The sequence below is a fragment of the Hyalangium versicolor genome (assembly GCF_020103695.1).
Classification (GTDB): domain Bacteria; phylum Myxococcota; class Myxococcia; order Myxococcales; family Myxococcaceae; genus Hyalangium; species Hyalangium versicolor.
The window spans coordinates 56,076-113,746 of sequence record NZ_JAHXBF010000033.1; the positions used below are offsets into that span (position 1 = coordinate 56,076).

Genomic DNA, 57,671 nt, shown 5'->3' on the forward strand with positions numbered 1-57,671 from the left:
AACACGTTCACGTTGCTGTTCGTACCCTTCAGCATCACGCCACCCCAGCTCTCGCGAGTCGTGGTGCCGTTGGCCGGCAGGGCGCCCAGGCGAGCGGACACGCTGCGCAGCTCAGCGAAGCGGGCCGCGAAGTCGATCGGCGTGCCCTGCGCGGGCAAGGTGCCCCGCGGGAACGTCACGCTCGCGTTGGCGCTGAAGCTGCCGCCGTAGAAGGCATCGCCCCAGACAGCGCCGCGGTTCAGGGTCATGTTGCCACCCGCCACGAGGGTGTTCGCGGTGTCGTTGGCCGACAGCCCGGAGCCCACCGCGAAGTCCGTCATGGTGATGTTGCCGCCCGCCGCCACCTTGCCGACCACGTCGTGACCGTCGTTGTAGTCACCCTCGAGGAAGAGGTTGTAGTCGTTCAGGTGCACCTCGATGCAGCTGTTGGAGCAGGGGCCGACCACCGTGAGCAGGCGCGTCGCCGTGGTGGTGTTGCCCGCGTCGTCCGTCACGCTGTAGTTGATGGTGTACTGGCCAGCGCGCGTCGGGTCCAGGTTGCTGGAGCGGGTGATGCGCGACGTGAGGTTGCCAGCGCAGGAGTCAGAGGCCGTGGCGCCCGGATCCACGTAGGGGCCCGCGTTGCACTGGATGGTGGACGCGCCCTCGAGGAGCTGGAGCTGCGGGGCCAGGGTGTCACGCACCTTCACGGAGCGGCTGGTCGAGGCGGTGAGGCCCACGCCATCCGCCACCGAGTAGCCCAGCGTGTAGTTGCCCAGGACCGCGGTGTTCACGGAGCCCGTCTTGACGATGGCGGAGCTCAGGTCGCCAGAGCACACGTCCGAGGCGGTGGCGCCCGGATCCTCGTAGGTGGAGCCGCACTCGAGCGTCTGCGTGGCGGCGCCGTTCAGCGAGATCGAGGGGGCCAGGGTGTCGATGACGGACACAGCGCGGGCCGAGGCGGCCGTCGCCGTGTTGCCAGCGGCGTCAGACGCCGAGTAGCCGAGGGTGTAGGAGCCCACGGCGTGGGTGTTGACGGAGCCGTTGGTGACGACGGGCAGGTTGCCCGAGCACACGTCCGTGGCGGTGGCGCCCGGATCCACATAGGGCGAGCCGCACTGGACCTGCTGGTTGGCCGCACCGAGCACCGTGATGGACGGCGCCAGCGTGTCGCTCACGTTCACGACGCGGGACACGGAGGGCGCGCTCTGGCCCGCCGGATCCGTCACGTTGTAGACGAGCGTGTAGGCACCCGTCGCGGAGCTGTTCACGCTGCCGGACCGGGTGATGCGGCTGGTCATGTCACCGAAGCACGCGTCGTTGGCCACGGCGCCCGGGTCGGTGTACGGCGAGCCGCACTCGAGCGACTGGATGGCCGGGCCGTTGAGGGCCAGGACGGGCGGAGCGTTGTCGTTCACGGACACCGTGCGGGTGACCGGCGAGGTGACGGTGTTACCCGACGGGTCCGTGGCCGTATAGGTGTAGATGATCTGGCCAGGCTGGCTCGGGTTGCCCGACTGCGTGGAGGTGACCGGCAGGGCCCCGGCGCACGCGTCGTTCGCCGTGGCGCCCGGATCCACGTAGCTGCCGCCGCACTCGTACGTCACATTGAGCGGACCGTTGACGGTGATGACCGGAGCCAGCGTGTCGGTCACCGCCACCGTGCGGCCGGCCGAGACGTTGTGGCCGGCGCCGTCGTTCGCGCTGTAGGTGAGCGCGTAGCTGGCCGGCACGTGGGTGTTCACCGCGCCCGTCACCGTCACCGGCAGAGCCCCGGCGCACGCGTCGGTCGCCGTGGCGCCCTGGTCGTTGTACTCCGCACCGCACTCCAGCGACTGGGTGGCCGCGCCGTTGAGCGTCAGCGTCGGCGCCAGCGTGTCGTTCACGGACACCGTGCGGGTGGCCGAGGCGCTGTGGCCGGCCCCGTCATTCGCGCTGTACGAGATGGCGTAGTTGCCCGGCGAGTGGCTGTTCACCGAGCCGCTCACCGTCACCGGCACAACCCCGGCGCACGCGTCGTTCGCCGTGGCGCCCTGCTCGTTGTACTCCGCGCCGCACTCCAGCGACTGGGCGGCCGGGCCGTTGAGCGTCAGCGCAGGCCCCAGCGTGTCGCGCACCGTCACCGTCCGGCTGGCCGAGACGGAGTGCTCGGAGCCGTCGGTCGCGCTGTAGGAGAGCGCGTAGCTGCCCGGGACCTTGGGGTTCACCGCGCCGTACACCGACACCGGCAGCGTGCCAGTGCACTGGTCGTTGGCCGAGGCGCCCGGATCCGTGAAGGACGAGCCGCACTCCAGCGCCAGGTTGGCCGAGCCGTTGAGCGTCAGCGTCGGCGGCAGCGTGTCGCTCACCGTCACCGTGCGCTTCGAGGTCGAGGTGGACTTGTTGCCCGACGCATCCGTCGCGCTGTACGTCACGTTGTAGGTGCCAGGGGCGCTCGCGTTGACGGCGCCGTTGGCCGTCACCGGCACCGCGCCGGTGCACGCGTCAGAGGCCGAGGCGCCCGGGTCCGTGTACGTGCCGCCGCACTCCACCGACTGGGTCAGCGGGCCCGTGACGGTGATGGCGGGGCCCTGCGTGTCGCTCACCGTGACGGTGCGGGACACAGGGGCCGCGGCGTTGTTCTTCGGATCCTTCACGTTGTAGGTGAGGGTCTGCGCGCCCAGCTGCTTGTTGTTCACCGTGCCCGTCTTGACGATGGAGCTGGTCAGGTTGCCGTAGCACAGGTCGCTGGCGGTGGCGCCCGGATCGGTGAAGGCGGAGGCGCACTCCAGCGCGATGTTGGCCGCGCCGAGGAGCGTCAGCGTCGGCGCCTTCGTGTCGGCCACCGTCACCGAGCGCGCGGACGAAGTACCCAGGTTGCCGGACGGGTCCGTCGCCTTGTAGGTGATGGAGTAGCTGCCCGGCACCGTGATGTTGAGGTTGCTGTTGAGGATCGACGTTGCCAGGGAGCCGGCGCACGTGTCAGAGGCGCTGGCGCCCGGATCCTCGAAGCCGCTGCCGCACTCCAACGTCAGGCTCGTCGGGAGGTTCAGGGTGACGGTGGGCTTCGTCCTGTCGCGCACGAAGAGGGTGCGGGTGACCTCGGCGCCGGGCCGGTTGCCCGAGTCCTTCACGTTGTAGCGGAGCACGTAGTCACCCACCGCGTTCGTGTTCACGCTGCCCGTCTTGACGATGCGGGCCGTCGCGTCGCCCTCGCACTGGTCGTTGGCCGTCGCGCCCGGGTCCGTATAGGCCGTGGCGCACTCCAGCGTCGTGTCCGTGCCGATGCGCGTGATGACGGGGCCCAGCGTGTCGGCCACGCTGACCGTGCGGAAGATGTTCTCGGAGACGTTGCCGGACAGGTCCGTGGCGACGTAGCTCACCGAGTAGAAGCCGATCGTCCCCACGCTCACCGTGCCCGTCCGCGTGATGCGGCTCTGAGCCAGCTGGCCGTCGCACTGGTCGTTGGCCGTGGCGCCCGGATCGGCATACGTGCCGTTCTTGGTGCACTCCACCGACTGGAACGAGTCGCCGTTGAGGGAGATCGTCGGGGGCAAGGCGTCCTTGACGGTCACCACGCCCGTGCACGAGGCGCTGTTGCCCGCGCGGTCCGTGCAGGTCAGCGTCGCCGTCGTGTTGCCCTTGCCGAACGGGCCGGCCGGGCTCTGCGTGCAGCCCACCAGGTCCTCGTCCGGATCATAGGAGCCATTGTCGATGCTCGCGGTGGCGCCGCAGGTGTTGCTGGCCATCACCGTCACGTCCTTGCACAGCGCCTTCGGCGGGGTGCCAGCCAGCAGGGGCCGGGGAATCTTGCAGGACGCGGAGCACGCGCCCATGGCGCCCGAGGAATCACCGGTCCGGCCATTGGCCTCGCCCTGATCGCACTCCTCGCCGAACGCCGCGTCCACCACGCCGTCGCCGCACCAGTTGTTCTTGCAGGACCAGGAGCACGTCTCCGAGGCCTTCTGGCCGGACATGGCGGGCTGGCCGTTGAGGCCATCACCCAGGTCGCACTCCTCGCCGACGGCCTTCTCGGAGGTGCCGCAGCCGGCACCCAGCGTCATGGCGCCGCGCACCAGGATGTAGGGCGCGCCGGTGATCGGCGTCCCACGGCCCGGATCAGCGGCGTAGTCCGTGTAGACGCGCTGAGCGGGCACGGTCCCGTTGGACTTCGAGGCGATGCCCGCGTACGAGAACGAGCGCTCCGGGTAGCTCGTGAACACGGAGCGAGCCGCGCAGCCGCCCACGCCCGGGAGCATCCCGTCCCAGAGGTCGCGGGAGATGAGGTCGTTGTACATCGGGAACATGTGCGCGGAGTCCGCGCAGCCGCCGGGAACGCCCTGGACCTTGAAGGTGCCGAACGGCTCGAGCAGCGTCACCGCCGTGTCGGCCGGCGCGTTCATATAGGCGCAGCCCAGCGCGATGTACATGCCGGTGCGCTTCTGCACCGAGTTGAGCACGTAGTGGATGGAGTTCTGGATCAACGGCTCGATGCCGTTGGCGGAAGGATCCGTGCCGAGGATGGCCACATCTCCGTCGACGACGGGGCCCCAGTTGCGGCGGTTGTCGATGGCGGCCTGGAAGGCCTCGGTGCCGGCCTGACAAGCCGAATCACCGATGATCAGCGCGCGATAGGTCATGAACTGCTGGACCGTCAGCGCCTTCCACTGCTCGGGGGTGACGATGTCGATCTGCGCATTGGGCGCGTACGTCAGCACGGCCCGCACTTCGGGGCTCTCCATGGCCCCGCTCACGCTGGTCCCCAGGACCAGCACCTTGTTGGCGGCGTTGAGCTCCTGGTGCGTTGTGCTTGTCGCCAACGCAGACGGCTCATTGGACACTGCTTCGGGCTGCTCACTGCATGCACTGGTTGCCAGTGCAGCGGCCAATATGGCCGCACTCCCCACGGTTCTCATCATCTGGCATCCCCCAGGATGAATGGACGACAGCAGCTTCATCTCGGCCCCTTGCGCTGGATTGCCCGGCCGACCACCAGTCGGGGCTCCAGTTTCAGCGAGAGTTCCCGAAAATCATTACTGTCCTGTTGAAAAGTTGCAAGAGGGTTTTAATTGTCTTTCGGTTTTTTGCGATCTTGGGGGATCAAGTCTTTTTTTGCGTTCCCCAGAGGACAAAAAACCGGTGGGTTTTTGTCTGGTTTGGTGTGTGTGTATGCCAAAAAGAAAGAGGAGGGAGCGCATGCGCCCCCTCCTCAATCACTCATCAAACGCTTGCTTTGGGCAGACGGAGCGGCGTTACGGGCAGACGGAGCGGTCGTTGAGCGGGAAGTAGTGGCCTTCCGCCGTGCCGTTCAGCGAGATGGCGTAGAGGCCGCCGTCCCAGTTGCCGTTGTTGAAGGTCATCCGCGCCCAGGGCGCCAGCAGCGTGCCGCGGAAGCCGAAGCTGGTGGCGTTGATCGTCGTGGTGTCCACGAAGTTGTAGAGGATGTTCTTCGCGTCCACGCCGCTGAGCGAGTAGCCGAAGTTCTGGAAGGTGGCCGAGGCGCCGCGGATGTTGATGAGCACCATGGAGCCGCTGGGCACGGTGATGGAGAACAGCGCGGCCCCGCTGAAGGCGCTGGCGGGCACGTTGAACACGTTCAGGTTGGCGTTGGTGCCGCTCAGCATGATGCCGCCCCAGGACTCACGCTTATAGGTGCCGTTGGCGGTCTGGCTGGCCAGCTGCGAGGACAGGCTGCGCAGCTCGGCGAACTTCGCGTTGAAGTCGATCGGCGTGCCCTTGGCCACGGCGCCGCGGCGGTAGGTGACGCCCTGGTTGGCGCTGTAGGTGCCGCCGTAGAAGGCGTTGCCGTAGACGCTGCCGTTGCCGAGGGTGAGGTTCTTGCCGGCCACCAGCACGTTGGAGATGTCGCTGGCGGGCAGGCTCTCGCCGACGGAGAAGTTCTGCATGTTGATGTTGCCGCCGGCGGCCACCTTGCCCTGCACGTCCGGGCCGTAGTTGTAGTCCTCGAGGAGGAAGAGGTTGTAGCCGCCCAGCTGCACGTCGATGCAGGAGGTGCAGGGGCCGGCGACGGTGAGCGCGCGGGCCGCGGTGGTGGTGTTGCCCGCGTTGTCCTTCACGCTGTAGGTGACCGTGTACTGGCCGGCGCGCGTCGGGTCCAGGTTGCTGGTGGTGGTGATGCGCGAGGTGATGTTGCCCGCGCAGACGTCGGAGGCCGTGGCGCCCGGATCCACATAGGCAGCGCCGTTGCACTGGACGGTGGAGGCGCCGGGGGTGACCTGGAGCTGCGGAGCCAGGGTGTCACGCACCGTGACGGAGCGGCTGGCCGAGGCGGTGTTGCCGGAGGCATCAGCCACCGAGTAGCCCAGCGTGTAGCTGCCGAGAGTGGCGGCGTTGACGGAGCCCGTCTTGACGATGGCGGCGGTCAGGTTGCCCGCGCACACGTCCGAGGCGGTGGCGCCCGGATCCTCGTAGCTGTAGGAGGCGCTGCACTCGACGGTCTGCGTGGCGGAGCCGAGCAGGGAGATGGAGGGGGCCAGCGTGTCGATGACGGACACGGAGCGGGCGGTGGCCGCGGTCGCCGAGTTGCCGGAGGGATCGGCCACCGCGTAGCCCAGGGTGTAGGAACCCACGGCGCCGGTGTTGACGGAGCCGGTGCGGACGATGGAGCCGGAGATGTCACCGGCGCACACGTCGGAGGCGGAGGCGCCCGGATCCACATAGGCAGATCCGCACTGGACCTGCTGGCTGAGCGCGCCGAGCAGCGTGAGGGACGGCGCCAGGGTGTCGGACACCACCACCGTGCGGTCCTTCGCGTCGGAGTGGCCGCGCCCATCGCTCACGCTGTAGTGGAGCGTCTGCGTGCCCAGCGCCTTGTTGTTCACCGCGCCGCTCTTCTGGATGGAGCTGGTGAGGTTGCCGGCGCACTGGTCGGAAGCGGAGGCGCCCGGGTCGGCGTAGGCCGCGCCGCACTCGAGGCCCTGGACGGCCGGGCCGTTGAGCGTCAGCGTCGGAGCCAGCGTGTCGCTCACCGTCACCGTGCGGCTGCTGGCGGAGGTGCCTGTGTTGCCGGACGCGTCCGTGGCGCTGTAGGCGATGGTGTAGCTGCCCGGCACGCTCGGGTTGGCCGAGCTGGTGGCCACAGCGGCCAGGGCTCCGGCGCACGCGTCACTCGCCGTGGCGCCCGGATCCGTATAGGTGCCACCGCATTCCACCGCCTGGCTCAGCGCGCCGTTCAGGGTCACGACGGGAGCCAGCGTGTCCTTCACCGAGACGACGCGGCTGGCCTCCACGGCGGCGTGGTGGGCGGGATCCTGCACGTTGTAGCGCAGCGTGTAGAGGCCGGGCGTCTTCGCATCCACGGAGCCGGACTTCTCGATGGCGCTGCTCAGGTCACCGGCGCAGCGGTCGCTGGCCGTGGCGCCCGGATCCTCGTAGTTGTAGGAGGAGCTGCACTCCAGCCCCACGTTGGCCAGGCCGTTGAGGGTGATGGACGGGGCCAGCGTGTCGGACACGGAGAGGGTGCGCGTCACCGGCTCGGACTTGTTGCCGGAGGCGTCCGTCGCGACGTAGCTGATCGCGTAGGTGCCCGGCACTTCCAGGTCCACCGAGCCGCTCCGCGCGATGCTGCTCTGCGGCAGCGCACCGCCGCACACGTCGGAGGCGGAGGCGCCCGGATCCTCGTAGGAGCCGCCCCGGGTGCACTCCAGCGCCTCGTTCGCAGAGCCGGTGATCGCCACGGCCGGGGGCGTGTGGTCGACCACGGTCACCACGCCGGTGCACGAGGCGGAGAGGCCCGCCTGGTCCGCGCAGGTCAGCGTGACAGTGGTGCTGCCGAGATCGAACGGGCCGGCCTTGTCCTGCGTGCAGCCCACCAGGTCGTTGTCCGGATCATAGGAGCCGTTATCGATGTGGGCCGCGCCACCGCAGATGGCCTCGGCGACAACCGTCATGTCCCGGCAGACCGCGAACGGCGGCCGGTTGGAGGGAGGATTGGGAGGCCTGGCGAACTTGCAGAAGGCGGTGCAGCTGCCCATGGTGCCGGTGGCGTCCGTGGCGCGGCCGTTCTGCTGGCCGTCGTCGCACTCCTCGCCGAAATCCGAGTCCACCACGCCGTCGCCGCACCAGTTGCTCTTGCAGGACCAGGAGCACGTGTCCGAGGCCTTCTGGCCGGCCAGGGCGGGCTGGCCGTTGAGGCCGTCACCCAGGTCGCACTCCTCGCCCACCATGGTCTCGGCGATGCCGCAGCCAGCGCCCAGCGTCATGGCGCCGCGCACCAGGATGTAGGGCGCGCCGGTGAACGGCGTCTCGTTGCCCGGATCGTAGGTGAAGTCCACGTACGTCTGCTGGCCGGGCAGGTGCGCGCCGATGGAGGCCGTCGCCACCGCCGCATAGGAGAAGCTGCGGTTCGGATAGGAGGTGAAGACAGAGCGGGCCGCGCAGCCGCCCGCGCCCGAGAGCAGACCGTCCCAGAGGTCGCGCGACATGAAGTCGTTGTACATCTCGAACATGTGACCGGAGTCCGCGCAGCCGGGCACGCCCTGGATCTTGAAGGCGCCGAACGGCTCGAGCAGCGCCACCGAGGTGTCGGCCGGGGCATCCTGATAGGCGCAGCCCAGGGCGATGTACATGCCGGTGCGCTTCTGCTCCGAGTTGAGCACGTAGTGGATGGCGTTCTCGACCAGCTGGTCGGTGCCGTTGGCGGACGGGTCGGTGGCGAGGATGGCCACGTCTCCGTCGACGATGGCGCCCCAGCTCTTGCGGGTATCGATGGCGGCCTGGAAGGCCTCGGTGCCGCTCTGACAGGCCGCGTCACCGATGATCAGCGCGCGATAGAGCATGAAGTCCTGCGCCGTCATCGCTGCCCACTGCGCGGGCGTCACCACGTCGATCTGCGCGGTGGACGCGTAGGTGGCCACCGCCTGAGCCTCGCGGCTGTTGAGGCCTCCATTCACGCTGCTGCCCAGGATGAGCACCTTGTTCGTGCTTCGGATCTCCTGCTGGCTCGTGCCCGTGCTGGACGGAGCCTCGGCCTGGGGCGCACCGGCCCCTCCGCTGCAGGCGATGACCACCAGCGCGGCGAGCAGCATCCAGGCTCGTCCAACGGCTCGGAGTGTCAGTTGGGAACCCACAAGGTGACGAAACAGGGGCAGACTCATCAGGGGCACCTCTTCGCTGGGTTTACGCGGTGTTTCCTGAGATTTAAGAAAACTGTCCGCGCGGGGATTTCTTGGAAATCATCGGGTTTTCCCTGGAAAATTGCAAGCACGACTGAAAAGTTCCATGCGGATGGACGAAAATGGGTGCGTAGAGGTGTGCCACTGTCCTCCCTTGACAAGGGAAAACCAGGATGCGCGAACCTCGGTCGCTTGTTGCTTAGGGAGCGCCCCTCCCATAAGAGGCGCACCGAATATGGCGATGAACGAGCGTTACGAGCCGCAGACGATTGAAGGCAAGTGGCAGACGCGCTGGGAGCAGGAGGGCGTGTTCCGCGCCGGCACCCGGCCGGGAGCCCCCGAGAAATACATCCTCGAGATGCTGCCGTACCCCAGCGGGAAGATGCACATGGGGCACGTGCGCAACTACCTCATCGGAGATGTCTACGCGCGCTACTTCAAGATGCGCGGCTACGACGTGCTCCACCCCATGGGCTGGGATGCGTTCGGCCTGCCGGCGGAGAACGCGGCCATCAAGGATGGCGTGCACCCTGCGGTGCGCACGCAGGAGAACATCGACTCGTTCAAGGCGGAGATCCGCTCGCTCGGCTACAGCTACGACTGGACGCGCGAGGTCAACACCAGCCAGCCCGAGTACTACCGCTGGAACCAGTGGTTCTTCATCCAGATGCTGGAGCGGGGGCTGGTCTATCGCCGTTTCAGCAAGGTGAACTGGTGTACCGGCTGTCTGACGGTGATCGCCAACGAGCAGGTGAAGGAAGGCACGTGCGAGCGTTGCGACTCGCCGGTGGTGGACAAGGAGATGCCCGAGTGGGCGTTCCGCATCACGAAGTACTCGCAGGCGCTGCTGGACGGGCTGGACGAGTTGAAGGAGTGGCCCGAGCGCATCACCAGCATGCAGCGCAACTGGATCGGCCGTTCCGAGGGCGCGGAGGCCGACTTCGGGGTGAAGGGCAGTGACGAGAAGATCCGCGTCTTCACCACGCGCATCGACACCATCTACGGCTGCACGTACGTGGTGCTGGCGCCGGACCACAAGCTGGTGGCGAAGGTGACGACGCCGGAGCGCCGCGCCGAGGTGGAAGCCTTCGTCGCGAAGATGGCGGCGATCAGCAAGACGGACCGCACGGCCGAGGGTGCCACGAAGGAAGGCGTCTTCACGGGTGCGCATGCGATCAACCCGTTCACCGGCCAGCCGGTGCCCATCTGGATCGCCAACTTCGTGCTGTCCGACTACGGCACGGGCGCGGTGATGAGCGTGCCGGCGCACGACGCGCGCGACTTCGAGTTCGCTCGCAAGTACAGCCTGCCCATCCAGGTCGTCATCCAGCCGGCCACGGGGGACAAGCTGCCCTCGGGCGACCAGTTGGAGGCCGCGTACACCGAGTACGGCGTGCTGGCGGACTCGGGTGAGTACAGCGGACTGAAGTCCGAGGATGCGCGCCGCAAGATGGCCGCGAAGCTGGAGTCCGAGGGCCGCGGCAAGGCCACGGTGACGTATCGCCAGAAGGACTGGGGCTTCAGCCGCCAGCGCTACTGGGGCACGCCCATCCCGATCGTCTACTGCGAGAAGTGTGATCCGGAGCGCAAGGGCATCCCCGTGCCGCTGGATCAGTTGCCGGTGCGCCTGCCGGAGATCGACACCCAGGCGGTGCTGACGGGCAAGGGCGAGCCGCCGCTGGCCAAGGTGGCCACGTGGGTGAACACCACGTGCCCCAAGTGCGGTGGTCCCGCGCGCCGCGAGGCGGAGACGATGGATACGTTCGTCGACTCCTGCTGGTACTTCGCGCGCTACCTGTCGCCGAAGTACGACGCCGCGCCGTTCGATCCGAAGGAGGCGAAGCGCTGGCTGCCGGTGGACGTGTACGTGGGCGGTCCCGAGCACGCCGTGATGCACCTGCTGTACTTCCGTTTCTGGACCCGCATCATGAAGGAGCTGGGGCTGTCTCCGGTGGACGAGCCCGTCACGCGCCTGGTCACCCAGGGCATCGTGAACGGTCCGGACGGGCGGAAGATGTCCAAGCGCTGGGGCAATGTGGTGCAGCCGGCCTCCATCGTGAAGAAGTACGGCGCGGACACGGCGCGCACCTACGTGCTGTTCGCGGGCCCGCCCGAGCGTGACTTCGACTGGTCCGACGCCCAGGTGGAGGGTGCCTACCGCTTCCTGAAGCGCGTGTGGGCGCTGGCGGTCATGCACGAGGGCGTCGCGGGAGCCACGCACTCGGGTCCCTTCGAGGGCAAGGCGCTGGAGATCCGCCGCGCCGCGCACAAGTGCCTGAAGCGGGTAGGGGAGGCCATCGATCGCTTGTCCTTCAACACCGCCATCGCGGGCGTGATGGAGTACGTCAACACGCTCTACGCGGTGGGCACGGCCGAGACGCCCGCGGAGAAGGCCGCCATGGCCGAGGCCCTGCACCTGCTGGCCATCGTGCTCACGCCGTTCGCTCCGCACATCGCCGACGAGCTGGCCGAGGCGTTCGGGGAGAAGACGCTCACGGTGAACCAGGCGTGGCCGGCCTTCGATCCGGCGCTGGTGGTGGATGAGGAGATCCCCTACGCAGTGCAGGTCAACGGTAAGCTGCGCGCCGAGATCAAGGTGCCCGCGGATGCGGCCGAGGCGGACGTGCGTGCCGCCGCCGAGGCGGATGAGCGCGTGAAGGCAGCCATGGCCGGGAAGACGGTCCGCAAGTTCGTCTTCGTCCCGAAGCGCCTCGTGAACTTCGTCGTCGGCTGAGCGGAGGCCCGGGTGCCGACCGAAGTCCTCGTCATGTGTACGAGGTGCGGGCGGCCGCAGCCGGCCCGCCCCGGCAACTGCATGGCGTGCGGCGAGGCACTGCCGGACGCTCCCTTGCCGGGGGGCACGGAGGCTCCGTTCCTCCAGCTCGAGGGCACCTGGGGGCGCTCTGTCATCGGCGTGGACCGGAAGCTGAAGTATCTCCTGGGCCCCTCGGCGACTCCCTTCGTCGTCGAGCTCTCCAACGTCCGGAGCGCGGCGCTCGTTCGCTCCTCGCCCTGGTGGGTCCTGGGGCTCGTGCTGGGGGCGATCGTCCTCGGATTCGTCGTCCCGTCGCTCCGGTGGATGGCGGGAACGCTCGCGGTGCTTGGGGTGCTCGCGGTGGGGCTGCTGCAGCGATACTCCCTCCGGCTGCTCATGATCGATGGCCGCAAGCTCCGGTGGGTGCTGGGCTGGAGCTGGCTTGGCTCCCAGCGGCTCGGCACGGTGGAGCATGCCTGGTCCTCGGGAGCTCAGGCATTGGCCTCGCGCGGAGTGAGCGTCACTGACGGCTCGGGCGACGCCTCGGGCTCCTCGGGAAGCGGTGCTTGACCCGGGAGCGGCCCCCGATACTGTGGGCGCCATGGCTCGGCTCTGTGCGGTGGTGGCGGCGGTGCTGGTGGCGGGAGTGGGGTGCGGCTACCGCTTCGTGGCTCGGGATGGAACGCTGCCCGAGGGCGTACGCGCCGTGTGCGCCCCCGTCTTCGTCAACGAGACGGCCGAGCCCGGCCTGGAGACCCTCTTCACCCAGGCCATGCGCGAGCAGTTGACCCGCATGGGGACGCTGGGAGACGGCGCGGCGTGCGATGCGCGCCTCGAGGGCACCATCACCAACGTGAACAGCCAGCCCACCATCGTCACCGAGCCCATCACCGACGAGAACGGGCAGGTGGTCGTCGGGCCGCAGCTCGCCAGCTACCGCGCCTTCGCGGAGGCGCGCCTGCGGCTGCTGAAGGACGAACGAGTCCTCGCGGAGACGAGCATCTCCGGAACGGAGGACTACCTGCCGGGCAGCGGTGATGTCCTGGAGGCGGAGGCCAATCGTCGTGCCGCGCTCCAACGTCTCTCGGAGACGCTGATGCGCGAGGGCTACGAGCGACTGGCCCGCAACTGGTGAAGCGCCGCGAGGGCGCTCCCTTCCGGAGGACTACTTCGCGGCCGTGGCGGCCTTGGCGGCCTTGGTGAGGCGGGCGATGCGGCGCGCGGCGTTGCGCTTGTGGATCACGCCCTTGGAGGCGGCCTTGGAGAGCGAGCGGACGGCGTCCTTGAGGGCGTCCCCGGTCTTGGCCGCGTCCTTGGTGGAAATCGCCTCGCGAGCCTTCTTCAGCGAGTTCTTCACCGTGGTGCGGACGTTGGTGTTGCGCGCGCGGCGCTTCTGGGCCTGACGGTTACGCTTCTCTGCGGACTTGGTGTTCGCCAAGGTAATCTCCAGCTGACGGCTGTGGAAAAAGAGGGGCCGTACCTACAGCGACCTCTCCCGAGCGTCAAGGCGCTCGTGTTACGCGGTGTATTCCCAGAGCAGTCCGGACGGATCCCGGAAGCGGATCTGGTGGGGCTCGGCCCCCTGTACGGACCCGGGGTGGGAGCTGTCCAACGCCGCCCGGAGCCGCTCTACCGCTCGGGAGGACGGAGCGCCCAGCGAGAGCGCTACGCCCGAGGCTCCAGAGGAGACCCCAGCAGTGAACACCAGGCGAAGGGCTCCATCTCCATAGGAGGCCTCGTCGGGGGCTCCCCGCTCCGCCTGCCAGCCGATCAGCGGGGCCACGCTGTTCCAGAACGCCCTCTGGGCCGGGAGCTCCGCCACCGTGAAGCGCAGGGAGGTGAGGGGAGCCCGAGGCAGCGAGGCAGGAGGGGGCAGGGCCTTCTCCGCTGCCTTGGCTGCCTGCCAGTGTCGCTCCATGTGATCCAATGTAGCCTCACCGAGCGCAACGCCCTCGGTCTTGAGGGCGGCTTCGATGTGCTGGAATCGGGTGGTGAAGCGGCGGATGGCCATGCGCAGGGCGTCCTCGGGAGGGCTGCGCAGGAAGCGGCCGAGGTTGGCCAGGGAGAAGAGGACGTCCCCGAACTCATGCTCGATGGCGTCCCGGTCCTTGGATGCGATGGCCTCATCCAGCTCTCCGAGCTCCTCATAGAGCTTGGCGCGCACGCCGGCCACGTCGGGCCAATCGAAGCCAATGCGGCTGGCCTTCTCGGTGAGGCGCTCGGCGCGGAGCAGGGCGGGGGCGGCGGTGGGCACTCCATCGAGCACCGAGCCCTCGCGGCCCGTCTTGCGCTTCTTCTCCTCGGCCTTGAGCTTGGCCCAGTTGAAGAGGACCTCCTCGGAGTCCTTCACCTGCCGCTCGCCGAAGACGTGAGGGTGACGGCTGGTGATCTTGTCGCTGATGGCGCGGCACACATCGGCCATCGTGAACTCGCCCTTCTCGGCCGCCAGCTGGGCATGGAAGACAATCTGGAAGAGCAGATCCCCCAATTCCTCGCACAGCGAGCGCCAGGAGCCGCCGTAGGCCACGCGATCCATCTCATCAAGGACCTCGAAGGTCTCCTCGACGAGGTAGGGGCGCAGCGAGCGCAAGTCCTGCTCCCGGTCCCAGGGGCAGCCATTCTCGGCGCGCAAGCGCTCCATGATCCCGACCAGCCGTTCCAGCTCCGCCCCGGTTGCGCTCATGTGTGACCAACCTCCAAATCGTCGGGTCTCTGCCGCAAAGGCCCGTCAGGGTGATCCCCGGAAATGGCCGCCTACCCTGTAAGCCAGGGGGCGGAAGGGGGGTGATTGCTTTCACCGAGAGGGTCCCTCGCCTATCATCGAAGGTCCGGATGCCTCACTCCTTTTGTTCGCGATTGCTCCCGGTGATCTTCTGCCTCGCGCTCTTGCCGGCGATGAAGGCGAGCGCGCAGATTGATGCGCCCACTCCTTTGCAGGAGGTCGACCCTGATACCGAGCCGTCTGACGACTCGGGAAACGACGACTCGGTCTACGAGGACGACGAGCCGGGGCCGAAGCGTGGGCAGAAGGGCAAGAAGGGCAAGAAGGCTCGGGACGAGGAGGCGTACCCCGAGGAGGAGGGACCGGCGACGCCGGCGGGGAAGAACCCACCGCCCACGACGCCTACTCCGCCTCCGGGGACGCCCGCGACTCCGCCGGCCGGGACGCCCGCAGCCCCGGGGACGCCTGGCACGGCGGCTCCGACCGCGACGCCCGCTGCCCAGACTGCGCCGAAGCCTGATGCCTCCGCGCACCGGCCTCCACCTCCGCTGCTGGCGCCTCGCGTCTCGGATGCGGATCTGCTCGCCGTATGGGAGCGCTGGACGGAGGCACGGAAGAAGGGAGACACGGAGGCGGCGGCGCAGGCGCGCAAGGATCTGCTGAAGCTGCGCGATGAGATCTCCGCGACGGATTTCGATGCCTTCAGTGTGAGCTTGCTGCGCGAGTCCCGGGCGAAGCTCGAGAAGAAGGACCCGGCGGGTGCGGTGCAGTTGGCCGAGTCCGCGGTGGCGCTTGCCCCGAACCTGCCGTATGCGCGCTTTGCGCTCGCGGATGCCTATGCACGCAAGGATTTGGGCTCCGTGGGCAAGTACGCGGGGGAGCTCAAGGCAGGAATTGGAGCGCTGGTGGACGATCCGCGCTTCTGGCGTCCGACGCTTGGAAACCTTGCCGCGATGGGATTGCTGGCGCTGCTGGCCACGGCGGTGGCGGTGGTGGGCGTGCTGTTCGGCCGGCGGCTGCGCTACATCCTGCATGACTTCCACCATGTCTTCCCGCGAGGAATGGGCCGCTGGCAGTCCATCGCGGTGGCCGCGGCCATCCTGTTGATGCCCATCCTGCTGCGGCTGGGCGTGGTGCCGGTGCTGCTCGTCATGTTTGGCGCGATGGCGCTCTACCTTTCGATGACGGAGCGGATCGTGGGCGCGGTGCTGCTGGCGTTGGCGGGGCTGATCCCGTTGGCCGCCGGGCAGATCGCCGAGGCCACGGTCTTCGCTGGGACGGTTGCCGAGGATGTGTATGTCCTCGAGCGCGGCGGCTTCTCCGGAGATGAGGCCGCGGCCGAGGTGCTCGCGCGTCAGGCGGCGAAGGAGGCCACGTTCGCGGAGCTGTTCGCCCTGGGGCGCTACCAGGCCCGCCGGGGCCAGTTGGAGGACGCCGCCACCACCTTCAAGGCCGCCTCGGCGTTGAAGCAGCGCAACGCGCTCCTGCTCACCAACTACGGCAACGTGCTGCTGGCTTCGGGGGACAGCGAGGCGGCCACGCGGCTCTACCAGGAGGCGCAGCAGGCGGATGGTTCGCTCGCGGCGGCGCCCTACAACCTGGCCCAGGTCTACCGCCGCCAGGCCAAGGCGATGGACGACGCCCAGGTGGGAGCCCAGCTGCAGCGTGCCAGCGAGGTGATGAACGTCGCTCAGCGGTTGGACTCGAGCCTCGTGGGGCGGGATGTGCCGCCGGATGATCGGCTCCTGGTGAACCTGCTGCTGTTGTCGCCGGAGCTGCCCTGGTCCGAGATCGTGGCCCTGGCCGATGGCAAGACCGCGGGCATGCGCGTGGAGAATCAGGTCGACCGCGTTCTGATGGGGACTACGGGCATGGCGGCGCGGATCTACCCTGCGGCGCTCGCGCTGCTCTTCTTCATCCTGGGCTACGGCCGGGATCAGGTCCGCGCCTCGAAGTCCTGCGACAAGTGCGGCCGCCCGGTGTGCCGACGGTGCGATCCGGATCTGGGCATGGGCGCCTTCATGTGCAGCCAGTGCACCAACGTGTTTGCCCGCAAGGGCGTGGTGCCCGAGCCCCTGCGTGCGCGCAAGCAGGCGGAGGTTCAGCGTCACCAGACGTGGATGGGACGGCTGGCACTGGCGCTCGGGGCGGTGGTGTCCGGCTCGGGCCATACCTTCTCGGGTCTGCCCATCCGCGGCGCCATCTACACCTTCCTCTTCCTCCTGGCCCTGACCGCCATCTTCTTGAGAGATGGTGTGTTCCGGGCTCCCTACGGCGAGGTTCCCGCGTACCTCAAGCTGGTCCCGGTCGCCCTGCTGATTCTCCCCCTCTATCTCTTGTCGCTGCGCGGCCTGCGCAAGCGTCAGGCGGAGTAGGCCCGAAGACCATGGCTCTCCAGGGAACTCTCAAGGACTTCGGCATCGCCGACATCCTCCAACTCATCGGCCAGCAGCAGAAGACGGGGCAGTTGTGCCTCGCCAACAAGGAACAGGAGGTCAACGTCTTCTTCCGGGACGGCAACATCGCCCGCGTGGAGAGCGTCACCCGCAAGAAGAAGGACCTCATCGGCAACATGCTGGTGCGCGCCGAGATCATCACCGAGGGCCAGCTCCTGGAGGCCTTGGAGACGCAGCGCCGCACCCTCAAGCGGCTGGGAGACGTGCTCGTCTCCACGGGCGCCATCACCGCCGACCGCTTCAAGAAGATGATGCAGCTGCAGGCCACGGAGACCATCTACCGGCTCTTCAGCTGGGACGCGGGCACCTACGAGTTCAAGGCCGAGCCCGTCGAGTCCGACACCGAGGCCATCACTCCACTGCGCGCCGAGTCCGTGCTGATGGAAGGCTTCCGGATGGTCGACGAGTGGCCGGTGATCCGGAAGAAGATCAACCGGCTCGAGATGACCTTCGAGCAGCTCAAGCCGCTGCCTCCGCCCGTCAACAAGGAGGAGGACCTCGACGCCGCCTTCGATGACGCCTTCGCCGAGAAGAAGAAGGACGAGAACAAGGGTGAGTTCAAGTCCGTGGGCGACTCGGAGCGCATCGTCTACGAGAAGATCGGCCCCGGTCGGGATGTGCGCAAGCTCATCGATGTCTCGTGTCTGGGCGAGTTCGAGACCTGCAAGGCGCTGCTCAACCTCATCAACCTGGAGTACATCCGCCCCACGCTGGTGAACGGCAAGGCGCCGTCCTCCGACCACGACGGCATCCTCCAGAAGGTGGGGCGGAGCCTCGGGGCGCTGGGAGCCAGCATGGCCGCCCTGGCCGCCATCGTCTTCCTGGTGGCCCAGTTCTCCGGGAAGCTCTCGCTGGCCAGCTCGCCTGCCTCCATGTTCTCCGACCCCGCGACCCAGCGCTTCATCTCCCGGACGCAGGTCAAGCGGATTGAGGCCGCCCTGCGCGTCTTCGAACTGGAGAAGGGAGATGTTCCCGAGAAGTTGGATGCGCTGGTGGACGCCGGCCTGTTAAAGCCAGAAGAGCTGCGCTACCCGTGGCGGGAGCAGTACTATTACAGGCGCATGGCTGCCCGAGAGTTCGTCCTGCTGCCGCCCTTGCAGTAGCCAGCGACGCCTGGTTCCCTTTCCCGGTCAGGGAGTCGACGTTACGTTCAGTCCGGGAAGGTTGAATGGAGGAACGGACCTCATTGCGAAATCCTGCCTCGTTGGAAGCTCCTGCAGTCCGCCCCACCTCTGCCAAGGTCGACGTCCAGGACAATGAGACCGCCTTGGCCCTGTGCGGTAACCAGAACGAGAACCTGAAGCTCATCGAGCGGCGACTGGGTGTGCGTGTGGGACAACGCGGCACCGAGTTGCTCCTCTCCGGTCCCGCGGACGCTGTGGCCTTCGCGGTCCGCCTGGTCGAGAACCTCGAGGAGATCATCCGGGCCGGACGCACCGTGTACCGGGAGGACGTGGAGCAGGCCATCAAGGTCCTCGGCCGCGGTGGCGCTGAGTCTCTGGGTGAACTGGGCCCCGTACTCAAGAGCTCGGGGAACCGGCAGATCGCTCCCAAGAGCCTCGCCCAGAAGCGCTACGTCGAGGCCATCCGCGCGAACGACATCGTCTTCGGCATCGGCCCGGCCGGTACGGGAAAGACGTATCTGGCCATGGCCATGGCGGTGGCCTTCCTGCAGGAGCGAAAGGTCAAACGCATCATCCTGGCGCGGCCCGCGGTGGAGGCGGGTGAGAAGCTCGGCTTCCTGCCCGGAGATCTGGCGGAGAAGGTGAACCCGTACCTCCGGCCGCTCTATGACGCGCTGCATGACATGATGGCGGGTGAGCGCGCCGCTCAATTGGTGGAGCAGGGCGTCATCGAAGTGGCTCCGCTGGCCTTCATGCGCGGCCGGACGCTCAACGACGCGTTCGTCATCCTCGACGAGGCGCAGAACACCACCGTCGAGCAGATGAAGATGTTCCTCACGCGCCTGGGCTACAACAGCAAGGCGGTGGTGACGGGAGACGTGACGCAGGTGGACCTGCCCATCGGGAAGATGTCCGGCCTGAACCACGCTCGGAGCATCCTCAAGAACATTGACGGCATCGTCTTCTCCGAGTTCACGGAGGTGGATGTGGTACGCCACCCCCTGGTCCAGGAGGTCATCCGGGCATACGACCGGTTCGAGGCGGCCAAGGAGCAGGCGGCCAAGGAACAGGAAGCCCGCGAGGCCCAGGACCCAGCGGAGCCGGAGACGCCGGAAGTCGAGGAGCCCATCGCTACGTGATTTCGCGGGCTTGCAAGCCTGGACAGCTTCCAGGAGGGCGACCAGGGGCGTGTACGTGCCCGGCGTCCTTGCTGTGGCGGTCCAGGGTTGCATAGGGTCGGGGGTCCCATGGCTGAACCGGAACCCTCTTCCTCCAAGCCGAGCCCCCTGGACGCGATCACTCGCCGTCTGGGGCTGGGCGACAAGGCGTGGGGCCGCCGCCTGACGCTCCTCGTACTGCTGCTGGCTGTGTCGGTAGCCGCCGGGTTCGTCATCTCCCCCGGGCTCTACAGCCAGCAGATTCCGGCCCTCACCGAGGAGCATCTCGGCAAGCCCTTCCGGGCCAACTCGCCCGCGGGCTTCAAGGCGGCCCGGGACTACGAGATCGTCTACAAAGCGATGACGGAGCAGCGGCGCCAGGAGGCCCGCAGCGCCGTTCGCCCCGTCTATGACTTGAACCCGGATGTCGTGGATCAGATCCGCGGCGCGGTGAAGGACGCCTTCGCCGAGATGCGCGGGCAGTTGGCGGAGAAGGCCGTTGCGGAAGGAGTGGCGGGTGGGGAAGGGGAGGGAGAGGTACGCAAGGACGGCGAGGGGCGTAAGGCGGTCGAGGGGCGCAAGGCGAAGAAGCCGGTGCCCCCGCCGACGCCGGAGGAGTTGGAGCGCCAGCGCAAGGAGCACGAGGCGCTGCAGGGAGACTTCCAGGAAGAGTTGTTCGGTCAGCGAGACAGGGCCTTGGAGGCGGAGGACTTCCAGGCGCTGCTGGCCAATGGGTTCTCGGAGGAGGCCGAGGCGGCCACGCTGGTTCTCTTGGAGCGGGCCTACGGCTCGGAGCGAGGGCCGCTGTACATCGCCGGCTCGCGTGAGGAGCTGACGCGAGAGGGGCCCCAGGGAATCACCGTCCGGGATGTGCGCCACAGCGGGGAGCAGACGCTGCCGGGCAACGCGCCCAACGTCATGGACACGCGCGAGGCCTTCGCGGAGATGGACCGCTTCGCCTCGGTGCCGGGCAACCTGCTGCCGGACGCGCCGGGTGTGCAGCGCCGGGCGGTGCTGCGGCTGGCCAAGCGGATGGTTCGTCCGGACCTGACGATCAACATCGCGGAGACGAACCTACGGCGGGTGAAGGCCGGGGATGCCGTGAAGGACGCCGTGATTGCCCTGAAGAAGGGGCAGCGCGTCATCGGCGACGGCGAGCTGGTGAACGAGACGCACCTGGTCATCCTCCAGGGGATGCGGGCGCAGACGGACCGGTTGGATCTGATCCAGTTGCAGGTGGGCGGCACGGGGCTGGTGGGGCTGCTGGTGGCGGCATCGTTCGCCTTCTGCCGCACGGCGTTCCGGCGGTTCCGGCCCACGCGCAAGGACGGGGTGCTGCTGGGGCTGCTGCTGGTGTTCCTGTTGGGGCTGTTGCAGTTGTGGGTGTCGATCGCGGACGCGGTGCAGGACCGGTACACGGCGCTGCCCATCGAGGCGCTGTACTACGCCTTCCCGATGGCGGCGGGCGCGATGCTGGTGCGCTTCATCCTCTCGGAGGAGCTGGCGCTGTTCTTCGCCGTAGTGCTCGCGAGCCTGGCGGGGGTGATGCTGGGCAACTCGCTGTCGTTCGGCATCTACGCGCTGGTGGGCTCGCTGGTGGCGGCCGACCGCATCACCCGGGCGCGGGATCGCGTGGGCATCTTCAAGGCGGGCCTCATCACGGGCGCGGTGAGCCTGGTGGCCGTGCTGTGCCTCTTCCTGGTGGAGGGCAAGGGGCTCACGGGGGACACGGTGCTCACGGCGGTGTTTGCCTGCGTGGGCACGGCGGTGGCGGTGCCGGTGATGGTGATGGCGCTCACGCCGCTCATCGAGGCCCTGTTCGGCTACGCCTCGGACATCAAGCTGCTGGAGCTGGCCAACCTCAACCACCCGGCGCTCAAGGAGCTGATCGTCCAGGCGCCGGGCACCTACCACCATTCGATCATCATCGGGACGCTGGTGGAGAACGCGGCGGAGGCCATCGGTGCCAACCCGCTGCTGGCGCGCTCGTGCGCGTACTACCACGACATCGGCAAGGGCCGGAATCCGCTCTACTTCGGTGAGAACCAGAAGGGCGAGAACCGGCACGACGCGCTGGCTCCGGCCATGAGCGCGGTCATCATCAAGCGCCACGTGACGGAGGGGCTGGAGATGGCCCGGCAGTACCGCCTGCCCAAGCTGGTGGCGGACGCCATTCCCCAGCACCACGGCACGCGAGCGGTGGGGTACTTCTACCACAAGGCCCTCAAGGAGCAGGAGGGCAAGGAGAACCCCCAGCCCATCGACGAGAGCATCTACCGCTACCCCGGCCCCAAGCCCCAGTTCCGCGAGGCGGCGCTGGTGATGATCGCCGACGCGGTGGAGGCCTCCACGCGCGCCATGCCCGAGCCCACCAAGCCGAAGCTCCAGGCGCAGGTGCAGAAGATGATCAACATCATCTTCTCCGAGGGGCAGTTGGACGAGTGCGACCTGACGTTGAAGGACCTGAACCTGATCGCCGGCTCGTTCCTGCATACGCTGGAGGGCATCTACCACGCGCGTCCGGAGTACCCGGCCGGTGCGGTGGGAGGCGGTTCGAAGGGGACTCCGCTGGTGGTGGCGTCCCCGCCCAAGCAGGACGGCAAGGCCAAGACGGCCTGAGCCGCTCGCCGGAGGAGTCCCAGAGTGAGATTGCGCAAGGGGAAGCTGATCCCCCGAGAGGATGGCAAGCGCATCGAGGAGTTCATTGGAGCGGCCAGCACGGGGAGCGGCTCGGTGTCCGTGGCGCGGATGCTGGCGCCGCCCGGCTGGTCCGAGCCCGCGCAGAAGCCCGAGTTCGACGAGGCGGTGCTGGTCCTGCGTGGTGAACTGACGCTGGTCATCGACGGCAAGCGCGAGCGCATCGGTCCGGGCGAGGTGGGGTGGGTGACCAAGGGCCGGCGCGTCACGTACCGCAACGACGGGCAGGGGGCATGTGACTACTGGTCCATCTGCGCGCCGGCGTTCCGGCCGGAGCTGGCCCATGTGGAGGCTCCCGAGAAGGAGGCTCCTGCGGCCAATGAGGTCACCGTGCAGGTGGCGCATGCCCAGGGCGAGGCGTTTGCCCGGCCGCTCGCGTCACTGGGGCGCACATACCTGGAGCGGTTGGAACTGCATGGGTGCGAGCTGTCCCTCTCGCTGGTGGGGGACCGGGCCATCCGCCGGCTCAACCGGACGTGGCGCAAGAAGGACAAGGCCACGGACGTGCTGAGCTTCCCGGCGGGAGACCTGCCGCGCGGCACGCCGGGGCCGAGGCAGCTCGGGGACGTGGTCATCTCGCTGGATACGGCGAAGCGGCAGGCCAAGGAGTACGGCCGGACGCTGGAGGCCGAGATGTCCCGCTACCTGGCGCACGGCATCCTCCACTTGTTGGGGCATGACCACGAGAAGCCCTCGGAGGCCCGGAAGATGGCTGCCTTGGAGGAGAAGCTGCTCGGGGAGGGCGGGATGGTGGCGGACGCGGTGCGGGCGGGGCGTGCTCGGCGGCTTGTCTGACACTCGGCCGAAGCTCTTCGTTGTGTCGCGCGGTGTGCGTGATAGGTAGTCGGGCTTCTAGCGTGTTGGACGGAACATGCCCCGCTCTGCGCCATTGATTGCCTGCCTGCTCGGCCTGCTGCTCGTTGCGGCTCCAGCCCTTGCGGCCTCTCCGCCTCCCTGGGGGACCGGGGAGAGCCATGGCGAGGATCTGGTGATCTCCCTGGTGACGTTCAGCCCGGGTGATGACGTGGCCTCGTGGTGGGGGCACGGCTCGCTCGTGGTGGAGGATCGCCGGCTGGGCTCCGCGCGCCTCTACAACTACGGGATGTTCTCCTTCGACTCGACGATGCTCGGACGCTACGCGATGGGGCGGCTCGAGTTCTGGGTGGCCGAGGCGAGCCCCACGCGGACCTACCGCTTCTACGAGTCGCAGGACCGCGATGTGCGCATCCAGGAGCTGAACCTCACGCCGGAGCAGCGCGTGGAGATCGGCCGCCTGCTGGCGACCAACGTCCTGCCGGAGAACCGGGACTATCTCTACCACCACTACAACGACAACTGCGTCACCCGGCTCCGGGACATGATCGACCGGGCGCTGGGAGGGCAGCTCAAGCAGGCCGACACCGCTCCCGCGCGCATGACGCTGCGCGAGCACACGCGGCGGTATACGGCCGTGAGCCCGCCGATGAGCGTGCTGCTCGACTTCCTGATGAACGACGAGATCGACCAGCCCATCACCCGCTGGCAGGAAGCCTTCCTCCCGGATGAGCTGGAGCGTCAGGTGGCGGCGCTGCAGGTGAAGCAGCCGGACGGGCAGATGGCGCCGCTCGTCGCGAAGCAGGTGAACTTCTTCAAGTCGTCGGACCGGAAGCCGGTTCCCGAGGAGCCGCCGAGCTACGGGCCGTGGATGCTCCTGATGGGGCTGGCGGTGGGTGGCAGCGCGGTGGTGCTTGCGCACTGGGGGCGGCGCGGAGGTCGGCTGCCTCGGGTGCTGCTGGGCCTGGAGCACGTGGTGCTGGGACTCGTGCTGGGGCTTCCGGGCACGGCGCTCTTCATCATGTGGCAGTTCACGGACCACACGGTGACGTACCGCAACGAGAACCTGTTCCTGGCCAACCCGCTGACGTTGCTGGCGCTGCCGCTGGGCTTCGGGCTGATGTTCGGCTCGGTGCGGGCGCGCAGGTGGCTGCGCGAGCTGTGGCGGTACCTGGCGGCCCTGGCCGTGCTGGGGCTGGCGCTGAAGGTGCTCCCGAAGTTCGATCAGGACAACTGGCGGCTCATCGCGCTCATCCTGCCGATCCTGCTGGGCTTCTCGGGCGCGTTCGAGCTGGAGAAGTTGCTGGCGCTGGTTGCGTCCGGCAAGGGCGATTCGCAGCGTCAGCCCGTTCCCTCTACCCCCAAGACTCCCTAACGCGCGCACCGCGCGCCAACGAGGACCGAGACATGGCGAACGATACGATGGAGAAGATTGGTGGACTTCGCGAGCGCCTGCTGGCGCTCCGGGGGCATCTTTGACCTCGACCGCAAGAGGTCTCGCATTGCGCTGATCGAGCGTGATTCCACGCAGCCCAACTTCTGGGACGACAACACCAAGGCGCAGGCGCTGCTGAAGGAGAAGTCCACGCTCGAGGCGAGTGTGGGCGCCTTCGACAAGACGCTCCGAGGCCTGGACGACGCCCAGACGCTGCTGGAGCTGGCCAAGGAGATGAACGACGAGGCCAGCGCCCAGGAGGCGGAGGGCTCGCTGCCCTCGCTGGAGGCGGAGGTCGCGAAGCTGGAGCTGGCTCGGATGCTCTCGGGCGAGTTCGACCACAACCACTGCTTCATGGACATCAACGCGGGGGCGGGCGGCACGGACAGCATGGACTGGGCCGCGATGCTGATGCGCATGTACACGCGCTTCTGCGAGCAGCGTGGCTGGGAAGTGGAAGTCACCGACATGGTCGCGGGCGAGGAGGCGGGCTTCAAGAACGTCTCGCTGCACATCAGGGGCGAGAACGCCTACGGCTATATGAAGGCCGAGGTGGGTGTGCACCGGCTGGTGCGCATCAGCCCGTTCGACGCGAACGCGCGGAGGCAGACGGCGTTTGCCTCGGTGGATGTGCACCCGGAGGTGGATGACTCGATCAAGATCGACATCCCCGAGAAGGACTACGAGCTGAAGTTCATCCGCGGTGGTGGCGCGGGTGGCCAGAAGGTGAACAAGACGTCGTCCACGGCGCAGTTGCGCCACCTGCCCACGGGCATCCTGATCACCTGCCAGACGGAGCGCTCTCAGTCGGCCAACAAGGACATGGCGTTCAAGATCCTTCGCGGGCGCCTGTACGAGTTGGAGCTCAAGAAGCGCGAGGCCGAGCGGGACGCGGCGGAGGCGCAGAAGAAGGACATCTCCTTCGGCTCGCAGATCCGCAGCTACGTGCTGGCGCCGTACCGCATGGTGAAGGACCTGCGCACGGGCGTGGAGACGGGCAACGTGGACGCGGTGCTGGACGGGTCGCTGGACGACTTCATCACCGCGCAGTTGCTGGGGGTGAAGAACCCCAACCGCAACGCCTCCGTGGACTGAATTTAGTTTAGGATGCCCCTCAGCTCTTTAGGGGAGGGGCATGCTCAAGAGGTTGTGCTGGACTGGATTTCTGTGGCTGCTGGGCGGGCTGCTGGGATGCGCGACGCCCAACCCGAACGTGCGAGTGCGCCGGTTGCCGGAAGGACAGCTCGAGGTGGATGGGCCGCTGGCGGGGCCGTTCGAGACGCTGGGGCAACTGGCTGCTGAGGCGTGTGAACTCATGATGAATCAGCCCGGTGCTTCCAATCGTGCTTACGGATTTGAGTACTGCGCGCTCCACTACTACTCAGTTTCGGGGGGAGGATACTTCCTCAGCTACCTCTCCAACATCGGAGGGGACAAAGCAGGTGGTACGAAATACTGCGAGATGCCCCGAGCGCTGAGGGACCCGATGCACGGAGATGCGGTGCTGCTCGGCGGTGACCATACGCATCCATATCCTCAAGGGTTCTCGAAGAGAGATACAAGTAGCAAGGCGCACTGGAATCCCGTGAGGTTCGTTGATCCGGTAACTCACCAGCTCAGGGAACGCCAGCTCATGGTGTTCTTTCGCGACAGAAGGGGCACGTGCAAAGCCTATAACTATAACAACGCAACGCGGGTTGTTACAGCGTTGCGAGACGGCCAGTGGGTATCCATTGGACAGGCGGACGATGACGGAGATATCAAGCTGTTCGAAGGGATGGAATGGCTTGAGTGAGGCCCTCGGGCGGACCGAAAATGGTTCAAGCGAGCAACAGAAAATGAAGAGACACTATCTCCTTCTGTTTTTCTGCTCTGCGGTGCTACCCGGATGCTCGTACTTTGGCTATTACAAGTATGAGAAGGCGCTGAGAGCCCCTGCTGGGGCGAGCGAGAAGATACAATTCCCTCATTCATACGAGGACGGCATCCATACAGATGGCCGTATGTCACGGGCGCTCGCAGTAGCGATGAGTGATTTTCTGCCGCCTGGAACGACACGAAGCGGGGACAATCAGCGTGTCGCCTGGTGCCTGTCTCGGTGGGACACTTACGACATCTTCATGCAGCGTGTTAGCGATGATCTGTTCTTCATCAACTTCTCCCCCATCCTCTCCCGGTGTGGTCTCGATGACTCCCTTATCCCGGACGCTGGAACGGAGTATGCGGTTGATGGGCAGGGCCGCATCATTGATGTCCACTGATACTCGCGGCTGCTGCGCCATGGTGGCTTGTCGAGGCATAGCACGCTTGAGCGCCGTAAGGACCGAGCGCTGAAGTGAAAGCTTCAGTCTCGCTGTGGGTAGCACAGCGAGCGTTGGTCATCTGGCTGGAAGACGCATAGCTCGCTGGGGTCACAACTGTCCGCCTTGTCGGCGTCACAGAGTCGCCGACAGCTACTTGCGAAGCAGATGGAGCCCTCCGCACACGAGGGATGGGCTTCATCGCATGGCTGGACGCACTCCATCGCGATCCGTTCCTCTCCAGGCGCATAGGAGAACGTGCACTCCTGCCCGGATGGGCATGGAGACTGCTGGCAGTTTGCTTCCTTTACGTTCATGCATGCCGAGATGCGCTCTCGGAAGTGAACGCACTGTTTCTCAGGTGGGCAATCTCCCGGCGTACAGGAGGGGAGGCACGACGGACCATTGAGGCCCTCCGCACAGAAGGAGCCGTGGGGGCAACTTTGAGGATCGTCGAGTCGGCAGGGCCGTCCGCACCATCCGGTGCAGATGAGGCCGCGTTGACAGGCGTCTTCCTTTTATGGGCAGCCCGCCGCCCTGCCTATACACTACCTCTGTACCCGAGCAGGGAACCTGTCAGGTAGGCAGGATTTGCAGGCTGGGGCCCGGCCCCGCACCACCGGCTTGCCCTCATGCAGCGAGCGCGGCGCCGTGGAACACCTGCACCACCAGCGGCACAGGCTGGGGCGAGGGCAGCGCGTAACCCGACAGCGCCGAGGCGCTCCTGTGGGCCACCTGACGCACGGGGCCCTGTGCCACCCGCCCCCTCATGCTCTGCCACAGCCGCCCCTCCACGACCGCTTGGCACCAGTGCTTGAGCGTCCGCCACCGGCCGCTGGAGCTTGCTCCCACCACCTGCCAGGGGCTCACTCGCTGGCGCGTCTGCCACGGCGACAGTAGCAACAGCCCGAACAGCGCCAGGGCCAGCGCGATCACCGATGCCGAGTACAACCTCTTGTGCAGCACCCCCGCTGGCACCACCGTCACCACCGCCTCGCACCGGATGCATCGCTAGCGCCTGACTCGAAGCAGGTGCACCTGGGGGGCGGCTCCCACACTCAACGGCCCCCATACCTGGCGCTCCCGAGTGCCGTGCCCTTGCAGCACCACCCGCCCTCCTATTGGGCAACTGGCCGCGCCGCAGCATGGGCAGTGCTTGGGGCGCACCTGCTCCACGCTCGGTGGCTTCTCAGCCCGGAGCTTGACGTCGATGGCGCTTCGGACGATTCCTTGGCTGCTCCGCTCTTTCACTCTCGATTCCTGCGGAGCCCCGCTCTGGAGCGTGCTGCATTCACGCTCCAGAGCACTTTCTCCGCTGGGTGTGGCGGTGGGCGCCCAGCGCCCCGTGCTCCGGCCCCTGCCTACCTCAACCAGCGCGCACGGCCAGGATCCGGCTCGCTGCAGGGATGCAACTCATCTGCAAGAACGCTACCCGGCAAACAGCCGGATCCTTTGACGGCCCGGATCCCCCAACCATTGTGCTCGGTAACACCAGAGGAGGATCGCAGTCTGCTCGCTTCCGACACGAGCGCTCAAAGGTCGGCAATTTTCGCTTCTCGTCCTTCGTGAGGATCGGGCTGACGGGTCTGCCGTTGACGGTGGAGACGGCTGCCGGTGGGTCAACGATCGCACTTCGGAGGAGGATGAGTGGAAGTGGCAGCAGGAGACCTGCGGCGATGGGGAGAAGCCTTCGCCAGCTCAGCCGCATGTCCACCGGCACTTCTGAGGGTCCGGGTCCTTGAGAGGGCAGACCCACTTTGCGGTCTTTCCGTTCGGACACGGCTCTTCAGGCATGTTCTCCCGGGTGTCCCTGGCGACGGCCCGATCAATGTTGCCGCCCTTGCCCACTCCTCCCGACAGCCTGCCTGAAGGAGCAGCACCCCCAGCAACATCGCCTTGCGCCAACTCATGAAGGACTCTTCTTGTCGGCTCCTGACCGGGCGATGCTACCACCGGGACGTTCACTGCCCGGCATGTGGGTCCGCAGCAGGATGAGGCGCTTGGGAACCTGCCGGCCGCCTCGTTGTCCATGGGGGCAAAGGGCGGCCGGAGCCGATGTAGTAGGCTCGGAGGGGTGCCCGGGGTGACTGGTTACGGAGGCCACAGGTGCCTTCGAGCGAAATGCTCGACATCGGACAGGAGGCATCGGTGAGCGCCGGGGCTCCAGAAGGGCCGAGCGAGCGCGTCCTCCTGTCGCGGCTGCGCCGGGGCGACCCCGAGGCCTTCGAGCAACTCGTTCGCGAGCACCAGGACCGCGTCTTCGACTTCTGCGTCCGCATGGTGGGCGACCGTGAGGAAGCGCACGATCTCGTCCAGGAGATCTTCGTCAGCGTCCACCAGAACCTCGGCAGGTTCCGCGAGGACTCGAAGCTTTCCACCTGGATCTTCCGCATCAGCAAGAACCAGTGCATCAACCGCCTCAAGTACCTGAAGCGCCGAGGCCGGGGCCGCTCGGATGAGTACGAGGAGGTGGGAGAAGATGCGCTCTCGGGGGCACTGGGAGCCCCACCCACTCCGGATGTGGCGCTGGAGTCGGCACGGGAGCGGGCGAGGGTGCAGTGGGCGATCTCCCAACTCGAACCGGACGCGCGGATGCTGGTGGCGCTGCGAGACATCGAGGGGCTCAGCTATGAGGAGATCATCGAAATCACGGAGTTACCGGAGGGGACGGTGAAGAGCCGGCTCCACCGGGCGCGGGAGAAGCTGGCGGATCTGTTGGGACGGCTTGAGGAATGAGTGGGATTCAGCGGAGACTGACGACGTGGAACCGCAACTGAACCACCGGGAAGCGAGGGCCCTCTTCTTCGCGCTCGCGGACGAGGAACTGCCAGAGCCGCAGGCGAAGGCGGTCCGCACGCATCTGGACGGCTGCGACGAGTGCCGGGCCGGGTGGGATCGCTACGCGAAGACGGTGCAGCGGGTGCGCAAGGTGGAGCGCGAGACGGCTCCCCCGATGATGGCCTCGCTGGTGATGAACCGGGTGAAGCGGGAGCGGCGGTTCGGCCTGCGCAAGCTGCACCTGGCCCACGTGTACCACCGCTTCCCTGTGGAAATACTCATCCCGTTGCTGCTGGCAGCGGCGGTGGCCGCCTTCCTGGTGATGTCCGCGTCGTAGGAGCGCCCCGAGCCCGAAACCCTCCTTCCCGGGTAGGTCGGGCAACCTCCGACGACACCCTCAGGACACGAGCGCACAGGATGCGTTGCGTCTCGGGGTGGGCTTGGCTACGGTGCCGCGCCCTTGGAAGGGCGCGTCATGGCTGAGACCGAAAACAAGACCGATAAGGTGGCTGAGGCGGACCTCGGGTCCAAAGAGCAGGAGATCTACCAGCAGCGCCTGGACAAGGCGGGCAAGTGGCGCGAGGCGGGCTTCAACCCGTACGGCAACGGCTACCGCCCCGAGCACCTGGCTGCGGAGATCCACGCGAAGCACAGCTCGCAGTCCGCGGAGGACCTCGAGAAGGGGCCGCCCACCACGTACACCGTGGCTGGCCGCATCATCTCCCGCAGCGGCTTTGGCAAGGCCGCCTTCATCAAGCTCCGCGACCGTTCCGGAGAGATCCAGATTCACCTCAAGAAGGACGCGCTCGGAGACGCCTACGAGGCCTTCAAGCTCTGCGACCTGGGTGACTTCCTGGGCGTCACCGGCACCGTCTTCCGTACCAAGACGAACGAGCTGACGCTCGCCGCGACGAAGTTCACCCCGCTCACCAAGTCCCTGCGCCCCATGCCCGAGAAGTGGCACGGCCTGCAGGACGTGGAGATCCGCTACCGCCAGCGCTACCTGGACCTGATCTCCAACCCCGAGGTGAAGCAGACCTTCCTCAAGCGCAACAAGCTGGTGCGCTTCATCCGCGAGTTCCTCGACACCCGTGACTTCATCGAGGTGGAGACCCCGATGATGCACCCGCTCGTCTCGGGTGCGGCGGCGCGGCCCTTCACCACGCACCACAACGCGCTCGATATCGATCTGTACATGCGGATCGCTCCGGAGCTGTACCTCAAGCGCCTGGTGGTGGGCGGCCTCGATCGCGTCTACGAGATCAACCGCAACTTCCGCAACGAGGGCATCAGCACCCGGCACAACCCCGAGTTCACGATGCTCGAGTTCTATCAGGCGTACTCCACGTACGAGGACCTGATGGACCTCACCGAGCAGATGCTCTCCGAGGCGGCCCAGGCGGTCACCGGCAGCACGAAGGTCTCCTATCAGGGGCACACGCTGGATTTCGGCAAGGGCTGGAAGCGCATTCCCATGGCCGAGGCCATCCGCGAGGCCGTGGGCAGTGGGCTCTCCGACAAGGACATGGTCGACCCGGACCGGCTGCGCCAGGAACTGCTCAAGACGACCCACGGCGAGGCCGAGCGCCGCGCCGTCGAGACCATGAACCATGGGGAGCTGGTGGGCGCCCTCTTCGAGCACCACGTGGAGGGCAAGATCATCCACCCCACGTTCATCACCCAGTATCCCACCTCCGTGAGCCCGCTGGCTCGGCGCAACGACCAGAACCCGGAAATCACGGATCGGTTCGAGTTGTTCGTCGCCGGCCGCGAGATCGCCAACGCCTTCTCCGAGCTGAACGATCCGTTGGACCAGAAGGGCCGGTTCCTGGGCCAGCTCGAGGCGAAGCAGCGCGGCCAGCAGGAGACGATGGACTACGACGAGGACTACATCCGCGCCCTCGAGCAGGGCATGCCGCCCACGGCCGGTGAGGGCATCGGGATTGATCGGGTCGCGATGTTGTTCACGGATGCGCCATCGATCCGTGACGTCATCCTCTTCCCGCTTCTGAAGCCGCTCTCCAAGTAGCCAAGGGTCCTCGTGCAAAGCGCCGAACGGCAGACCGTCTATCGCTGGGGTTTCGTGTGGAGCGGCGCGCTCGTCGCCGCGGTGGGCTTCGTGCTGCTCGGGATAGCCATCTCCCGCTCCGGCGCGTGGGCCGAGGTGGCCAGCTCGCTGGGGCTCTCGGTGATGGGGTGGGGCAGCCTGCTGCAGACCCTCAACGCGCTGACGCTCCTGCCAGCCCAGCTTGGGTTGAAGGATCCACTGCCCATCAGTGGCACGCAGTACCTGGTGGCCGGTGTCCTCGCGTGGTTGGCGGGGTGGGGGCTCCTGGCGGCGGGCATTCAGCGCGCGCCGGCCCCTGCCGAAGGCCCGAGCCCCGCGGCGGGAGCGACGCTGTATCCTCGGCTCGCGGGCTACCGGGACTTCTACTGGAGCACGCTGGGCGCCTACGGCGGCGGTGTCCTGCTGGCCGAACTGGTCCTCATCCTGTTGCAGACGGCGCTCTCCAGTGGCGTGACGGAGGGCGGTGAGTCCGGCTCGGGCTTCCAACTGGCGCCTCCGTGGGCCTTCGCTGTCGCGCTCATCGTGGCCTGCGGCGTGGCCTTCGTGTCGGGAGCCATCGGCGCGGCGCGGGCCCGGCGGCTGTCCATGCCCGAGGCCACCATTGGCGTCTTCTACCTGGGCCTGCCCATCCCCATCGTCCTCACGCTGATGGAGCGGGTGGGCTCGCTCCAACTCGCGCTGGGCCACCGGCTGCGCGAGGTGACGTATGTGGCGGGCCTTCTCGGCCGGCCCGAGCTGGCGTACTGGCTGGTGTTCGGACTGCTGGTGCTGATGCTGGTGCTGGGCATCAACTCGGGCTTCATCGCCGCGGGCAGTGGCCGGCTGGATCTGCGCTCGGGTTTCGAGCTCTTCGTCGCGCGCCGCCACGTGGCGGTGTTCCGCCCGTCGCTGCTGCTGGGGACGATGGCGGTGCTGCTGCTGGGCATCGTTCCTCCGCTCATCATCTACGGCATCATCCGAGCCGTGGAGGCGGCGGTGGAGCGCACCCGCATCCGCGAACTGGGGCTGGCCGATCCGCTCGCGGCGGCCCAGGCGCTCAACAAGCTCAAGCTGCGCCAGCAGTCGCCCACCATGATGATGACGGCGCTCTCCGTGGGCGGCGTCGGCGTGGGCGTGATGGCGCTCATCGTCGTGCTGTCGGTGATGAGCGGCTTCGAGATCGATCTGCAGCAGAAGATCCTGGGCACCTACGCGCACGCGGTGGTGAGCAAGTACGCGGGAGACCTCCCCGAGTACCCGAAGCTCATGGAGCAGATCACCAAGGTCCGCGGCGTCATCGGCCAGTCCCCGTTCATTGTGAACCAGGTGATGATTGCCTCCGAGGGCAACGTGGACGGCGTGGTCATCAAGGGCATCGACCCGAAGACGGTGGGCGAGGTGACGGAGCTGCCCTCGTACATGCTGCCGGGCGGCTCGCTGGACTACCTGACGAAGCCGGAGCTCATCCTGCCCAAGCGTGCGCCGGGCGGACCGGGCTCGCCCATGCTGGATGACAAGCCCGCGGGCGGGGCGACTCCGCCGGCCCCGAAGGATGGGGCCGAGGAGGAGGAAGAGATCGATCCCATCATCGGCAAGCCCTCGAAGCCGGCCCAGGAGCAGGTGCTGCCCGGCATCATCCTCGGGCGGGAGCTGGCTGCTTCGCTGCGGGTGGTGGTGGGTGACCGGTTGAATGTCGTTTCCCCGCTGGGGACCGAGCTGGGCCCGACCGGGCCTCTCCCGAAGAACCGCGCATTCCGGGTGGCGGGCGTCTTCTACTCGGGCATGTACGAGTACGACTCCAAGTTCGTCTACATCTCGCTCCAGGAGGCCGAGCAGTTCTTCAATGTGAAGGGCGCCACCGGAATCGAGCTGAAGGTGGCGGACATCGACGACGCGCGGCGCATCGCCGCCGACGTGGTGCGCAAGCTGGGCGGCTACCCGTACCGGGCTCGCGACTGGAGCGAGATGAACAAGAACCTCTTCTCCGCGCTCCGGCTGGAGAAGCTGGTGATGGGCATCATCCTCTCCATCATCATCGTCGTGGCCGCGGGCCTCATTGTCGCCACGGTCATCATGCTGGTGCTGGAGAAGCGCAAGGAGATCTCCGTCCTCAAGGCGCTGGGCGTCTCGGACGCGGGCATCGTGAAGATCTTCCTCGCGGAGGGCCTGCAGATCGGCGTGGCCGGTGGTCTGCTGGGCCTGCTGTCCGGCCTGGCCTGGTGCCTCTTCATCGAGAAGGTCGGCATCAAGCTGGACCCGGAGGTCTATTACATCCCCGCGCTCCCGGTGAAGATCGAGCCCGTACAGACGATCCTCTCCGTGGTCATCGCGGTCCTCGTCACCTACCTGGCATCCATCTATCCGGCGCTCAAGGCCAGCAGCGTGGAGCCGGTCGAAGGCCTCAAGGCGGAGTAGGCGATGGCATTCCTCTCCATCCGCAACGTCTTCAAGAGTTACTTCCTGCACGGCAAGCGCATCGACGTGCTGCGCGGCGTCTCGCTCGACATCGAGCGCGGCGAGCTGGTGAGCCTCGTCGGGCCCTCCGGCGCGGGCAAGAGCACCTTCCTCCACGTCATCGGCACGCTGGACGCGCCCGCCGCCGGCGAGGTGCTGTGCGATGGGCGCTCCGTCTTCTCCATGAACGATGCGGAGATCGCCGAGTTCCGCAACCGCACCATCGGCTTCGTCTTCCAGAGCCACTACCTGCTGCCCGAGTTCACCGCGCTGGAGAACGTGGCCATGCCGGCGCTCGTCCAGCGGGCGGATCGGACGAAGACCTACGCCAAGGCCCGCGAGCTGCTGGAGCGGGTGGGGCTGGGCGCCCGGGTGGACCACAAGCCCGGCGAACTGTCCGGTGGCGAGGCCCAGCGCGTGGCCCTGGCGCGCGCCCTGGTCCTCGAGCCCGCCATCCTGCTGGCCGACGAGCCAACCGGAAACCTGGACCCGGCCACGGGCGAGGGCATCCACCAACTCCTCCGGGACGTGAATCGGGACCTGGGCATCACCTCCGTGGTGGTGACCCACAACGAGACGCTCGCCCGCTCCATGCCGCGCCGCCTACGCCTTGCAGGCGGGCAGGTAACGGATGCTTGAGACATTACATCCCGCGCTTTTGGATTGAGGGACGCCGAACCTATCCCGTAGATTGCCCCGCCCTTTACAGGCCGACTCTCCCTTGAGGTCTCCCGTTCTGTCTCGCAAGACACTCCTGCCGCTGATGGCGCTGATGTTGTGGGCGCTCGTTCCGTGCCGTGCTCTGGCGCAGGCACAGACGGGTACGCCCGCCACGCCTCCTGCGGCACAGCCGCCTGCCCCCGCCACGCCCCCCGCGGATGCCCCGGTGGAGGAGCTGCCCGCGGCCGGGGAGCAGGGTGATCGCGTCCTCGATGTCCGCATCGAAGGCAACCGCCGCGTCGAGTCCGAGGCCATCCGCCGCGCCCTGATTACGAAGCAGGGCTCTACCTTCGATCCCACGCGCTCGGCCGAAGACCTGCGGGCCATCTGGGGGCTGGGGTACTTCACGGATGTTCAGCTGCTGGTGCAGCAGATGCCCAGGGGCATCGCCTACGTCGTCCGCGTGCAGGAGCGGCCCTCGGTGCGCGCGGTGCGGCTGCAGGGCAACGACGAGCTGAGCAACGACGACCTCAAGGAGCAGATCGACGTCAAGGCCGCCACCATCCTGGACATGGAGGCCGTGCGCTCCACGGTGAAGAAGATCCAGGAGAAGTACGTGGAGAAGGGCTACTTCCTGGCCGAGGTCTCCTACAAGCTCGATCCCGTCGACAACGGCGCCAACGTGGACGTGGTGTTCGTCATCAACGAGCACGCCAAGGTGATGGTGAAGGAGATCACCTTCGTCGGGGCGCAGCAGGTGAAGGTGGACGAGCTCAAGGGCGTGATGGTCACCAAGGAGGGCGGTTATTTCTCCTTCCTCACGGGCGAGGGCACCTACCGCGAGGAGGCCTTCCAGCGCGACCTCGCCGTGCTGCAGGCGACCTATTACGACCACGGCTTCATCAACGTCCGCATCGACAAGCCCTCCATCGCCCTGTCGGCGGACAAGCGCTACATCTACATCACCCTCAAGGTGACCGAGGGCGAGCCGTACGACATCGGCAAGATCGACTTCGGTGGTGATCTCATCGTCCCCAAGGAGAAGCTGGCGACGAAGATGACCACGGCGTCTCGCGAGCGCTTCAACCGCTCCAAGCTCTCGCAGGACATCCTGGCGCTGACGGACGTCTACTACGACGAGGGTTACGCCTACGCGAACATCAACCCCGTCACGTCGGTGAACGCGGACGAGAAGACGGTGGACCTGACCTTCGACATCCAGAAGGGTCCTCAGGTCACCATCGAGCGCATCGAGATCATCGGCAACAGCAAGACGCGGGACCGGGTCATCCGCCGCGAGATGCGCGTCTACGAGGGAGAGCTCTACAACGGCACGGGCGTGCGCCGCAGCAAGGAGCGCGTCACCGCGCTGGGCTACTTCGAGACGGTGGACATCACCCAGAAGCCCGGCAGCGCGGATGACCGGATCGTCCTCCAGGTGGAGGTGAAGGAGAAGGCGACCGGTACCTTCCAGGTGGGCCTGGGCTTCTCCAACGTGGAGAACTTCATCTTCACGGCGCAGGTGTCCCAGAACAACTTCCTGGGGTGGGGCCAGAGCGTGTCGGCCTCGGCGCAGATCTCCGGGTTGAAGTCCCTGGTCCAGCTCTCGTTTTACGATCCGTACTTCCTGGACACCCAGTACCTGCTGTCGGCGGACTTCTACCGGGTGGACGCGGACTATGACGGCTTCATCCGCCGCTCCACGGGCGGCAGCGTCTCGCTGGGCTACCAGTTCGTCGACGACGTGCTGGGCACCGTGGGCTATACGCGCGAGTACGTGAACGTGGAGGCGGGCACCTCGCTGGGCGCGGTGCTGCTGGCCAACCAGTTCCTCAGCGGCGTCACCAGCGCCGCGCGTCTGTCCCTGTCCTTCGATCGCCGCGACAACCGCCTGTTCCCCTCGCGCGGCTTCATCCACTACGGCTCGGTGGAGTTCGCCCCTGGCCTGCTGGGCGGCACCTTCCTCTTCACCCGCTACACGGCCTACTCGCGCCTCTACTTCCCCATGCCGCTGGGCATGGTCTTCAAGACGAACGCCACCATCGGCTACATCCAGCAGCTCGAGGCCGACAAGCCGCTGCCCATCTCCGAGCTCTACTACCTGGGCGGCATCAACACCGTGCGCGGCTACTTCCTGCGCAGCATCAGCCCCACGCTCACGGTGCCGCGCTCGGACAACCCGGACGCCACCGTCACCGAGTTCCGCACGGGTGGCAACAAGCAGCTCATCCTCAACCTGGAGCTCGAGTTCCCCGTCTTCGAGAAGGCCGGCATCCGCGGGGTGCTCTTCTATGACGCGGGCAACGCCTACGCCGCCAACGAGCGCCTCTTCCAGGATCGGCAGGACAAGGTGCCGCTCGGTCTCTTCCACTCCGTGGGGTTCGGGTTCCGCTGGTTCTCTCCCGTGGGCCCCCTGCGCTTCGAGTGGGGCTTCCCCCTGAGCAAGCGTCCGGAAGACGAGCCCTACCAGTTCGAGTTCACCATCGGCAACTTCTTCTGATTTCTGATAAGGCGTCCTCCCCGGTGCTCCGGGCGCCCCCTACCCAGGGGGGTGTTGAAGAACCGCCAAGGGCGGACGTCGGAGCCAGTAACACCCCCTTAGGAGCCGTTGACATGTCGCTTCGAAGCACCCTGGCGGCCGTGGCCGCCGCCCTGACGCTTGCCCTCCCGCTCGCTGCCTCCGCGCAGAACATGAAGCTGGGTTACGTGGACTACCAGCGCGTCCTCCTGGACGTCGAGGACGGCAAGGCCGCCAAGGCCCGCCTCCAGAAGTGGCTCGACGATCGCCAGAAGGAGATCGACAAAGAGCAGGAGGGGCTCCGCAAGGAGAAGGAGCTTCTCGACAAGCAGGCCAGCGCGATGAGCGAGGACACGCGCATGCAGAAGGCCTCGGAGCTCCAGAAGAAGGTCATCGACCTGACCCAGAAGTGGGACCGGTACCGCGCCGAGGCCGCCAACCGCGAGCGCCAGGAGATGGAGCCCATCATCGGCAAGATCGACCAGGTCATCGAGTCGATCGCCAAGCGTGACGGCTTCACCTTCGTCTTCGAGAAGCGCGACTCGGGTCTCGTCTACGCGCAGACGCAGTACGATCTCACCAACGAAGTGATGCGCAGCTACAACGCGCTGCCGAAGTCCTCCGCCCCGGCGCAGAAAGACGCTCCGGTGGCGAAGGACGCCCCGAAGAAGTAAGGGGCCCGGATCTCCGTGAATCGCACGTCCACGCCGCGCCGGCTCGGAGAGCTCGCCACCCATGTTGGGGGCGAGCTGCTTGGGGATGCCGGCCTGCTCATCCAGGGTCTCAACGGGCTCGCCGAGGCGGGGCCTGGGGACGTGTCCTTCTACGGCAATACGAAGTACCGCCGGGACTATGAGGCGACGCGAGCCTCCGCCGTGCTGGTGGGCTCGGACGCGCCGCCCCGACAAGGGCTGGCGCTCATCCGGGTGCCCAATCCGCACCTGGCCTTCGCCCGGCTGCTCACGCTCTTTCATGCTCCATCCCGGCCCGCCGTGGGGGTGAGCTCCCAGGCGCACGTGCACCCCGAGGCGCGCGTGCATCCGGAGGCCACGGTGATGGCGGGTGCCACGGTGGAGCAGGGCGCCAGCGTGGGGGCCCGCTCGGTGCTCTACCCGGGGGCCTACGTGGGCCCCGAGGCGAGCATCGGCGAGAATTGCCTCCTGTACCCCAACGTCACCGTGCGCGAGCGCTGCCAGGTGGGCTCGCGCGTCATCCTCCACGCTTCGTGCGTGGTGGGCGCGGACGGCTTCGGCTTCGCCTTCGACGCCGAGGCCGACAATGGGCCTCAGCACTACAAGATCCCCCAGACGGGCATTGTCCGCATCGAGGATGATGTCGAGGTGGGGGCCTGCACCTGCATCGATCGCGCGACGCTGGGCGAGACGATCATCGGGCGCGGGACGAAGATCGACAACCTGGTGCAGATCGCGCACAACGTGAAGGTGGGCCCGCTGTCGCTGATTTGCGCGCAGGCGGGCGTGTCCGGCTCGGCGGAGCTGGGCACCGGCGTGGTATTGGCAGGGCAAGTGGGAGTGGTGGGCCACATCCGGGTGGGGGATCTCGCGAAGGTGGGAGCCCAGTCCGGTGTGGCGCATGACGTGGAGGACGGGCAGATCGTCTCTGGCAGTCCGGCGATACCTCACCGCGAGTGGCTGAAGGCCTCGGCGGCGGCGAGCCAGCTGGGAGATCTGCTCAAGGAAGTCAGGGCCCTGCGTCGCAGGGTGGAGAGCCTCGAGAAGGAGAAGGGCAAGTGATGGACATTGGAGAGATCCAGCGGCTGCTGCCCCACCGCTACCCGTTCCTGTTGGTGGACAGGGTGGTGGAGATCGTCCCAGGACAGAAGCTGACGGCGTACAAGAACGTCACCATCAACGAGCCCTTCTTCAACGGCCACTTCCCAGGGCACCCGGTGATGCCGGGAGTGCTCATCCTGGAGGCGCTGGCGCAGGCCTCGGCCATTCTCGCCTACAAGAGCGAGAACATGGACCCGGAGAGCAAGGTCACCTACCTGATGGGGGTGGACAACGCGAAGTTCCGCAAGCCCGTGCTCCCCGGGGATCGGCTACAGCTGGGCATTGAAGTGATCCGCCACAAGGGCGTGATCTGGAAGACGAAGGGCACGGCCACGGTCGACGGAGTGAAGGTGGCCGAGGGCGAGTTCCTGGCCACGGTGGTGGACAAGAACGCTCAATCCGCCGAGGAGCCGGCGCCCTGAGCGGGCGGGATGGAAGGAGAGAAGTCATGGCGCAGGTTCACCCTACGGCGGTGGTCCACCCGGACGCGCAGCTCCACGAGACGGTGGAGATCGGACCGTTCACTGTCATCGGGCCGAAGGTGCGGATTGGAGCTGGCACGCGCGTAGGTCCCCACTCCGTTATCGAGGGGCGTACGACGCTGGGCGAGCGCAACCGCGTGTTCCAGTTTGCCTCGCTCGGAGCGGCGCCGCAGGACCTCAAGTATGCGGGCGAGGACACGGAGCTGGTCATCGGCGACGAGAACCAGATCCGCGAGTTCACCACGCTGCACATCGGTACGGCGGGAGGCGGCGGCGTCACGCGCATTGGCAACCGCAACCTCTTCATGGCCAACAGCCACGTGGCCCATGACTGCGTGGTGGGCAATGGCTGCATCCTGGTCAACAGCGCCGGCCTGGGCGGACACGTGCTCGTGGAGGATCACGTCATCATCTCGGCGCTGTCGGCCGTCCACCAGTTCACGCGCATCGGCAAGCACGCCTTCGTGGCGGGCGGGGCCATGGTGGTGATGGATGTGCCTCCGTACTGCATGGCCCAGGGAGACCGGGCGGAGCTGATGGGGCTGAACATCGTCGGCCTGGAGCGCCATGGCTTCACCGAGGCGCAGATCGGCCGCATCAAAGAGGCGTACAAGATCCTCTTCCGCTCCAAGCTGCAGATGGCGGAGGCGGTGGCGCGGCTGAAGGCGGAGTTCGCCGGCCAGCCGGAGATCGACCACTTCCTCGAGTTCATCAACCAGAGCAAGCGCGGCCTGACACGCTAGGCTGACGCTGTGGAGCGGATAGGCCTCATCGCGGGCAACGGTCAGTTGCCCTTCCTCTTTGCCCGCGAGGCGCGCGCCCGCGGGCTGGAGGTCATCGCGGTGGCGCACCGTGGAGAGACGGATCCGGCGCTGGAGGCGGAGGTCACGGCCTTCACGTGGGTGCGGCTCGGGCAGGTGGATCGCATCGTCCGCGCCTTCCAGAAGGCCGGCGTGGCCCGCGCGGCGATGGCGGGTGGTATCGGCCGGGTGAAGGCGTTGACGGAGGCCCGGCCGGATCTGGGCGCAGTGAAGATCATCTCCCGGCTGCGCAGCTTTCGGGACGACACGCTGCTGCGAGCCATCGCGGACTACTTCGAGGCCCACGGCGTGACGATTGTCGCGCCCACGGACTACCTGTCCCAGGTGCTCTGCCCGGTGGGGCTGCTGGCAGGGCCCGCGTTGCACCCTGCGCAGGAGAAGGATGTGGCGTTGGGGGTGGAGGTGGCGGGGCTGCTCGGGAAGGCGGATGTGGGGCAGACAGTCGTGGTCCGCAACGGACACGTGTTGGCGCTGGAGGCCGTGGAAGGCACCGACGAGACCATCCGCCGGGGTGGCAAGTTGGGCGGCAAGGGCGCGGTCGTGGTGAAGCGCTGCAAGCCCGGGCAGGACCTGCGTTTCGATCTGCCCGCGGCGGGGCCTCGCACGCTGGAGGTCATGCGCGAGGTGGGGGCGAAGGTGCTGGCCCTGGAGGCCGGCCGCACGGTGCTGCTGGACGCACCCCACCTCTTCAAGGCCGCCGAGTCCGAGGGCATCACCCTCGTGGGCGTCTCCTGAGCCTCGGGTAGGAGCAGGGGAGCAGGCAGCACCCTCCTGGAAAAGAGTGGCGGGAGTGAAGGTGTGGACTGCCCACCATTTCCCGTACCTCGGGCGCCCCATTCCCTGAATTCGCGTGACGGCCTACCGTCGCACCTCCAAGGAATATCCACGAGCGGGGGGGCTGTTGCCCCTCGCCCGGCACGTCCGAGGTCGACGAACCCATGACTGCTCGCCTCCTCCTGCCCTGCCTCCTCCTCGCCTCCCTGCCTGCTCTGGCGGGGGATGCCATCCAGGTCTCCGCCGAGAACCGGGTGGCGCTGGGCAAAGGGACTCCGTCTCTGCAGATCCAGATCCTGGAACCCATCACCGGCTACGAGGTGAAGCTGAAGCGCTCCGATGGGCAGACGTTCGAATTCAAGGGGAACGGGCCGCCGGGGACCACGCGCACCCTGCCGCTGGAGCAGCCCGAGGGCCGCTTCCACTATGACGGGGAGCTGACGATCCGCTTCAAGGGCAAGGGCGTGGAGCCGGGGACGATGCCGCTGTCCTTCGACACCGAGCTGCTGGGGCCGCTGAAGCTGAAGGTGACGAAGGAGGACCTGGACCTGGAGGCGCGCACGCTGCGCTTCACGCTGTCCCGGCCTGCGGGGCACGCCAAGGTGACGGTGCTGATGGACACCGGGCGGTATGCCCTCAACGGGGACGTGAAGTTCCAGGGCGAGCCCGCGGGCACTCCGGTGCAGATCACCTGGGACAAGCTGGACGGCAAGGTGATGCAGATCTCCGTCCAGGCCTTCGACACCTCGGAGTTCTACACGAGCGTGGACCTGTTCCCGTGGCGGCTGGACATCCCCCATGAGGAGGTGAATTTCCCCTCGGGCAGCGCGGACATCCCCCAGGCGGAGCAGGCCAAGCTGGACAAGAGCCTCAAGCAACTGGAGGCCGCCATCACGCGCTACGAGCGGGTCACCGCGCTGCGCCTGTACATCCTGGGCCACACGGACACGGTGGGAGGCACGGACACCAACCGGGAGCTGTCGCTTCAGCGGGCCCGCAGCATCGCCACCTACTTCCGCAAGCACGGCGCGCGGCTGCCCATCTTCTTCGAGGGTTTCGGAGAGCAGGCGCCCCACGTGGTGACGCCGGACGAGACCGCCGAGCCCGGGAACCGCCGCGCCGAGTACATCATCTCGGTGGACGATCCGGTGCTGACCAACGCCCCCTTCGCCCCGCAGTGGAGAAAGCTGTGATGCCCTCCTGGAGGAACAGACGGATGAACCGCCTTGCTCTCACCACCACGCTCGGCCTCGCGATCGTGGGGTGTGCTCACACGGCTCCCACGGCCCAGGTCCAGGAGCTCCCGCAGGAGGATGCCAAGTGCGCGCTGGTCCGCACGCTGCTGAGCGAGCCGGGGCCCTCCCAGCACATCGCCGAGCTGATCTCCGAGGGGCGGGAACAGCCCGTCTCCGTGGCCGTCTTCGTGCGCAGGCCCGAGGAGGGGATGCTCGAGCGCTTCTTCGTGGGGGACTCTCCGGACTGTGGCGGTGACGAGTTCCACGTGGTGCGGCAACTCCAGCGGCAGGGGCTGGTGCTCTACCTGCAGGAGACTCCGGACGGGTACGCGTACGACGCGCGGCGCGCGGGGCCGGAGGAGCTGTCGATGAATGGCACTCCCCAGGGAGTGATCCGGCGCAAGGCCGAGGGCGGCTGGGCGGCTGTGAGCGACTGAGTGCTCAGTCTCGTCGGAGCATCATCACGTAGGGCGGTGCCTCCTGGACCGCCTGGAAGTGCTCGCGCAGATACTGATCGAGATAGTGCGAGCCCTGCTTGGCTGAGTCGTTGGGCTCCACGGAGCGTTTCGTGAGCGCGGAGAGGATGGCCACGCGAGTGCCCGAGGCCTCGATCTCCTCGGCCATGCGCTGCTGGACATCGAGCCGGTTGACGATGTTCGGGTCGAACTGCATGTAGCGCGTGGCACCCACCCGATCGGCGAAGAAGTACAGGTCCACTTCGTTGACCAGGACGTAGCTGTGGTCCTGCAGGCCGATGTAGATGGGATCCTTCGGAGAGTGGGTGTGCTTCTGGATGAACTCGAGCACCGCCTGGCGGCTGCTGGCGGCGGAGATTTCGCGACCGTTGGCGCGCTCGAAGCCGGGGAGCGCGGGCGGCAGCGGATAGGCGGGAGCCAGCAGCAGTCCGCGGACGGGGAACAGGAGCGCGCCGAAGAGGCACAGCGCCAGGGGCCATCTCCACACGGTGGTATCGCTCAGCCGCTCCACCCAGAGACCGAAGACGGCCATGGCGGGAGCGATGGTGCATATCGCGTGGAAGAGGTCCGTGCGCCCGAGCATCTGCGGCATCACCGCGAGCGAGAAGGCCAGGAGGAGCGCTGAGCCGAACCGGCCCCGGGCTCCGGTGCGGCCGGGCCTCCATACCGCCAGCGCAACCAGCAGGGGCGCGATGGCGATGCTCCCCACGGCACTCTCGAAGGGCAGATGAAGCACGAGCGGTAGAGGGAAGGGCATGCCGCGCCCCTCGGCCAGGGGCAGGAGGGGAGGCATGGGCAGATCGCGTGCGGGCAGGACGTATCGGGCCTGGTCGAAGACGAGGTCCTCCAGGACCAGCCGGGGATCCACGAGCGCAAACAGCGTCCCCCAGAAGGGAATGACGGTCAGCGCCACCCCAGCAGCGAGCCACGGCAGCCAGGCCCACGCGGAGCGCACTTCGGGGCGCCAGGCCCGCTGCTTCAGCGCCACGAGCAGGGCTCCTGCCGCCAGGGCCATCACGAGCATCCCGAACAGGTCGTGACGCATCCAGCTCACGGCCCCCAGCACCACACCTGCCAGCACGTACGCGCTTCGTCCGCCCTGCTCCTGGGCTCGCATGATGAGGACGAGCGCCAGGAAGACGCCTTGGACCGCGAGGATGTAGGCGTAGGCATCGTCCCGGTACGCCGCCAGCCAGAGCGTGACCAATCCGGCCGTCAGGGATGAGAAGGGCTTCCCCACCACCTGTCCGCCGAACCGGCCGGCCCAGAGTCCAGCGGCCGCGCGCGCCACCACTCCGACCCATCGCTCGACGAGAACGGACGAGCCAAAGAGCTTGAACATCCCAGCGAGCAGCAGGAACACGCCGGGCGGGTAGTTGGAGTAGAAATCGCGATAGGGAAGCTTGCCGGCCAGCAGGAGCTGGGCATCGGTGAGCAGGATCCCCTCGTCATAGAAGCCCACGGGAAGATCCATCTTCCGCCAGAGCGCTCGCAGCGCGGCGAGCCACACCACCCACCCCGCCGCATCGAACAGGAGGCGCAGAAGCCGTGCCCGCCTCGTGCTCTCCAGTGAAGCGGAGGGCGCGGAGCCTTCGATCGTGGAAGGCGGAGGAGGGGAGAGGCTCATGGATCCCGGACCCGAGAAGCGGGGCTGCGATGGCGTCGTACCTTTTCGTACCACCAGTCTGGCGAGGAGTGCCTCGATTTTGTCGAGCAGCGGGCCTGAGGCGGCTCAGAGCCCCAGCAGATCCTTGGCGCCGTCGGCCATGAACTGCACGGCGATGGCGGCGAGGATGAGCCCCATCACGCGCTCGAGGATGGCGACGCCGGACTGCCGGAGCACGCGCTGCACCAGGTGGGAGGCGCGCAGGATGAAGTAGGCGGCCACGAACGTGAGCACGATGGCGGCGAGCACCGGCACGGCCATCAGCAGCGTCTCCCCCTTGGCCATGAGCACCATGGCGCTGGCGATGGCGCCGGGGCCGGCGAGCAGAGGCATGGCCAGCGGCACGAGCGCCACGTCCTCCTTGGCCACGCCCTCCTGCTCCTCGGTGGGGCTGGTGCGCGTCTCCGTTGGTCGTGCGCGGAGCATGTCCAGCGAGGTGATGAGCAGCAGGATTCCCCCGGCCACGCGGAACGCGCCCAGCGAGACACCGAACACCTGGAAGATGAGCCCGCCGAAGATGGCGAAGAAGAGCAGCAGGCCGCTGGCCACGATGCAGGCCCTCAGCGCCGTGCGGCGCATCTTCTCCGCGGAGTCCCCCGCCGTGATGGCGAGGAAGATGGGCACCACTCCCACGGGATCCACCACGAAGAAGACGGCGGACAGAGAGACGAGGAAGTGGGTCAGGTAAGGCCCCATCCGCGTCACACCGTCAGGCGGAGCTTCCAGACCATGGTGAGCGCCTCGAGGAAGATCTTCCGGCTCATCTTCGACTGGCCCACGCGGCGGTCCTCGAAGACGATGGGGACCTCTCGCACGGTGAAGCCCTTCTTGAGCGTGCGGTAGGTGAGTTCGATCTGGAACGAGTAGCCGGTGCTCTGCACCTGATCGAGCCCGATGCCCTCCAGCACGCGGCGGTGGAAGCACTTGAAGCCGCCCGTCAGGTCATGGATGCCCACGCCCAGGATGGTGCGCGCGTAGAGCGAGCCGCCCTTGCTGATGATCTGCCGCCCGACACCCCAGTTCACCGTGCCGCCGCCGGTGACGTAGCGCGAGCCCAGCACCAGGTCCGCGCCGGCCTCGGCTGCGTCCAGCAGGCTCGGCAGGTAGCGCGGATCGTGGCTGAAGTCCGCGTCCATCTCGATGATGTACGTGTAGCCCTCGGCGAGCGCCCAGCGGAAGGCGGCCAGGTACGCACGCCCCAGGCCTTCCTTCTTCTCGCGGTGCAGCACGCGGATGCGCGGCTCCTTGGCCGCGAGCGTGTCGGCGATCTTCCCGGTTCCATCCGGCGAGTTGTCATCCACGACGAGGATGTCCACGCGAGGCTCGGCCGCGAGCACCGCCCGGGTGATGGGTTCCAGGTTGTCCGCTTCGTTGTACGTGGGGATACAGACCAGCGCGCGATTCATGGCGCGGCGGGACATAGCAGAGCCAGGGCCATGTCACTTCAAACTTTGGAGGCCAGGGGCGGCAGCAACTCCAGCACGGCCTCCGCGGCCCGCTCGGCGGCGCCGGGACCTCCCAGCCGGCCGCGCACCTCTTCCAGCCCTCGGAGCATCTCCTCACGGGGTGGGCCTGGATCCCACACGCGGCGGACCTCCGAGGCGATGCGCTCGGGCGTCATCTCTCCCTGGAGGAGCTCCGGCACGAGCCGTCGGCCCGCGAGCAGGTTCACCAGCGCCACGTGGGCGACCTTCAGCATGAGCCGGCCCACGAGGTAGGTGATGAGCGAGACGCGATAGACGACCACGAGCGGGCGCTGCATGAGCCCCGCCTCGAGCACCGCCGTCCCGGAGGCGACGATGGCCGCATCGCTGGCGCCCACCACCTCGGGAGCGCGGCCGTCCACGAGCCGGGGAGACAGGCCGCTGCCCTCGAAGCGGGACACCACCTCCTCGCGCGGAATGGTGGGCGCCACGGGGACGACGATCTGCAGGCCGGGACGTTCGGCGGCGAGCTGCTTGGCGGCACTTACCATGGTGGGCAGCAAGCGGCGGATCTCGCTCATCCGGCTACCCGGTAGCAGGGCGAGCGTGGGGGCGTCGGCGGACAGCCCGAGCCGCTCTCGGAACGTCGCGGCGCTGGCGGGGGCGGGGACCTGTTCGACGACAGGGCTGCCCACATAGCGGGCGTCCACACCGGAGTCCCGGTAGAAGGGCTCCTCGAAGGGGAGGATGCAGAGCATCCGGTCCACGAGCTGGCGGATGACCTTCACCCGGCCCCGGCGCCAGGCCCAGATCATCGGCGAGACGTAATAGGCCACGGGGATGCCCAGTGCCTTGAGCTTTCGGGCCAGCCGGAGATTGAAGTCGGGGATGTCCACGAGGATGGCGCAGGCGGGGCGGCGCTCGGCGGCGGCGGCGGCAATGCCTCGGAGGACCTGGAGGATGCGGGGAATCTTGGGGACCACCTCGGTGATGCCCATGACGGACACCTCGTGGGCTCCATAGAGGAGCTCCACGCCCCGGGCGGCCAGTTTTGCCCCTCCCATGCCAAAGAATCGGAGGTCGGGGCGGCGAGCCTGGAGGGCGGCGACGAGCTCGGAGGCGTGTGCGTCGCCGGAGGCCTCACCGGTGACGACGAGGATCTGCGGGGGGGAGTTCATCGGGGGCGCGCATCGTAACTGAAGGCGGGCGAGCAAATGTGTAGACTCCGGCCTGCCCTTGAAGACGCTCCTGCTGGCCGAGAGCCATCCTCCTACGCTCGAGCACCTGACCGCGCTGCTCTCACAGGCGGGCTACGCCGTGAGTGCGGTGGCGGACGCCGTGTCGGCCATCGAGCATTTCGTGGCAGGCAACCCGGATGTGGTGGTGCTGGGGGTGGACCTTCCACGGTTGGAAGGGGTGCATGTGGGGCAGCTCATTCGCAACCACACCCAGGGTGGGCGGGTTCCCATCGTGGCCATCGACAAGGGGCACCTGGGCAAGGCGAAGGGCGTGGCGGCGGTGCTGGGGCTGAAGGTGAACGCCTACGTCCAGGACCCGCTCAAGCCGGGTGAGCTGGCGGAGAAGATCAACGAGCTGGTCCGAGCGGCGGAGACGGTGGCGCCTACGCGAGGTATCCAGGCGATGCTCGCGCGCTCGGCGGTGACGACAGGGGAGCTCAAGGGCTATCCGCTGCCGGAGCTGGTGCATCTCATCTACCGGCACCGGCGGGACGGGGTGTTGGTGGTGGCGTACCGGGATCTGACCCGTCGGGTGTTCTTCTCCAGGGGCGGAGCGGTGAGCTACGACTCCTCGGCGCGGCCCGACGCGCTGCCCGCGTTCCTGCAGGATCGGGGCGTGGTGACGGAGGCCCAGGCGGAGATCGTGGTGCAGGCGTTGGGCTCGGGGCTGCGGATTGGCGCGGCGCTGGCGGATGCGGGGGTGGAGGCGGCGGGCGAGGATCTGCTGGAGCTGCTGCGCGACTACACGCGGGATCGGCTGGCGCAGGTGGTGGGGATGCGGGAGGGGCGGTTCGCGTTCTACTCGGGAGACGAGTTCCAGCGAGAGGTGGCCACGGTGGAGATCCCCGCCCTGGCGCCGGTGCTGCACGGGGCGCGGAGGACCATGCCGTTGAAGGTGTTGGCGGGGCCGCTGCGCAGGTACCTGGGAGAGTTCCCGGTGCGCTCTTCGGAGTTCGCCAAGGATCTGCAGGCGCTGGGGCTGGATACGGAAGATCTGAAGATCGCCATGCAGATCAACGGCCGGTTGCTGCTGAGGGACCTGCTGGCGCACGGCCGAGGCGATCTGCGGCGGGGGTACTCGCTGCTGTGGTTCCTCCGGCTGACGGGGGCGGTGACGTTCTCACCGACGCCGGTGGCCACGGAGGGGGCGGCGCTCGCGGCGGTGCCGGAGGTGATCGCTCCGCGCAAGCGCAAGTCGATGCCGGCGGAGCTGGCGGAGCCGCTGCGCGAGGGCGCGGTGAAGATCATCACCAGCAGCTACTTCCACAGCCTGGGGTTGGATATCGCGGCGGACATGGAGGCGGTGGAGCGCGCCTACCACGAGACGGCGATGAAGTTTCACCCGGATAACTACGCCGAGTACGACCTGTCGGACCTGAAGGATCTGTTGGACTCGGTGCAGGAGAAGCTGTCGGCGGCGTACCGGGTGCTCTCGGCGGAGGACAAGCGGAAGGCCTACCTGCAGTACCTGCTGTCGAAGCTGGAGGTGGGTGGCCGGGTCAATGCGATCAACGTGGAGGCGGAGGTGCTCATCCGCCGCGGGGAGTCGTACCTGCGGAAGAAGGACTACCGGATGGCGCTCCAGCTCTTCGAGGAGGCGGTGGCGCTCAACTCGCGCGAGCCGGAGTTCTACTCGTATCTGGCCTGGGCCACGTACCACGCGGCGCTGGGGCCGCTGAAGGATCGGGCGAAGGAGGCGCAGAAAGTGGTCAAGCGGGCGCTCTCGCTGAACCCGTACCTGGAGCGGGCGCAGATCATCTCGGCCATCATCGACAATGACGTGGCGGATGCGACCTCGGCGCGCAAGAAGCTGCTGAAGGTGCTGGAGAACAACCCGAACTCCAAGCTTGCGAAGGCGGCGCTGCGCAAGGTGGGCCGCTGATGAGCGTGTCGGCGGTGCTGCTCCGCCTGCTGCGTTACGGCCGGCCTCACGTGAGCGTGCTCGTGGCGGCGTTCGCGTGCATGTCGGTGTTGGGGCTGGGGACGGGCGCATATGCGTACCTGATGGGACCGGCGCTGCGGTTCCTGCTTTCGGGAGGCTCGGAGGGCTTTGGCGGAGCGGTCTCCGTGCCCTGGCTGTCGCACTTGCCGCGCGAGGCGGCGCTGTGGGGCTTCCCGCTGGTGGTGGTGCTCGTCGGGGCGGTGAAGGGCGTGGGGTACCTGGGGCAGTTCTACTTCATGGGGCTGTTCGCGCAGCGGGTGGTGAAGGATCTGCGGCGCGAACTGTTCCTGCGGCTCACGGCGCTGTCGCCCTCGCAGCTCTCGAAGGAGCGGGTGGGGGATCTGCTCAGCCGGTTCTCCACGGACATGACGGCGGTGGAGTGGGCGGCGATGTACACGGTGGGCTCGTACCTCCGGGACTCGCTCCAGGTGTTGGTGCTGGGGGGCGTGGCGCTGTCGATGAGCCCGCTGTTTGGTGGGGTGATGCTCCTGGTCATTCCGCTGGCGGCGCTTCCGGCCTCTCGGCTCACGCGCAAGGCGCTGCGAAGGACGCGGGAGGGACAGGCCCAGTTGGGGCAGCTGGCGGGGCAACTTCACGAGGGGCTGGGCGGCCTGCGGACCATCCAGGCCTTCAACGGGCAGGCGGCGGAGTTGGCGCGGTTCGCGGCTCACACGAAGGCCCACGAGAAGGCGGTGGTCAGCGCGGCGTGGGCGAGAGGAGCTGTGCCCGGGATGATGGAGGTGCTCGCGGCGGCGGCGCTCGCGGGGACCCTGGCGTACGCAGCTGCCATGCAGGCGATGGAGCCGGCGGCGCTGCTCTCGCTGGTGACGGCGGTGATCCTCGTCTATCAGCCCGTGAAGGATCTGGGGCGCGTCACGCAGTTCGCGATGCAGGCGGGCATCTCGGGCGAGCGGATCTTCGCGCTGCTGGATCTACGGCACCCGGTGGAGGATCCGCCCGGAGTCACCCCCGCGCCGTTGCTTCGGCAGGGCATCCAGATGAAGGAGGTGCGGTTCTCCTATGGAGAGCGCCGGGCGTTGGAGGGACTGACGTTGGACCTGCCAGTGGGCAAGGTGACGGCGCTGGTGGGGCCGAGTGGCGGCGGCAAGAGCACGGTGACGTCCCTGCTGCTGCGCTTCGAGAAGCCCCAGGCGGGACAACTGCTGCTGGATGGAGTGGACGCGGACCGTTACCAGGCCGCGAGCGTCCGGGCGCAGTTCGCGCTGGTGACGCAGGAGCCGCTGCTCTTCTCGGGCAGCGTGCTGGACAACCTGCGTTTTGGCCGGCCAGAGGCGACGCTCGAGGAGGTGGAGGCGGCGGCGAAGGTGGCCAACGCGGATGGGTTCATTCGGAACCTGCCCCAGGGGTATGAGACGCGCATCGGGGAGCGAGGCGTCACGCTGAGCGGAGGACAGCGCCAGCGGCTGTGCATCGCGAGGGCTGTGCTCTCGCGCGCGCCGGTGCTGGTGTTGGATGAGGCCACGAGCAGCCTCGATCCGGAGAGCGAGCGCGAGGTGCAGGCCGCGCTGGCTGCGGTGTTGCCGGGGCGTACGGCGCTGGTCATCGCGCATCGGCTCACCACGGTGACGGGAGCGGACGTCATCCATGTGATGGAGGCGGGACGCATCGTGGAGAGCGGCTCCCATGCGGAGCTGCTGCAGGCAGGAGGCCGCTATGCGGCGCTGTGGAACCTGCAGACCTCGGGGGCCGAGCGAGGAGCGGCATGAAGCCGGCAGTGGCAGTGGGCAAGGGGCTTCGGGCGCTCGTGGGGCTCATGTTGTTGCTCTTGGGGTTCGCGGGCTTCTTCACCTGTGCGGCCGCGACAGTGGACTACCCGGTGGTGCCGGCGCAGGCCGGGGTGCAGGAGTGGCCGCGTGGCGCCTTCCACGTGCACACGACGCGCTCGGATGGGCATGGGACGGTGGAGGAGGTCGCGGCGGCGGCGCGAGCGGCAGGGCTCCAGTTCGTGGTGCTCACGGACCACAACGACTTTGCCCCGCGTGAGCCGGCCTTCATCAACGGAGTGCTGATGGTGCCAGCGGTGGAGATCTCCACGCCATCGGGGCACTTGGTGGCGTTCGGCATGCAGACTCCGCTGGACGGCGCGCGTGCGAGGCAGGAGGGCGTGAGAGCGGTGGAGGCGGCGGGCGGTGTGAGCGTGTTGGCGCACCCGGTCCAGAAGAAGAATCCGTGGAAGGATCCGGAGGGTGCCCGCCAGGCCCGGGGGTTCGAGTTGTACTCGGCGGACTCGCTCTTCCGAGAAGCGCTGCGCAGCCCGTTCTCGCGGTTGATACCGGCGGCGGGGGCGTATTTCAGCAATCCGTTGCACGGGGTGATGCTGCTGGTGACGCCGCAGCCTGCGAGCGAAGAGCGGCTGCTGGAGCTCACCCGGGAGCGGCCTCGGCTGGCGCTGTGCTCGCATGACGCGCATGGATGGCCGCGCTACGAGGATGTCTTCCGCTCGCTGGCCATGTACCTCCCGCCGGCTGCGCTTCCCGAGCCGCTCTCGACGGATCCCCGAGCCGCGGAGGCGCAGGTATTTCGAGCGCTGGCGAGCGGTCAGGCCCTCTGTGCCTTCCGCGCGCTGGGAGAGCCCACGGGATTCGCGCTCGAAGGACCGCTTACGGAGAAGCGCGAGGCCCGGGTTGGGGATGTCCTGACAGTCCGTCTGCCCCCACATCCCGAGGGGGCCGTCCGAGTGGAAGTCTGGGGAGCGGGTCGGCTCCGGCCGGACGGGGATTCGGTCGATCTGACGGAGGAGGGGGCGGTGCAGATCGAGGTGTGGGTGCAGGCCCCAGGGAGGCTGTTCGGCTCGGAGTGGAGGCCTTGGATCGTCCCGAGTCCGGTACGTGTGGTGCCGCGAGGCTCTGGCATCTGATAGAGGACGCGGCGCGCCCATGCGCCTCCTGTACATCCTCGCCAGCTACGTGCTGTTCACGGTCCTGTTCCCGGTGCTCTCGGTGTACCGGAAGACGCGCCATGGGCTGAAGCAGCGCCTGGGCTTCTACGCTCCGGGGACGTTGCCGACGGGCTCGGGACCGCTGCTCTGGCTGCACGGGGCGAGCGCGGGAGATCTGCTGGCGCTCTCGCCCATGTTCGGCCCGCTGCGAGAGCGCTTCCCGGGCTGCCGGATCCTGCTCTCGACGACGACGAACACGGGCTATTTGATGGCGCGGGATCGGCTGGCGAAGCAGATCGACGGAGTGGTGTACGCACCGTACGATCTCTGGGGAGCCACGCGCCGGGCGGTGCGAGCCATCCGTCCGGACCTGTTGGTGCTGGAGTACACGGAGATCTGGCCGAACCTGATCCGGGCGGCGAAGCGGAACGGAGCCCGGGTGGTGCTGACCAACGGGCGGTTCTCGCCGAAGAACGAGGGACGGTACCGGCTGTTCTTCTCGCTGATAGGCAACCCGCTGCGAGACCTGGACCTGTTCCTGATGCGCCTGGACGAAGAGGCCGAGCGGGCGCGAGGCCTGGGAGCGCCAGCGGAGCGGGTCTGGGTGACGGGCAACACGAAGTTCGACGCGCTCGCGGTGCCGCCAGCGAAGGAGGACGAGGCGCTGCGGCGGGCGTTGGGGCTGGTGGAGGGCGCGCGGGTGCTGATGGCGGGCAGCACGCACGAAGGAGAGGAGGAGCACCTGCTGGGGGTGTACCGGAGGCTGTTGCCGGCATATCCGGATCTGCGATTGGTGATCGTGCCGAGGTACATCGATCGAGCGGGGCGCATCTCAGCGCTGGCGAGGGAGGCGGGGCTGACGGTGGGGTTGCGCTCGCAGGAGAACCGGGAGGGCGGGCAGGTGGTGGTGCTGGACACGATCGGCGAGCTGTCGCGGGCGTACCGATTGGCGACGCTGGTCTTCGTGGGAGGGTCCTTCACGAAGCGAGGAGGACAGAACATCCTGGAGCCAGCGGGGCAGGGGAAGCCGGTGCTCTTCGGGCCACACATGGACAACTTCCGGGACAGCGTGCAGGTGCTGGAGGGCCGGGGAGGCATCCAGGTGAAGAATGCGGAGGAACTCTACGAGAGGGTCTCGGAGCTCCTCGCCCATCCGGAGCGGATGCATGCGTTGGGAGAGCAGGCACGCGGAGTGGTGGGTAAGATCTCGGGAGCGAGTCGTCGCAACGCGGAGCACATGGCGAAACTCTTCGAGAATCCGGCCGAGGCTTCTGGGAAAGGGCCAGGGTGAGGGCTCCATGTCCCTGGTGATCCACCCTCACTTCCATCGGAGGTACACGGGGGTCTCTCGCCATGTGGAGAACGTGGTGCCGGAGTTGGCACGGGAGCTGGAGACGCGAATCATCGGCTCACACCTCGGCTCTTCGATGCCACGAATTCGCTGGGGGGAACTACTGGGCCGGATTCGTCGCGAGCCCGTGGTCTGGCATGCGCACCGGAACAACGAGTTGCTGGTGGGAGTGCTGCTGAGGTTGTTGGGGCGGCAGGTGAAGCTGGTCTTCACCCGGCACACAGCGAGGGCACCCACCGCATACACGCGTTGGTTGGCAAGGAGCGCGGATGCCCTGGTGGCGCTCACGAACGAGGTTGCGGAGGCGATGGCGATGCCCTCGACGATCGTCGGTCATGGCGTCGATCTGGGACGGTTCCAGCCGCCAGTGGACCGCGACGAGGCATGGCGGAAGCTGGGGTTTGGTGGGCGCTACGGGGTAGGGGTGGTGGGGCGGATCCGGAAGGAAAAGGGGCAGGGGGACTTCATCGAGGCCATCCGGCCGCTGCTGCCGGTGTATCCGGAGTGGAGGGCCGTTCTTGTCGGCTTGGCCAAAGGGCCGGACAAGCAGTGGGTAGACTCTCTCAGCGATGGGCTCGGTGAGCGCCTGGTGCTCGCGGGAGAGCAGTCGGTGATCCAGCCCTGGTATCAGGGGTTCACCCTCCTGGTGCACCCTTCGTATGTGGAGGGGTATTCGCTGGTGCACGTGGAGGCGATGGCCTCCGGATGCTGCGTGGTCGCGAGCCGGCTGAAGTACCTGGACACGCTGATCGAGCACGGCCGGACGGGCTTCTTCTTCGAGCCAGGAGACGTGAAGGGGCTGCGAGAGTTGCTCGACATGCTGATGCGAGAGCCGGAGCGGGCTCGCGAGGTAGGACGCAACGCGGCCGAGCATGCGCGAACCCGGTGCGGCATCGAGCACGAGGCGCACGCGCTTCGAGACCTCTACCTCTCGCTGCTCCGAGAGAGCGGCTCGGGCTCAGGCCAGCATCGGTTGGCGGAGGGCTCCACGGCAGGAGAGCATCGATGAAGATCCTGCACCTGCTGGCGAGTCCGTTCTGGAGCGGGCCTGCGGAGAACGTGGCGTTGCTGGCACTGGCGCAGCGGCAGGCAGGGCACGAGGTAGCGGTCGCGGTGGACCGGCGGCGCAGGAAGGTCGCTGCGGAGGAGCCTGCGGTGCCGAGATTCGAGGCGCTCGGTCTGCTGGACGCGGGAGGGCTGGAGCTGTCGGTGAAGTCGCTCCCGTGGGCAGTGCTGCAGGACATGCGCCTGTTGCGAAGGAGAAGCGTCGACGTGGTGCATGCGCACTTCACCCACGATCACCTCATCGCGCGCTGGGCGAGGCCACGGGAAGCAGTGCTGATCCGCTCGGTTCATGCTCCACGTTCGCTCAGATCATCGCTCCCGAGAGCCGATGCGTACACGGTGCCCGCGGCGACGGACGTGTCTCGGCTCGAGGGGCGGAGGGTGCAGGTGCTGCCCCCGCTCGTGGATTCTCGGTTCCGGCCTGCGGAGGACCGGGAAGCGCTCCGAGCGAAGCTGGGCCTGACGGGCGCTCCGGTGATCGGGATGGTGTCGACCTTCCAGGCGTCGAGGAGACACGCGCTGGGAGTTACGGCTTTCGCAGAACTCCGGCGCACGCGGCCGGAGGCACGGTTGGTGCTGGTAGGTGACGGAGCATTGCTGGAGCAGGTCCGGCAGCAGGTGCACGAGCACCGCCTCGAGGAATGGGTCACCTTCGCGGGATATCAGCAAGGAGACGCATTCGTGAGGTGGCTCCAGGCGCTCGACGAGGTGTGGATTCTGGGGTTGGGGAACGACTGGAGCGGGAGAGCGGCGGCGCAGGCTCGGGCGTGCGGAGTCCGGGTCGTGGCCGTGGAGGAGGGCGCCTTGCCCTCTCTATCGGACGTGAGAGTCGAACAGCCTTCGCCCGAGGCGGTGGTGGCCGCCTCGTTGTCACAAGGACGTGCCCGAGTGGAGCACCCCTCGAATCAGCGTATTGCCGAGGACGTGTTGGCGCTCTACGAGCAGGCGCGGAGCGCCAGGTGAACTCCGAACTGGCTCGAGAGGAGCCGCGAGAAGCGCCCACGGCAGTGGAGCGGCTCTTCTATCCATCCGAGCCCGAGTCCTGGGATCGGCGCATGCTGTTGGCCCCGGTAACGGCGTTGTCCTGGGGTTACGGGCTGGGGGTCCGGCTGCGAGGTGCGCTCTACGACGCGCGGGTTCTGAGCGGGGAGCGAGTCGAAGGGCTCCGAGTCATCTCCGTGGGAAACCTGAACGTAGGAGGCACGGGAAAGACACCAGCGGTGCTGCACCTTGCGGGGATGTTGATTCGCGAGGGGCGCAAGGTGGGAATCCTGACGCGAGGCTACGGGCGTCGGTCGAAGGAGCCTCTCATCTTCACGGGAGCGGCCCCGCTGCCACCGGTAGAGGAAGCAGGAGACGAACCGCTTCTGTTGGCGCGCCGGTGTCCGGAGGCCCGAGTGCTGGTGGGAGCGGATCGACGAGCGCTAGCGCGTCGAGCTCGGGATGAGCTCGGCCTCGAAGTGGTGCTCCTGGACGATGGTTTCCAGCACCGGCGCCTGGCACGGGACGAAGATCTGGTGGTGGTGGACGAAGCAGCAGGCTTCGGAAACGGCAGGATGCTGCCAAGGGGCCCGCTGCGAGAGCCGCTCGCTGCATTGCACAGGGCCACACTCTTCTGGGTCCGGACTGCGACATCCGCCGTATCACCACTGACTCCACTGCCGGGCCCACAGGTCCGGACACGCTACGTGCCTACGGCCTGGGTGGATCCCACCGGAGCGCAGCACCCACCGGAGGCCTTGTCGGAAGTCTCCGTGGTGGCGTTGGCGGGGCTAGCCCGTCCGGGGAACTTCCTGCGCACGTTGCGGCAGCTCGGAGTGCGCATCCTGGATGCAGCCCTTTTCCCGGATCACCATCGCTTCACAGCCAGCGAGCTCCGAGAGGTCGAGGCGCGGGCAGTAAGGCTGGGAGCGAGGGTGGTGACGACCGAGAAGGACGCAGTGCGCCTGCCACGGGAGTTCGAGGCTTGGACGGTTCGGTTGGGCGTGGAAGTACTCGAAGGCGAGGAACTGCTGCGCAAGGCGCTGGGGCTCACCTGAGCGAGGAACGTTCCCAGCTGACTTGAGAGGTGCGAGAGGCTGTGGGACAAAGCGCCGCCATGGCCGCAGCCTCGACCGCCCGTGCGTCCCGCGCACTGCTCCAGCTTCCACAGACCTTCGCGCGCAGGAGGGTTCTGCTGGTCGGGGATCTCGTCGCCGACCGTTACATTTATGGTCAGACGGATCGGGTGAGCCGCGAGGCACCGGTGCTCATCGTTCGGTACGAATCCTCCGAGGTGAAGCTGGGAGGGGGAGCGAACGTGGCGGCGAACATCCGGGCTCTCTCGGGGCAGGTGACAGCGGTCGGAGTCCTGGGCGCGGACGAGTCGGGTCGAGAACTCCGTCAGTTGTTCGAAACGACCGGTATCCGCCTCAGCGCTGCTTCCGCGAAGGGGCTCGAGACAGAGACCAAGACGCGCATCCTGGCGGGAGGGATCAATACGACCCGCCAGCAGATGCTGCGAGTGGATCGAGGCCAGCGGGGGCCTCTTCCTCCCAGGGTGCGGCGGACACTCGCCCGGCTCGTGGAGGAGGCTGCGAGAGAGGTGGACGCGGTCGTGGTCTCCGACTACGGCGCGGGAGTGGTGGGGGACGAAGTGCGCGAGGTGCTGCGTAAGCTGGCGGGAGACGGGCTCCCGGTCTGCGTGGACAGTCGCTATTCGCTGGCGTCGTTCACGGGCGTCACGGTGTGCAAGCCCAACGAGCCAGAGCTGGAGGTCCTCTCGGGACGTCCTGTGCGCAACGAGGCGGAGCTGAGGGAGGCGGGGCACGAGACGGTGAAGCGGCTCGGGTGCAAGGCGCTGCTGGTGACGCGGGGTCGGCACGGAATGATGCTCTTCGATGCGAAGGGTGGGGTGGATATCATCCCGGTGCACGGTGCGAAGGAGGCGGTGGACGTGACGGGAGCGGGGGACACGGTGATCGCGTCCTTCTCGCTGGCGCTGGCGGCGGGAGCAACGTTCGGAGAGGCCGCGAGGCTGGCGAACGTAGCGGGCGCGCTGGTGGTGCAGAAGCAGGGCACGGCGACGGTGTCGAGGGACGAGCTGCTCGACGAGCTGAGGAGCGCGCGATGAGCACGCTGAACAAGATTCGGACGCTGGCCCAGGTGGTGGAGGAGCGGGAGCGGTGGCGTGCGGAGGGACGCACGGTGGCGCTGGCCAACGGCATCTTCGATCTGCTGCACGTAGGGCACGTGCGGTATCTGCAGGGGGCGAAGGAACTGGCGGACGTGCTGGTGGTGGCAGTGAACTCGGATGCTTCGACACGGGCATACAAGGGGCCTGGGCGGCCGTACATTCCGGAATCCGAGCGGTCGGAACTGGTCGCAGCGCTCGCGTGCACGGATCGAGTGGTTCTCTTCGATGAGCCGAACGTGAGGAGCCTCATCCGGGTGCTGAAGCCGGACGTGCATGTGAAGGGCACGGACTACACACCGGACACCATCCCGGAAGCAGACGA

Annotated in this window: 43 protein-coding genes (2 of these 43 cut by a window edge); 34 read left to right on the plus strand and 9 right to left on the minus strand. The window is 67.5% G+C overall.

The annotated features are described in order from the left end of the window. Both KY501_RS44980 and KY501_RS44985 read right to left on the minus strand, forming a co-directional pair. Positions 1-4,778, minus strand: the 5' portion of a protein-coding gene (locus KY501_RS44980) for an immunoglobulin-like domain-containing protein (RefSeq protein ID WP_224370827.1). Its footprint begins 337 nt before the window's first position; only the first 4,778 of its 5,115 coding nucleotides appear in the window; the start codon lies at positions 4,776-4,778; its stop codon lies beyond the left edge, outside the window. Positions 4,779-5,210: 432 nt separating this feature from the next. Then, positions 5,211-9,005, minus strand: a complete 3,795-nt coding sequence (locus KY501_RS44985; protein WP_224370829.1) for an immunoglobulin-like domain-containing protein — start codon at positions 9,003-9,005, stop codon at positions 5,211-5,213. Between the two features lie 322 nt (positions 9,006-9,327). Between KY501_RS44985 and leuS the strand changes: the two genes are divergently transcribed. Genes leuS through lptE form a run of 3 tightly spaced genes read left to right on the plus strand, consistent with a single transcriptional unit; the run spans position 9,328 to position 12,982 of the window. Beyond that, positions 9,328-11,826 carry a leucine--tRNA ligase gene (leuS, locus tag KY501_RS44990; protein ID WP_224370831.1) on the plus strand — a complete coding sequence of 833 codons (2,499 nt, stop codon included), beginning with the start codon at positions 9,328-9,330 and terminating at the stop codon, positions 11,824-11,826. A 12-nt stretch (positions 11,827-11,838) separates the two neighbouring features. Beyond that, positions 11,839-12,417, plus strand: coding sequence for a hypothetical protein (locus KY501_RS44995; RefSeq protein ID WP_224370833.1), 579 nt, complete (start codon positions 11,839-11,841; stop codon positions 12,415-12,417). 31 nt (positions 12,418-12,448) lie between these two features. Continuing rightward, complete coding sequence (lptE, locus tag KY501_RS45000) at positions 12,449-12,982, plus strand: LPS assembly lipoprotein LptE (protein ID WP_224370835.1); 534 nt, start codon at positions 12,449-12,451, stop codon at positions 12,980-12,982. Between the two features lie 30 nt (positions 12,983-13,012). On the opposite strand, the gene rpsT is transcribed toward lptE, so the two are convergent. Both rpsT and mazG read right to left on the minus strand, forming a co-directional pair. Continuing rightward, positions 13,013-13,285, minus strand: a complete 273-nt coding sequence (gene rpsT, locus KY501_RS45005) for a 30S ribosomal protein S20 (RefSeq protein ID WP_224370837.1) — start codon at positions 13,283-13,285, stop codon at positions 13,013-13,015. Positions 13,286-13,363: 78 nt separating this feature from the next. Beyond that, positions 13,364-14,530: a nucleoside triphosphate pyrophosphohydrolase gene (gene mazG, locus KY501_RS45010; protein WP_224370839.1), complete on the minus strand. Its 1,167-nt coding sequence runs from the start codon at positions 14,528-14,530 to the stop codon at positions 13,364-13,366. Between the two features lie 149 nt (positions 14,531-14,679). Here mazG and KY501_RS45015 point away from each other — a divergent pair, with 149 nt between their 5' ends. From KY501_RS45015 to KY501_RS45055, 9 genes are all read left to right on the plus strand, one after another. Next, positions 14,680-16,944 carry a tetratricopeptide repeat protein gene (locus KY501_RS45015; protein ID WP_224370841.1) on the plus strand — a complete coding sequence of 755 codons (2,265 nt, stop codon included), beginning with the start codon at positions 14,680-14,682 and terminating at the stop codon, positions 16,942-16,944. Positions 16,945-16,955: 11 nt separating this feature from the next. Further along, the gene (locus tag KY501_RS45020; protein ID WP_224370843.1) at positions 16,956-18,128 is read left to right on the plus strand and encodes a DUF4388 domain-containing protein; all 1,173 of its coding nucleotides are present in this window, start codon (positions 16,956-16,958) and stop codon (positions 18,126-18,128) included. 83 nt (positions 18,129-18,211) lie between these two features. Then, complete coding sequence (locus KY501_RS45025; protein WP_224370845.1) at positions 18,212-19,288, plus strand: PhoH family protein; 1,077 nt, start codon at positions 18,212-18,214, stop codon at positions 19,286-19,288. Between the two features lie 108 nt (positions 19,289-19,396). Then, on the plus strand, positions 19,397-21,925 hold the full coding sequence (locus KY501_RS45030) for an HD family phosphohydrolase (protein WP_224370847.1): 2,529 nt from the start codon (positions 19,397-19,399) through the stop codon (positions 21,923-21,925). 24 nt (positions 21,926-21,949) lie between these two features. Next, positions 21,950-22,798 (plus strand): rRNA maturation RNase YbeY, encoded by an 849-nt coding sequence (gene ybeY, locus KY501_RS45035; RefSeq protein WP_224370849.1) that lies wholly within the window; start codon positions 21,950-21,952, stop codon positions 22,796-22,798. Positions 22,799-22,874: 76 nt separating this feature from the next. After that, entirely contained in the window at positions 22,875-24,191 is a 1,317-nt protein-coding gene (locus tag KY501_RS45040; protein WP_224370851.1) for an Lnb N-terminal periplasmic domain-containing protein, read from the plus strand. 32 nt (positions 24,192-24,223) lie between these two features. Beyond that, positions 24,224-25,346, plus strand: a protein-coding gene (prfB, locus tag KY501_RS45045) for a peptide chain release factor 2 (protein WP_224370853.1) whose coding sequence is annotated in 2 segments (ribosomal slippage) — positions 24,224-24,292 and positions 24,294-25,346 — 1,122 coding nt in all. Because the reading frame shifts where the segments join, the coding sequence is not laid out codon by codon here. A gap of 40 nt (positions 25,347-25,386) precedes the next feature. Beyond that, on the plus strand, positions 25,387-26,046 hold the full coding sequence (locus KY501_RS45050) for a hypothetical protein (protein WP_224370855.1): 660 nt from the start codon (positions 25,387-25,389) through the stop codon (positions 26,044-26,046). After that, positions 26,039-26,512: a hypothetical protein gene (locus KY501_RS45055; protein ID WP_224370857.1), complete on the plus strand. Its 474-nt coding sequence runs from the start codon at positions 26,039-26,041 to the stop codon at positions 26,510-26,512. The genes KY501_RS45050 and KY501_RS45055 overlap by 8 nt, the downstream gene beginning before the upstream one ends. A 669-nt stretch (positions 26,513-27,181) precedes the next feature. Here the strand turns inward: KY501_RS45055 and KY501_RS45060 are convergent. Beyond that, positions 27,182-27,538: a hypothetical protein gene (locus KY501_RS45060; protein ID WP_224370859.1), complete on the minus strand. Its 357-nt coding sequence runs from the start codon at positions 27,536-27,538 to the stop codon at positions 27,182-27,184. Positions 27,539-28,657: 1,119 nt separating this feature from the next. On the opposite strand from KY501_RS45060, the gene KY501_RS45065 reads away from it, so the two are divergent. The 13 genes from KY501_RS45065 to KY501_RS45125 all read left to right on the plus strand — a co-directional run bounded on the left by KY501_RS45065 (position 28,658) and on the right by KY501_RS45125 (position 42,550). Beyond that, positions 28,658-29,287 (plus strand): RNA polymerase sigma factor, encoded by a 630-nt coding sequence (locus KY501_RS45065; protein ID WP_224370861.1) that lies wholly within the window; start codon positions 28,658-28,660, stop codon positions 29,285-29,287. A gap of 25 nt (positions 29,288-29,312) precedes the next feature. Then, positions 29,313-29,666: an anti-sigma factor family protein gene (locus KY501_RS45070; protein WP_224370863.1), complete on the plus strand. Its 354-nt coding sequence runs from the start codon at positions 29,313-29,315 to the stop codon at positions 29,664-29,666. A gap of 138 nt (positions 29,667-29,804) precedes the next feature. Continuing rightward, positions 29,805-31,358 (plus strand): lysine--tRNA ligase, encoded by a 1,554-nt coding sequence (gene lysS, locus KY501_RS45075; RefSeq protein WP_224370865.1) that lies wholly within the window; start codon positions 29,805-29,807, stop codon positions 31,356-31,358. 12 nt (positions 31,359-31,370) lie between these two features. Beyond that, entirely contained in the window at positions 31,371-33,791 is a 2,421-nt protein-coding gene (locus KY501_RS45080) for an FtsX-like permease family protein (protein ID WP_224370867.1), read from the plus strand. Positions 33,792-33,794: 3 nt separating this feature from the next. After that, entirely contained in the window at positions 33,795-34,469 is a 675-nt protein-coding gene (locus KY501_RS45085; RefSeq protein ID WP_224370869.1) for an ABC transporter ATP-binding protein, read from the plus strand. Between the two features lie 124 nt (positions 34,470-34,593). Further along, positions 34,594-36,990, plus strand: coding sequence for an outer membrane protein assembly factor BamA (gene bamA, locus KY501_RS45090; RefSeq protein ID WP_224370928.1), 2,397 nt, complete (start codon positions 34,594-34,596; stop codon positions 36,988-36,990). Between the two features lie 113 nt (positions 36,991-37,103). After that, positions 37,104-37,682, plus strand: a complete 579-nt coding sequence (locus KY501_RS45095) for an OmpH/Skp family outer membrane protein (RefSeq protein WP_224370871.1) — start codon at positions 37,104-37,106, stop codon at positions 37,680-37,682. Between the two features lie 15 nt (positions 37,683-37,697). Beyond that, positions 37,698-38,762, plus strand: a complete 1,065-nt coding sequence (gene lpxD, locus KY501_RS45100; RefSeq protein WP_224370873.1) for a UDP-3-O-(3-hydroxymyristoyl)glucosamine N-acyltransferase — start codon at positions 37,698-37,700, stop codon at positions 38,760-38,762. Next, a complete protein-coding gene (fabZ, locus tag KY501_RS45105; protein WP_224370930.1) occupies positions 38,762-39,223 on the plus strand; it encodes a 3-hydroxyacyl-ACP dehydratase FabZ in 462 nt (153 codons plus the stop codon). Before lpxD ends, fabZ begins: the two co-directional genes overlap by 1 nt. Before the next feature lie 26 nt (positions 39,224-39,249). After that, positions 39,250-40,026, plus strand: coding sequence for an acyl-ACP--UDP-N-acetylglucosamine O-acyltransferase (gene lpxA, locus KY501_RS45110; protein WP_224370875.1), 777 nt, complete (start codon positions 39,250-39,252; stop codon positions 40,024-40,026). A gap of 9 nt (positions 40,027-40,035) precedes the next feature. Further along, on the plus strand, positions 40,036-40,839 hold the full coding sequence (locus KY501_RS45115; protein WP_224370877.1) for an LpxI family protein: 804 nt from the start codon (positions 40,036-40,038) through the stop codon (positions 40,837-40,839). 203 nt (positions 40,840-41,042) lie between these two features. Next, positions 41,043-42,071 carry an OmpA family protein gene (locus KY501_RS45120; RefSeq protein ID WP_224370879.1) on the plus strand — a complete coding sequence of 343 codons (1,029 nt, stop codon included), beginning with the start codon at positions 41,043-41,045 and terminating at the stop codon, positions 42,069-42,071. A 23-nt stretch (positions 42,072-42,094) separates the two neighbouring features. Continuing rightward, positions 42,095-42,550: a hypothetical protein gene (locus KY501_RS45125; protein WP_224370881.1), complete on the plus strand. Its 456-nt coding sequence runs from the start codon at positions 42,095-42,097 to the stop codon at positions 42,548-42,550. A 4-nt stretch (positions 42,551-42,554) separates the two neighbouring features. Here the strand turns inward: KY501_RS45125 and KY501_RS45130 are convergent, their stop codons facing one another. The 4 genes from KY501_RS45130 to lpxB all read right to left on the minus strand — a co-directional run bounded on the left by KY501_RS45130 (position 42,555) and on the right by lpxB (position 46,857). Further along, positions 42,555-44,216, minus strand: coding sequence for a glycosyltransferase family protein (locus KY501_RS45130; protein WP_224370883.1), 1,662 nt, complete (start codon positions 44,214-44,216; stop codon positions 42,555-42,557). A gap of 105 nt (positions 44,217-44,321) precedes the next feature. After that, positions 44,322-44,951: a MarC family protein gene (locus KY501_RS45135; protein ID WP_224370885.1), complete on the minus strand. Its 630-nt coding sequence runs from the start codon at positions 44,949-44,951 to the stop codon at positions 44,322-44,324. A gap of 5 nt (positions 44,952-44,956) precedes the next feature. After that, on the minus strand, positions 44,957-45,661 hold the full coding sequence (locus tag KY501_RS45140) for a polyprenol monophosphomannose synthase (RefSeq protein ID WP_224370887.1): 705 nt from the start codon (positions 45,659-45,661) through the stop codon (positions 44,957-44,959). Between the two features lie 38 nt (positions 45,662-45,699). Next, positions 45,700-46,857: a lipid-A-disaccharide synthase gene (gene lpxB, locus KY501_RS45145; protein WP_224370889.1), complete on the minus strand. Its 1,158-nt coding sequence runs from the start codon at positions 46,855-46,857 to the stop codon at positions 45,700-45,702. Between the two features lie 58 nt (positions 46,858-46,915). On the opposite strand from lpxB, the gene KY501_RS45150 reads away from it, so the two are divergent. The 9 genes in view from KY501_RS45150 to KY501_RS45190 are tightly spaced (at most 59 nt apart) and all read left to right on the plus strand, a layout consistent with a single transcriptional unit that may run on beyond the window. Next, a complete protein-coding gene (locus KY501_RS45150) occupies positions 46,916-48,799 on the plus strand; it encodes a DUF4388 domain-containing protein (protein ID WP_224370892.1) in 1,884 nt (627 codons plus the stop codon). Further along, on the plus strand, positions 48,799-50,586 hold the full coding sequence (locus KY501_RS45155) for an ABC transporter ATP-binding protein (RefSeq protein ID WP_255637352.1): 1,788 nt from the start codon (positions 48,799-48,801) through the stop codon (positions 50,584-50,586). The genes KY501_RS45150 and KY501_RS45155 overlap by 1 nt, the downstream gene beginning before the upstream one ends. Continuing rightward, positions 50,583-51,737, plus strand: coding sequence for a PHP domain-containing protein (locus KY501_RS45160; RefSeq protein ID WP_224370894.1), 1,155 nt, complete (start codon positions 50,583-50,585; stop codon positions 51,735-51,737). The genes KY501_RS45155 and KY501_RS45160 overlap by 4 nt, the downstream gene beginning before the upstream one ends. A 19-nt stretch (positions 51,738-51,756) precedes the next feature. After that, the gene (locus KY501_RS45165) at positions 51,757-53,049 is read left to right on the plus strand and encodes a 3-deoxy-D-manno-octulosonic acid transferase (RefSeq protein WP_224370896.1); all 1,293 of its coding nucleotides are present in this window, start codon (positions 51,757-51,759) and stop codon (positions 53,047-53,049) included. 7 nt (positions 53,050-53,056) lie between these two features. Next, a complete protein-coding gene (locus KY501_RS45170) occupies positions 53,057-54,118 on the plus strand; it encodes a glycosyltransferase family 4 protein (RefSeq protein WP_224370898.1) in 1,062 nt (353 codons plus the stop codon). Next, positions 54,115-55,137 (plus strand): glycosyltransferase, encoded by a 1,023-nt coding sequence (locus tag KY501_RS45175; RefSeq protein WP_224370900.1) that lies wholly within the window; start codon positions 54,115-54,117, stop codon positions 55,135-55,137. The genes KY501_RS45170 and KY501_RS45175 overlap by 4 nt, the downstream gene beginning before the upstream one ends. Then, positions 55,134-56,213 carry a tetraacyldisaccharide 4'-kinase gene (gene lpxK, locus KY501_RS45180; protein WP_224370902.1) on the plus strand — a complete coding sequence of 360 codons (1,080 nt, stop codon included), beginning with the start codon at positions 55,134-55,136 and terminating at the stop codon, positions 56,211-56,213. Before KY501_RS45175 ends, lpxK begins: the two co-directional genes overlap by 4 nt. A 59-nt stretch (positions 56,214-56,272) precedes the next feature. After that, positions 56,273-57,286: a bifunctional heptose 7-phosphate kinase/heptose 1-phosphate adenyltransferase gene (locus KY501_RS45185; protein ID WP_224370904.1), complete on the plus strand. Its 1,014-nt coding sequence runs from the start codon at positions 56,273-56,275 to the stop codon at positions 57,284-57,286. After that, positions 57,283-57,671, plus strand: the 5' portion of a protein-coding gene (locus tag KY501_RS45190; RefSeq protein WP_224370906.1) for an adenylyltransferase/cytidyltransferase family protein. Its footprint extends 103 nt past the window's final position; 389 of the gene's 492 nt are visible here — the first part of the coding sequence; the start codon lies at positions 57,283-57,285; the stop codon falls past the right edge of the window. The genes KY501_RS45185 and KY501_RS45190 overlap by 4 nt, the downstream gene beginning before the upstream one ends.

Coding starts and splice junctions, on each gene's coding strand:
- KY501_RS45020 (WP_224370843.1), top strand. CDS start 16,956: ATGGCTCTCCAGGGAACTCTCAAGGACTTCGGCATCGCCGACATCCTC.
- KY501_RS45040 (WP_224370851.1), top strand. CDS start 22,875: ATGCCCCGCTCTGCGCCATTGATTGCCTGCCTGCTCGGCCTGCTGCTC.
- KY501_RS45030 (WP_224370847.1), top strand. CDS start 19,397: ATGGCTGAACCGGAACCCTCTTCCTCCAAGCCGAGCCCCCTGGACGCG.
- KY501_RS45015 (WP_224370841.1), top strand. CDS start 14,680: ATGCCTCACTCCTTTTGTTCGCGATTGCTCCCGGTGATCTTCTGCCTC.
- KY501_RS45095 (WP_224370871.1), top strand. CDS start 37,104: ATGTCGCTTCGAAGCACCCTGGCGGCCGTGGCCGCCGCCCTGACGCTT.
- KY501_RS45120 (WP_224370879.1), top strand. CDS start 41,043: ATGACTGCTCGCCTCCTCCTGCCCTGCCTCCTCCTCGCCTCCCTGCCT.
- KY501_RS45175 (WP_224370900.1), top strand. CDS start 54,115: ATGAAGATCCTGCACCTGCTGGCGAGTCCGTTCTGGAGCGGGCCTGCG.
- KY501_RS45085 (WP_224370869.1), top strand. CDS start 33,795: ATGGCATTCCTCTCCATCCGCAACGTCTTCAAGAGTTACTTCCTGCAC.
- lpxB (WP_224370889.1), bottom strand. CDS start 46,857: ATGAACTCCCCCCCGCAGATCCTCGTCGTCACCGGTGAGGCCTCCGGC.
- leuS (WP_224370831.1), top strand. CDS start 9,328: ATGGCGATGAACGAGCGTTACGAGCCGCAGACGATTGAAGGCAAGTGG.
- KY501_RS45155 (WP_255637352.1), top strand. CDS start 48,799: ATGAGCGTGTCGGCGGTGCTGCTCCGCCTGCTGCGTTACGGCCGGCCT.
- bamA (WP_224370928.1), top strand. CDS start 34,594: ATGGCGCTGATGTTGTGGGCGCTCGTTCCGTGCCGTGCTCTGGCGCAG.
- KY501_RS45140 (WP_224370887.1), bottom strand. CDS start 45,661: ATGAATCGCGCGCTGGTCTGTATCCCCACGTACAACGAAGCGGACAAC.
- KY501_RS45170 (WP_224370898.1), top strand. CDS start 53,057: ATGTCCCTGGTGATCCACCCTCACTTCCATCGGAGGTACACGGGGGTC.
- KY501_RS45130 (WP_224370883.1), bottom strand. CDS start 44,216: ATGAGCCTCTCCCCTCCTCCGCCTTCCACGATCGAAGGCTCCGCGCCC.
- KY501_RS45165 (WP_224370896.1), top strand. CDS start 51,757: ATGCGCCTCCTGTACATCCTCGCCAGCTACGTGCTGTTCACGGTCCTG.
- KY501_RS45160 (WP_224370894.1), top strand. CDS start 50,583: ATGAAGCCGGCAGTGGCAGTGGGCAAGGGGCTTCGGGCGCTCGTGGGG.
- fabZ (WP_224370930.1), top strand. CDS start 38,762: ATGGACATTGGAGAGATCCAGCGGCTGCTGCCCCACCGCTACCCGTTC.
- KY501_RS45185 (WP_224370904.1), top strand. CDS start 56,273: ATGGCCGCAGCCTCGACCGCCCGTGCGTCCCGCGCACTGCTCCAGCTT.
- KY501_RS45135 (WP_224370885.1), bottom strand. CDS start 44,951: ATGGGGCCTTACCTGACCCACTTCCTCGTCTCTCTGTCCGCCGTCTTC.
- lysS (WP_224370865.1), top strand. CDS start 29,805: ATGGCTGAGACCGAAAACAAGACCGATAAGGTGGCTGAGGCGGACCTC.
- mazG (WP_224370839.1), bottom strand. CDS start 14,530: ATGAGCGCAACCGGGGCGGAGCTGGAACGGCTGGTCGGGATCATGGAG.
- KY501_RS44985 (WP_224370829.1), bottom strand. CDS start 9,005: ATGCTGCTCGCCGCGCTGGTGGTCATCGCCTGCAGCGGAGGGGCCGGT.
- lptE (WP_224370835.1), top strand. CDS start 12,449: ATGGCTCGGCTCTGTGCGGTGGTGGCGGCGGTGCTGGTGGCGGGAGTG.
- lpxA (WP_224370875.1), top strand. CDS start 39,250: ATGGCGCAGGTTCACCCTACGGCGGTGGTCCACCCGGACGCGCAGCTC.
- KY501_RS45125 (WP_224370881.1), top strand. CDS start 42,095: ATGAACCGCCTTGCTCTCACCACCACGCTCGGCCTCGCGATCGTGGGG.
- KY501_RS45050 (WP_224370855.1), top strand. CDS start 25,387: ATGCTCAAGAGGTTGTGCTGGACTGGATTTCTGTGGCTGCTGGGCGGG.